Raw genomic sequence first — 55341 nt, 5'->3', positions numbered from 1 at the left:
TCCACGGGGGCTACGCCGCCCAGGCCAGGGGCCGCGAACGGCAGCAGGCACAGGCCCACTACCAGGTTCTGCCACAGCGCTGCCTGTACTGCAGGCAAACGGCCGGAGCCGGCCCGGTTGGTGAGTGACAGCAGCGAGAACAGCAGGCCCGAGAGCAGTGCCCAGAGCAGGCCGCCAGTGGCTTCGCTGGCCAGGTCGAATGCCGGCGTGACCAGTACCAGGCCGAGGCTGACCAGCACGACCAATACGGTTTCGTTGCGGCGGATACGCTCGCGGAACAGCAGGCCTTCGAGGATCACGGTGAAGGCCGGGAAACTGGCGAAACCGAGGGTGGCGATGGCCACGCCGCCGACTTTGACGGCGATGAAGAAACTGACCCAGTGGCCGGCCAGCAGCACACCGCCGAGCAGCAGGCGGCGTGCGTCCTGGCCGCTGAGGCGTTGCCAGCCCGGGCCGGCCAGGCTGGCGAACAGAGCCAGGGCGAGCACGGCGAAGGCGGCGCGGCCAAAGACGATGATTGCCGGGCTGGCGCTGGCGGCCAGCTTGCCGAAGACGCCGGTAAGGCCGAAAAACAGCGCGCCAATGTGCAGGGCGCCTAGGGCTGTGCGGTGGTTCATGGTAGTCCTTGCTCAAGATCTCTATTGGCTGTGCCGGCCTCTTCGCAGCACAGGCAAAGTGTAAAATCACAGGCCAACGATTTCTGTCGCAAGACTGCTGTCAATTGTCGCCGGGCTCTCGCCGCAACGCCAAAGGCGTACAACCGAACGCCCGCAACATCGCTGCCGAAAACGCACTCTGTGAGCTATACCCCACCTGCGCTGCAATCTCACCCATGGGTAACGAAGTCTGCACCACCAGCCGCCGTGCCTTGAGCAAGCGTCGCTGGCGAATGTAGTCCATCGGTGTCATCCCGCACTCGGCGGTAAAGCGCGCATGCAGCCGGGCACTGGACAGCCCGGCAATGCGCGCCAGGTCGGCGACCTGCAACGGGTAGGCAGCCTGTTGCTCGATATGGGTATCGAACGCGGCATAAGGTAAGCGCTGGCTGGCCCGAACGTTGGCAGCCGCCGTTGGATTCAGGCTGGCCAGTAACAGCGCTGCGCCTTGCCGGGCGATCAACGGGTCGTCCATGGGGCTGGCCGCCAGCCAGTCCACCAACTGCTGCTGACGGTCGTCCAGGCCCAGCGCGGCAGGGCGATCGAGCAGGCGGCGGCTGGCATCGGCATGCTCGCCCAGTTGCTCGTGCAGCCAGCGCTCCCCAGGCACATCCAACACCAGGCAGTGGCTGCCGCCATCGCTGGCGCAGGTGTGATGCGCGCCCGCCGGTACCACGATCAGCCCCTGCCGGTCGATCCCGGCGCCTTGCCCCTGGACCTCGAACTCCAGGCGGCCGCGCAGGCCGAACACCAGTTGCGGGTGTTCGTGGCTGTGGGCGATCAGGCTGTCGCGGTAATGGCGCAGCGAGAGGATCGGGCCGGCGGTCATGGGGGCTTCCTCGCAGGGCAGGCGCTCATTGTGCCTCAAACCCCGCACGCCATCACTCGTCACCGTTTTGCCATGGCGCTGTCATGCCTGCCTGCCAGTCTCCAGCAAACTGCGCCGGAGCCTGCCCATGACCCATGCCGAACTGTCTCGTCCCTCGCGCAAGCAACGCGTGCGTACCCTGTGGATCTCCGACGTGCACCTGGGCACCCGCGACTGCCAGGCCGAACACCTGTCGCGGTTCCTCAAGGGCTACCAGGCCGACCGCGTCTATCTGGTGGGCGATATCATCGATGGCTGGAAGCTGCGTGGTGGGATCTACTGGCCGCAGGCCCACACCAACGTGATCCGCCGGCTGCTGACCATGAGCAAGCGCGGCACCGAGGTGATCTACGTCACGGGCAACCATGACGAGTTCCTGCGCCGCTATTCAAAGCTGATTCTGGGCAACATTCAGCTGGTGGACGAGGCCGAACACTTGACCGCCGATGGCCGTCGACTGCTGGTGATCCATGGCGACCAGTTCGACGTGATTACCCGTTACCACCGCTGGTTGGCGTTTCTGGGCGACCGTGCCTACGAGTTCACCCTGGTGCTCAACCGTTGGCTCAACCACTGGCGGGCGCGGTACGGCTATGGGTACTGGTCGCTGTCGGCGTACCTCAAGCACAAGGTGAAAGGTGCGGTGAATTTCATCAGCGACTTCGAGGATGCCATTGCCCACGAGTGCACACGGCGCGGTTTTCATGGGGTGGTGTGTGGGCACATCCACCATGCCGAGATCCGCAAGGTGGGGGAGGTGGACTACCTCAATTGCGGGGATTGGGTGGAGTCATGCACGGCGCTGATCGAACATTGGGATGGCAGTATCGAACTGTACCGGCTGGCTGAGGCTCAGGCGCGCGAGGCGCAGGCGGCTGCGGTGGTGCGCGAGCCGGTGTAGGGCGTGAGGGCCATGGGGCTGCTTTGCAGCCCTTTCGCGGCACAAGGCCGCGCCTACAGCCGGATCTTGCCCAGCAGGATATCCCGGAACATCACGAAATCACCGGCCAGGCTGTACAGCGGATAGGTAAAGGTCGCTGGCCGGTTCTTTTCGAAAAAAAAGTGCCCGACCCAGGCAAAGCCATAGCCGAACACCGGCACGGCCAGCAGCAGCAACCATTTGCCACTGCCAATGGTGTAGGCCAGCAGCGCGATCACCAGGCTGGTGCCGACGAAGTGCAGGCGGCGGCAGGTGGGGTTGCTGTGCTCCCCCAGGTAGTAAGGATAGAACTCGGCAAAACTGCGAAACTGCGCTTTGCTGTTCATGGCGGTGCTCCGGGATTAATACTTCTGGACAAGATGCACGGCGTGGAGCCTGATTCGAGTCTAGAGTGACTGACGGGGCCTACCAGTGACAATAGGCGCCAAATGAGTATCCTTGGGGTTCACCGCAGGAGCGGTCGGTAAAAGAAGCCTGTCATGAGCGAAAGAACCACGTCAGCCAGTTGGGCATCAGGGATTGTGAAGGCACTTGAACTGGAGGGGCTGGATTGCCGGGCCATGTTCAAGCAGCTAGGGCTGGACTTTGCCGCACTCGACGACCCGGATGCACGTTTTCCGCAAGACTCCATGACCCGGCTATGGCAGCTGGCAGTGGAGCTGTCAGGCAACGAGGCCATCGGTCTGAACATGGCGCGGGTGGTGCGCCCGGCGTCGTTCCATGTGGTGGGCTATGCGTTGATGTCCAGCCGCACCTTGGCCGAGGGCTTCGAACGCCTGGTGCGCTACCAGCGCATCATCGCCGAAAGCTCCGACCTCAGTTTTGTCCTTGGCGCCGAGGGCTACTCGCTGATCCTGACCGTCCACGGTGACCACCTGCCGCCGACCCGGCACAGTGCCGAAGCGTCGCTGGCCTGCGCATTGGCGCTGTGCAAATGGCTCAGTGGCCGGCCGGTGCAGCCGCGGCGGGTATTGGTGCAAGGGCCGCAGCCAAAGAACGTCGAGCCGTACAAGGTGGCGTTCCATTCGCCGCTGGTTTTCGGCGCGCCACACGATGCCCTGGTGTTCGAGCGGGCCGACATGGAAGCCCCGCTGCCTACCGCGAACGAGGCCATGGCGGTGCTGCACGACCGGTTTGCCGGGGAGTACCTGGCACGTTTCTCCGAAAGCCGGGTAACCCACCGGGTGCGCCAGGTGTTGTGCCGCATTCTGCCGCAGGGTGAACCGAAGCGTGAAACCCTGGCCCAGGCCCTGCACCTGTCGCAGCGGACCTTGCAGCGGCGGCTGCAGGAGGAGGGCACCAGCTTCCAGACCCTGCTTGACGATACCCGCCGCGAGCTGGCCGAACAGTACCTGGCGCAGCCGGGCATGACTTTGCTTGAGGCCGCCTACCTGCTCGGCTTCGCCGACCCCAGCAACTTCTATCGGGCGTTCCGCCGCTGGTTCGACGCCACACCCAGCGAGTACCGCGCCCGCCTGGGCACCGAAGCCGAAGTGGTCAATGACGCCAGAACGCCGGCATGCACAACACTAGCACCGTGATGATTTCCAGGCGGCCAAGCAGCATGCCGGCCGCCAAGATCCACTTGGCCGCGTCAGGCAGCGTGGCGTAGTTACCCGAAGGGCCGATCACTTCACCCAGGCCCGGCCCCACACCCGAAACCGTGCCAGCGGCGCCGGTCAGTGCAGTCATCCAGTCCACGCCCAGCAACGACAGCAGCAAGGCCATGACGCAGATGGTGATGGCGAAGAAGAACGAGAACGTCAGGATCGAACGCACGATGTCTTCGTCGAGGCGATGGCCGTTGTATTTCTGCTTGATCACCGCACGCGGGTGAATCAGCTGGTTGAGGCTGGCCTTGAGCAGGATATAGGCCACCTGGAAGCGGAAAATCTTGATGCCGCCCGCGGTCGAGCCGGAGCAGCCGCCAACGAAGCCCAGGTAGAAGAACAGCATCAGCGAAAAATTGCCCCACAGGCTGTAGTCACCCAGGGCGAAACCGGTGGTGGTGACCACCGAGGTCACGTTCAGTGCCACGTGGCGCAGGGCGTCGAGCCAGTGCAGGTTGGTGCTGTACCAGTACCAGGTGCCCAACACCAGCCAGGTGACCACCAGCATGCCCAGCAACCCTTGCACCTGCTGGTCGCGGATCAGCGCCTTGCGGTTGCCGCGCAGGGTGGCCACGTAAAGGGTGAACGGCAGGCTGCCCATGATCATCACCACCACCGCAACCCAGTGCACGGCGGGGATATCCCATTTCGCCAAGGATTGGTCGGAGGTGGAGAAACCGCCGGTGGAGATCGCCGACATGGCATGGTTGATCGCATCGAACGGGCTCATGCCTGCCCACCAGAAGGCCAGCGAACCCAGGATGGAGAAACCGACGTAAACCCCCACGATCGATTTGGCGACCATGTGCGAGCGCGGCATGACCTTTTCCGAGCGGTCGGACGATTCGGTCTGGAACAGGCGCATGCCACCGATACGCAGCAGTGGCAGGATTGCCACCGCCATGGCGATGAAGCCGATACCGCCGAGCCAGTGCAGCATCGAGCGCCACATCAGGATACCCGGTGACATGCTATCGAGCCCGCTGAGCACGGTGGCGCCTGTGGCGGTAATGCCTGACATGCTTTCGAAGAAGGCGTCGGTGTAACTGATGTGCTGAGTCAGCAGGAACGGCAGCGCGGCGAACACGCACACCACCAGCCAACTGCTGACCGTCAGCAGGTACATGTCGCGCGGGCGCAGGTGTACATGCTCCGGGCGCCCCGGTATTACCAGGGCAAGGCCTGCGATGAAGGTGATCAGGCTCGACCAGAGGAACGACGGCATGTCACCGGTACGCTCGAAGATCACCAGGGTAGCCATGGGCACGGCCATGCCCACGGCCAGGGTAATCAGGAAGATGCCGATGATGAAACCAATGATCCTTAAGGTCGGCAACGCCATGTGATCTGCTCTGACTCGAAACGGAAGGGCGCCATTCTACCTATGGGTCTGGTGATGTAAACGCTAGAATGGCCGCACATTCAACTGCCAGGAGGGTAGCCGATGGAGGCTCTCGACGCATTGCTCAACCGTGTTTCCGTGCCACGCCTGACCGATCCGGCGCCCAATGCCGCTCAACGCGAGGCGCTGTTCCAGGCCGCCCTGCGTGCTCCGGACCATGGCCAGCTGCGGCCATGGCGTTTCCTTACCATCGAAGGCCAGGGCCGCGAGAAACTCGGCGAGCTGTTCGCCGAAGCCGTGCAGCACAAAGGTGATGCCAGCCAGGCGGCACTGGACAAGGCTCGTGCCATGCCCCTGCGGGCACCGTTGCTGATCGTGGTCATCGCCAAGTTGCAGGACCACTTCAAGGTGCCCAAGTCCGAGCAGCGCCTGGCTGCGGGCTGTGCGGCGCACGGCATTCTGATCGCCGCGCATGCGCAAGGCGTCGGGGCGGTGTGGCGCACCGGGGACATGGCTTTTGATGCCCATGTGCACAAGGGGCTGGGGTTGGCCGAGAATGAAGAGTTGATCGGTTACCTGTATGTCGGTACGCCGTTGACCGAGCCACGCACTGCGCCGGTGCTGGAAACTGCTGATTTTGTCAGTGCCTGGGGCGAATAAACCGCCTTCAGGCAGATTGATTTATTGAGGCTTCCGGCCTCTTCGCGGGTTTACCCGCGAAGAGGTCAGTGGCCTTTACATCACATCAACTGCCAGCCGCATCAGCCAGGGGCAACTCCAGCCGAGCTACAAATCCTTCCTGTGGGTGATTGTCCAGCACCAGGCTCCCGCCATGGCGCTCCGCCGCCTTGCGCGCAATCGCCAGCCCCAGCCCATGCCCCGGCGCGTCCTGCCCCGGTGCGCGGAAGAACGGTTCGCCCAGTTGTGCCAGGTGCTCCGCTGCCGCCCCGGGGCCATGGTCACGCACGCTGATCACAATACGGTCCTGTTCACGCACGGCGCTGACTTCGACCGGCTGCCCTACCGGGTTGAAGCGCAGGGCATTGCGCAGCAGGTTGTCCACGGCCCGCTCGATCAGCGTTGGCCAACCCTGCAAGGTCAACCCCGGTTGCGCCTCCAGGCGCACATCCTGGTCCGGCGCACTGAGCAGGGCGTCCTTGCGCACGCTGCCGAGCAGGGCGTTGAGGTCGACCGGTTCGGCATGAGCCTGTTCGGCATCCACTCGGGCCAGGGCGAGAATTTCGCTGATCAGGTCTTCCAGGCGGTCGCATTCGCGGGTCAGGCGCGGCCACAGGGTCTCCCGCTGCTCGGGCCCTGCGCGCTCGGCCAAGGCCAGGGCGATGCGCAGCCTGGCCAGGGGCGAGCGTAGCTCGTGAGACACGTCGCGCAGCAGCTGGCGCTGGCTGCCGATGGTGCTTTGCAGGCGCGCCCCCATCTTGTTGAAGTCCTTGGCCAGCACGCCGAACTCGTCACGCCGCGCAGCCAGACGCGCCAGGCTGTTCTGCTGGTAGGTGGTCTGGCCCAGGTCGTGTACAGCGCTGCGCAGGCGGCTTAACGGGCGGGTGATGGACAGGGTTACGAGCAGGCTGAACAGGGTCAGCACGACCAGGGCAATGCCCAGTGCACTGAGCGGCCACATCAGGCTCTCGCGGTGCCAGGCATCCAGCGCCGGGTGAGGGATGCGGTAGATCAGCAAGTAGGTATCGCCGGTCTCGGGGCTGGTGTATTCCTCGGTCAGCCGACGCCATGGCAGGCGTCGCTGGTCATTGTGCTGACGCGCCTCGAAGGCGGCCGCACGGCGCGGGAAGGTCCCGGGCACCACGGCCTCGCCACTGTCGTCGAGCACCTGCACGTCGATCTTGTAGCGATCTTTGCGCCTTTCCAGGAAGTGCTGAGCCGAATCCAGGCCTTCCTGCTCGTAATGCTTGGCCCACTTGCTGGCCAGGGTATTCAGGCCCGGATGGCGGCTAAGGATCCAGGCGTCCTGGTTGAGCATGTGGCCCAGCAGGATCGACAGCCCGGCGACCAGGGTGATGGCGAGCCAGAAGCTGGCCAGGATGCGCCAGAACAGTGAACGCAAGTGCACCTCCTAAACGGGAAAAGCCCGGCCCGCAGTGACGCGGGCCGGGCATGGGGTGGACAGCTTACTGGGCCTTGGTGCCTTTTTCAGCTTTCCAGGCCTGGAACTCCTGCCACTCGGCTTTCTTGGCGGCGCGTTCCTTTTGCAGTTCGTCGAACTTCTTCTGCTGGTCAGGCTTGAGCAGGTTGCGTACCGCGCTGTCGGTCTTGTCGCGGTTGGCCTGCAGTTCGTCCTTCATGGCTTTCTGGTCGGCGGCCGGCAGTTTGGCCAGGTAGCGCTCCGTAATGTCGCGGCGCTGTTGCATCTGCTCGCCCATCAGCTTGCCGATCTGCTGGCGCTGGTCGCGGCTCAGGTCCAGTTGGTGGAAAGGCGCATCACCGCGATGATGCGGGCCGTCGTGGCGCGGGCCGCCGTCAGGCATGGCCATGGCCACGGTCGGCAGAGCGGCGGCGAACATCAGGGCGATAAGGGTCTTGCGCATGGTGTCTCTCCTTTCATAGGCCGGTGGTTACCGGATGAGCACAGTCTAGGGAGATCACCGTCAAGCGCAGTCAGGGGATGGTAAAGGCTCGGTAAAGATGCTCAGAGGCAGTAGTAATAACCACGGCTACGCAATGCCACGATGCGTGGCCGGCCATCGGCATGCGGGCCGATCTTCTTGCGCAGGTTGCTGACATGCATGTCCAGGCTGCGGTCATACAGGGTCAATTTGCGGCCCAGGCCGATCTGCGCGAGTTCCTGTTTGTCCAGTGGCTCGCCGGGCTGGCGCAGCAGGGCTTCGAGGATGCGGCTTTCGGACAGGGTCAGGGTCATTTCGCGGCCATCGATACTGGCCACGCCACGTGCAGGGCTGTACACCAGGTCACCCAGCTCCACTTGACTGGTGGTGGCGGTGGGGTGGCTGCGGCGAAGTACCGCGCGCAGGCGAGCGGTGAGCTCACGCGGGTCGCAAGGTTTGGCCAGGTAGTCGTCGGCGCCCAGTTCCAGGCCGAGGATGCGGTCCAGCGGCTCGCCACGGGCTGACAGCATCAGTACCGGCAGCTCGGCATGCTCGCTGCGCAGCTGTTTGAGCAGCTCCAGGCCGCTGCCGTCGGGCAACATCACATCCAGCACCACGGCAGCAGGGGCATGCTCGGCCAGGGCCCGGCGTGCGCTCTGGCCATCGTGGCAGGCACGCACCGTGAACCCTTCCTGGGTCAGCCAGCTGCCGAGCAGCTCGCACAGTTCCTGGTCATCATCAATCAGTAACAGCTCGCTCATGACTCACTCAATTCAACCATTGACGGCGGCTATTCGGCCCGCCAGTGGCAAAGATACCGCAGACTGATGGCAACCGTATAACTGCCAATACCGCATCAGCTTCTTCGCGGGCTTGAGCGCAAAAAAGCTGTGCGGCTTCAGATCAAGGCAGTACTTGCTTGAACGGCTTGACCACTACCTTGTCGTAGACGCCTGCGGCAATGTACGGATCGGCATCGGCCCAGGCCTGCGCCGCCGCCAGCGATTCGAATTCGGCAACGATCAGGCTACCGCTGAACCCTGCTTCGCCCGGGTCGTTGCTGTCGATGGCCGGGTGTGGGCCGGCCAGCACCACGCGGCCTTCGGCCTTGAGCTGCTGCAGGCGTTCGATGTGCGCCGGGCGGGCAGCCAGGCGCTTTTCCAGGGAGTTTGCGACGTCGCTGGCGATAATGGCGTAGAGCATGTCAATCCTTGGGTTTGGAGGTAGAAGGGTCGTCGTGCAGGTGGCGCGACAGGTACACGCCTTGCGCCACCAGGAAGATCACGGTCATGCCCAGGCTGCCGAACACCTTGAAGTCCACCCAGAAGTCCTGGAAGGTGAAGGCGACGAACAGGTTGGCCGCGCCGCAGAACAGGAAGAAAGCGATCCACGCCAGGTTCAAGCGCGACCAGATGGCATCCGGCAGGGTCAGGGCATGGCCCATGATGCGCTTGATCAGCACCCGGTCGCCGATGAAGTGGCTGCCGGCAAAGCCCAGGGCGAACAACCAGTTCACCACGGGTGCTTTCCACTTGAGGAAGGTTTCGCTGTGGAAGGTCAGGGTCAGGCCGCCAAACACCAGGCAGGCGATCAGGGTTAGCCACTGGCCCTTTTCCAGCTTGCGCTGGCGCAGGAACAGCGCACCGTACACCACCAGCGAGCTGATGATCAGCATGGCCGTGGCGCTGTAGATACCGCCGAATTCGAAGCTGTGGCCGGCGACCTCCATGGGGCGCGGGTCGAGCTTGTAGACGATGAAGAACAGCAGCAGCGGGATGAAATCGATGAATTGTTTCACAATGGCAGCCAGAATCGGGATGTGACGGCATAATAACAAACATCGAATCCAGCGAAAGCGCTCCCCCATGAATGTTGATCTGCACTGTCACAGCACGGCCTCCGACGGCGCCCTGTCGCCTTCGGTACTGGTTGCCCGGGCCCATGAGCACGGGGTGCAAACGCTGGCACTGACTGACCATGACACCATCGAAGGCCTGCCTGAAGCGCGCCAGGCCTGCGTTGACCTGGGGATGCGCTGGGTCAGCGGGGTAGAGTTGTCCTGCACCTGGGGTGGTGCGACCATCCATGTGCTGGGCTATGACTTCCCACTCGACGCACCGCCGTTGCTGGCTGCGATCGAGGCATTGCACCGCGGCCGCTGGTTGCGCGCCGAAGAAATAGACAAACGGTTGGCGGGCAAAGGCATGCCCGGCACCCTTGAAGGTGCGCGCGCCGTGCAGCAAGAACTGGGTGACAGCGGCAACGCACCGGCGCGCCCGCATTTTGCCGAGCACCTGGTGCGTGCCGGGCACGTCAAGGACCGGGGCGAAGCGTTTCGCAAGTGGCTGGGCGCCGGTAAGCTGGGCGACGTCAAGCAGCACTGGCCGTCCCTTGACGAAACCGTTGCCACGCTAAGGCAGTCCAACGCTTGGGTAAGCCTGGCGCATCCCATGCATTACGATCTGACCCGCAGCAAGCGCAGACGGCTGATTGCCGACTATATTCAGGCAGGAGGGCAGGCGCTTGAGGTGGTCAATGGGATGATGCCTGCCGAGCAAGTGGGCACCATGTCCATCCTTACCCGTGAGTTCGGCCTGCTGGCAAGCGCTGGCAGTGACTTCCACGGCCCCGGCACCTGGGGCGAGATTGGTGCCTATCGGCCTTTGCCCGAGGACCTGCCACCTTTGTGGCGTCGATTCAGCCATGAACAGCCTTTGGCGCTATGAACAGGACGACTACGTGAGCCAATTTTTCCAGATTCATCCGGAGAACCCACAGGCGCGCTTGATAAAACAGGCCGTCGAGATCATCCGCAAGGGGGGGGTGGTGGTGTATCCGACGGATTCGGCCTATGCCCTGGGTTGCCAGATGGGCGACAAGAACGCCATCGAGCGGGTGCGGCGCCTGCGCGGGCTGGACAAGACGCACAACTTCACCCTGATGTGCTGCGACATGTCGCAACTGGGCTTGTACGCCAAGGTCGATACCGGCACTTTTCGCCTGCTCAAGGCGCATGTACCGGGGCCTTACACGTTCATTCTCAACGGCACGCGTGAAGTGCCGCGCCTGCTGTTGCACGACAAGCGCCGCACCATCGGGCTGCGTGTACCGAACCACGTCATTACCCTGGCCTTGCTGGCCGAGTTGGGCGAGCCACTGATGAGCGTGAGCCTGATCCTGCCGGGCGACAGCGAGCCGATGACCGACCCCTACGAGATCCGTGAGCGGCTGGAGCACCATGTCGACCTGGTGATCGACGGCGGCTTCGGCGATCTCAAGGCGTCGACCATCATCGACCTGTCCGGCGACGAACCGGAACTGATCCGCGAAGGTTGCGGCGACCCCACGCCGTTCCTGGTCAACGCGTGAGCCAGGTGGAAGCGCCCGAGGCACCGGCCGAACAGGCCGAGTTGCCTCGGCAACTGCAACTGGCTTTGGTCTACGGCGAAGCCCTGACCGAACTGCCGCTGGACCTGTACATCCCACCAGACGCCCTGGAAGTCATCCTCGAAGCCTTCGAAGGCCCGCTGGACCTGTTGCTGTACCTGATCCGCAAGCAGAACATCGACATCCTCGACATCCCCGTGGCCGAGATTACCCGGCAGTACATGGGCTACGTGGAATTGATGAAAAGCGTGCGCCTGGAACTGGCCGCCGAGTACCTGGTGATGGCCGCCATGCTCGCCGAGATCAAGTCGCGCATGCTGCTGCCGCGCTCTGCCGACGTCGAGGAGGAAGAGGGCGACCCGCGTGCCGAACTGATTCGCCGCCTGCAGGAGTACGAGCGTTTCAAGGCCGCGGCCGAGGGCATCGATGAACTGCCACGGGTGGGGCGCGATGTCGTGGTGCCGCGCCTGGAAGCACCGCAGGCCAAGGTGCGCAAGCTGTTGCCGCAGGTCAGCCTGGAAGAGTTGCTGATGTCCATGGCCGAGGTGATGCGACGCAACGACCTGTTTGAAAGCCATCAGATCAGCCGTGAGACGCTGTCCACCCGCGAGCGCATGAGCCAGGTACTGGAGCGCCTCAAGGGCGGTGCGTTCGTGCCATTCGTCGAGCTGTTCGCCGCCGAAGAGGGCAAGCTGGGGGTGGTGGTCACCTTCATGGCGGTGCTCGAACTGGTGAAGGAATCGCTGATCGAACTGGTGCAGAATGAACCCTTCGCCGCCATCCATGTGCGGCTTCGCCCGGCGCTTGTTGAAGAACCTGATGAATTTGAATGACCCCCGCGACCTGGCGTCGCTGATCGAAGCTTTTTTGCTGGCATCGGGCAAGCCGCAATCCCTGGAGCGCCTGTACGAGCTGCTCGATGAGGCCGAGCGTCCCGAGCCGCACGTGTTCAAGCAGGCCCTGGAGGTACTGGGCAAGTCGTGCAGCGGCCGTGCCTTCGAGCTCAAGGAAGTGGCCAGCGGTTACCGCCTGCAGATCCGCGAGGACTATGCGCCCTGGGTCGGGCGCCTGTGGGAAGAACGCCCGCAACGCTATTCGCGTGCGTTGCTCGAAACCTTGGCCTTGATCGCCTACCGCCAACCGATCACCCGTGGCGAGATTGAAGACGTGCGGGGTGTTGCAGTGAACAGCAACATCATCAAGACCATGATGGAGCGCGAGTGGATCCGCGTGGTGGGCTATCGGGAAGTACCGGGTCGGCCGGCGATGTTCGCCACCACCAAGGCGTTTCTCGACCATTTCAACCTCAAGAGCCTAGAGGAGCTGCCGGCTTTGGCCGAGTTGCGCGAAATGGAGCCCGAGCCGCTGCTCGACCCGGACGATGCGCCAGTGCCGGCGCACTTGCAGGCGTTGGCGGATGCCAGCCTGGGCGAGGAGGAAGAGGCTGGCGAGCCGAAGGAAGAGACCAGCTTCCGTAGCCTGTTGGTGGAGCTGGATGCCATGGAAGAGGGGCTGAAGACCGATTTTGATGACTTGCGCGAGGATGAGCCTGAGGCTTCCGCGGAAGAAGAGGGCAAGTTGCAGCCCTGACCTGCTGCTGCCTGTGACGGCCTCTTCGCGGGTAAACCCGCTCCCACAGGGATACCACAGGCCTTGAAAGTGATGCAGTACCTGTGGGGGCGGGTTTACCCGCGAAAGGGCCGGCACTGCCAATGCACCACCATTAGGCAGAAACCCCTGCCAAAGCCCATAAAACCCTCTACCCTCCAGTGCGTTATCCCCCTGAACCGCGTATGATGCGCGACCTTTTGGCGCGTTCGTCGCCAAGAACCTGTTTTCATTCCTACACCGGGAGGTGCCCAGATGAGTGAGCAAGACCTGCAAGATACCGAAATCACCCCTCCATCCGGCGAAAAGCTGCAGAAAGTGCTGGCGCGCATTGGCGTGGGCTCGCGCCGTGACGTCGAGGCCTGGATCAGCCAGGGCCGCATCAAGGTCAACGGCGTCGAGGCCACCCTCGGCCAGCGCGTCGACCTGCACGATGCCATTGCCGTTGACGGCAAGCTGATCAAGCGCGAGGAAGCCGCCGAGGCCACCCGCCGGGTGATCATGTACAACAAGCCCGATGGCGAAATCTGCACCCGTGACGACCCGGAAGGCCGCCCGACCGTGTTCGACCGCCTGCCACGGCCAAAAGAAGGCCGCTGGATCAACATCGGCCGCCTCGACATCAACACCACCGGGTTGCTGCTGTTCACCACCGACGGTGAGCTGGCCAACCGCCTGATGCACCCGTCCTACGAGATGGACCGTGAGTACGCGGTGCGTGTGCGTGGTGAAGTCGACGACGAGATGATCGAACGCCTGAAAGCCGGGGTGATGCTGGAAGACGGCCCGGCGAAGTTCACCGACATCCAGAAGGCACCGGGTGGCGAAGGCTTCAACCACTGGTACCACTGCGTGGTGATGGAAGGCCGTAACCGTGAAGTGCGTCGCCTGTGGGAATCCCAGGGCATGGTGGTCAGCCGCCTGAAGCGTGTGCGTTTCGGTCCGGTGTTCCTCAACTCCGACCTGCCGATGGGCCGCTGGCGTGAAATGACCCAGGGTGAAATCGACATCCTCGCCGCCGAAGTGGGCCTGCAGCCAGTCGCGCTGCCTGCCATGAAGCTCAAGGCCAAGGACAAGATGGAGCGCCTGCAGCGCAAGTCGACCCGCCCGCTGGGCCGTGGTGAGCGCGTGCGCAACCTGCGCCCGGCTCACGAAGGTGCAGCCACCGGCGAGCGCCCGGCGCGCCAACCGCGTGAAGAGGCCCCGCGTAAGAACACCCGTGGCAGCACGGTGGCCGAGCGTCCGAGCGAAATGCGCAAGCGTCCGGGCAAGCCGGAGGGTGACAAGCCGGCAGGCCGTGGCCGCGGCAAGCCGCGTGGCTGACAAGCCGGTGTGGTAAACAAGAAACCAGCCTTCGGGCTGGTTTTTTTATGTCTGTGGAAACCTGAGGCTGCGCAGCAGCCCCAAGATATTGAACAAAAAGAATTTTTCTGACGACTGGCAAGTTCTTGAACCGGCCTGTAAAGAAATTTTTACGAATGCAGCCGTTTTCAGTCTGCATTTCAGATCGCATCCGATCCTGTAAACAAACCTTGCCGGCGCCCGCAGGCCAAAGCAGCCGTAGCGGCACTGCTCGCCCTTGCCCAAACCCCCGTCCCCACGGTGTTATAGCCGCCATTGCCGTGTGCAAGAGCCCATCCACAGAGCCGGGCTGACAAAACAACAAATGGAGGCGCCATGTACGCCGATCACTCCGCCTTTCAAGGCCCACACCACAGGATCGCTGCGTTTTTTCCGGATGGAAGGACGCAACGCGTTGACGCCTGCGCGCTTGCAGGGGTATACAGTGCGCCGCGTTTTACCTGTGACCCTTTTGCGTACCGCGCACTCTTGATCACGCCTGGTTGACCCGCCCCGGCGGCACCTGAGGTCAAGAAACCCAAGGTAACCACCTTGCCCATTCCGCTGCGCCACGAGCGCGGTGGGTCCGATTCCGTCACAGATAAAAACAATGCAGGTGACTTCGTTCATGAGTGGACAAAACATGCATTCAGGCGAGCTAAAGCGGGGCCTGAAGAACCGCCATATCCAATTGATCGCCCTGGGTGGTGCGATTGGTACTGGCCTGTTCCTCGGCTCGGCAGGCGTGATGAAATCCGCCGGCCCGTCAATGATTCTTGGCTACGCCATTTGCGGCTTCATCGCCTTCATGATCATGCGCCAGCTTGGCGAAATGATCGTCGAAGAGCCGGTGGCCGGCTCGTTCAGCCATTTCGCCCATACCTACTGGGGTGGTTTCGCCGGCTTCCTGTCGGGCTGGAACTGCTGGGTGCTGTACATCCTGGTGGGCATGTCGGAGCTTTCGGCGGTCGGCAAGTATGTTCACTACTGGTGGCCGGAAATCCCTACCTGGGTCACGGCGGCGGCGTTCTTCGTGCTGATCAACGCCATCAACCTGATGAACGTGAAGTTCTTCGGTGAAGCTGAATTCTGGTTTGCCATCATCAAGGTGGTCGCCATCGTCAGCATGATCGGCCTGGGTGCCTACCTGCTCACCAGCGGCAGCGGCGGCCCGGACGCCACTGTCGCCAACCTGTGGTCCCATGGCGGCTTCTTCCCGAACGGTGTCAGCGGGCTGGTGATGGCCCTGGCGTTCATCATGTTCTCCTTTGGTGGCCTGGAAATGCTCGGCTTTACCGCCGCCGAGGCCGACAAGCCGAAGTCCGTGATCCCCAAAGCGATCAACCAGGTCATCTACCGCATCCTGATCTTCTATGTGGGTGCCTTGGTGGTGCTGCTGTCGCTGACCCCGTGGGACAACCTGGTCGCCAGCATCGATGCCTCGGGTGGCAGCTACGGCAGCAGCCCGTTCGTGCAGGTGTTCTCGCTGCTGGGCAGTGACGTGGCCGCCCACCTGTTGAACTTCGTGGTACTGACCGCTGCGCTGTCGGTGTACAACAGCGGCACCTACTGCAATGCCCGCATGCTGTTGGGCATGGCCGAGCAGGGCGATGCCCCGGCGTCGCTGGCCAAAGTCGACAAGCGTGGCGTGCCAGTGCGTTCGATCCTGGTGTCGGCTGCCTTTACCTTCGTCGCCGTGCTGCTCAACTACCTGATGCCTCAGAACGCCTTGGAGCTGCTGATGTCGCTGGTAGTGGCGACCCTGGTGATCAACTGGGCGATGATCAGCTATTCGCACCTGAAGTTCCGTCAGCACCTCGACCGTACCGGCCAGAAGCCGCTGTTCAAGGCGCTGTGGTACCCCTACGGCAACTACCTGGTACTGGCCTTCGTGGTGCTGATCCTTGGCATCATGCTGATGATCCCGGGTATTCAGGTGTCGGTGTATGCCATTCCGTTCTGGCTGTTCGGGATGTTTGTGATCTACATGGTCAAGCCGCGCCGCAAGCTCAATGCCGGTGGTGCTGCGGGTCACGTGGCCAAGTAACGTAGCTACGGCAGCATGCAGAAACCCCAAGTCTGGTGACCGGCTTGGGGTTTTTCGTTGCCTGTGCTTCAGATTTGCTCCAGCAACCAGCTCCTGAATGCCCGTAGCGAAGGCAAGGCCTCATTCCTGGGCGGGTAGATCAGGTAATAACTGCGCTGGCTGGCAAACGCCACCCCCGGGCTGTACAGCTCACCTTTGGCCAACTCTTCCTCCACCAGAATGCGCGGCACCAGCCCGATACCAATCCCGGCGCGCACCGCCTGGATCAGGTGCGAGGTCAGTTCGAAACTCGGGCCCAGGCGCATCGACCGGTGCGGCAGGCCATGGTGCGAAAACCACTCGCCCCAGGCGTGTGGGTTGTTGGCCACATTCAACAACACCTCTTCACTGATCCTTGTCGGGCTCCAGTTCTGGCTGGCCGCGCCAGCCTCGGGCGGCAGGATCACCACCAGTTCCTCGGCATGCAGGCGATGGCAGATCAGCCCCGGCAGGTCGTGGCTGGCCACGCCGATGGCAGCGTCGATTTCGCTGGTGTCGAAGTTGATGGCTTCGATGCGTGAATGAATGTGTACCAGCATGCCCGGATGGGCACTGTAGAACGCATGCAGCCTCGGCAATAGCCATTTCGAACCGAAGGTAGGCAGGGTGGCCAGGCGCAAGGTGCCCACCCCCGACTGGTAGGCCAGCGCCTGCAGGGTGGCGCTGCGGATGCGCCCCAGCGCCTCGCTGAGCTCACGCTGGTACAGGCGGCCGACATCGGTCAGCTGTACTTGGCGCCCCTCACGGCGGAACAAGGTCAGGCCCAGCTGCTGCTCCAGCGCCTGCACCTGGCGGCTGACCGCGCTCTGGGTCAGTGACAGTTCGGCAGCGGCGCGGGTGTAGCTTTCATGCCGGGCGGCGGCCTCGAAAGCCAGCAGCAACGACATGGATGGGGTCAGGTGGCGGTAATTCATTCATAAAAGTCATTGATAGCGGCAGGATTATCCATTTGCCCCTGAAGCGAAACTACAGGAACATTGGCCTATACGTCATCCCTGCATGCATCAACCCATGCCGGAGCGACAGGAATCCCGTGAATAAGCCAATATCAAGAGGCCATCCTTCGATGATCGCCCAGCTGTCGACCGTTGCACCGAGCGCCAATTACCCCGAATTCCTCGAAGCCCTGCGCAACAGCGGCTTCCGTGGCCAGATCAGTGCTGACTACGCTACCCGCACCGTGCTGGCCACCGACAACTCGATCTACCAGCGCTTGCCGCAAGCGGCGGTGTTTCCGCTGGATGCCGACGATGTGGCGCGGGTCGCCACGCTGATGGGCGAGCCGCGCTTCCAGCAGGTCAAGCTGACCCCGCGCGGCGGTGGCACTGGCACCAACGGGCAGTCGCTGACCGACGGTATCGTCGTCGACTTGTCGCGGCACATGAACAAGATCCTCGAAATCAACGTCGAGGAGCGTTGGGTACGGGTGCAGGCCGGTACGGTCAAGGACCAGCTCAATGCTGCGCTCAAGCCGCACGGGCTGTTCTTCGCCCCTGAGCTGTCCACCTCCAACCGCGCCACGGTTGGCGGCATGATCAACACCGACGCCAGTGGCCAGGGCAGTTGCACCTACGGCAAAACCCGCGATCACGTACTGGAGCTGCACAGCGTGCTGCTCGGTGGTGAGCGCCTGCACAGCCTGCCGATCGACGATGCCGCGCTGGAGCAAGCCTGTGCCGCGCCCGGCCGGGTCGGCGAGGTGTACCGCATGGCCCGGGACATTCAGCAAACCCAGGGCGAATTGATCGAAACCACCTTCCCCAAGCTCAACCGTTGCCTGACCGGCTACGACCTCGCGCACCTGCGCGACGAGCAGGGGCGCTTCAACCTCAACAGCGTGTTGTGTGGCGCCGAGGGCTCGCTGGGCTACGTGGTCGAAGCCAAGCTCAACGTATTGCCGATCCCCAAGTACGCGGTGCTGGTCAACGTACGCTACACCAGCTTCATGGACGCGCTGCGCGACGCTAATGCGCTGATGGCGCACAAGCCGCTGTCGATCGAGACGGTTGATTCCAAGGTGCTGATGCTGGCGATGAAAGACATCGTCTGGCACAGCGTTGCCGAGTACTTCCCGGCCGACCCCGAGCGCCCGACCCTGGGTATCAACCTGGTGGAGTTCTGTGGCGACGAGCCGGCTGAGGTCAACGCCAAGGTGCAGGCGTTCATCCAGCACCTGCAAAGCGATACCAGCGTCGAGCGCCTGGGCCACACCCTTGCCGAGGGGGCGGAGGCAGTCACTCGCGTGTACACCATGCGTAAACGTTCGGTAGGGCTGCTGGGCAACGTCGAAGGCGAGGTACGCCCGCAGCCGTTCGTTGAAGACACCGCCGTACCGCCGGAGCAGTTGGCCGACTACATCGCCGATTTCCGCGCGCTGCTCGATGGCTACGGCCTGGCCTACGGCATGTTCGGCCATGTCGATGCCGGCGTGCTGCACGTGCGCCCGGCACTGGACATGAAAGACCCGGCGCAGGCCGCATTGGTCAAGCCGATTTCCGACGCCGTTGCCGCTCTGACCAAAAGCTACGGCGGCCTGCTGTGGGGCGAGCACGGCAAGGGCCTGCGCTCGGAATACGTGCCGGAGTACTTCGGCGAGCTGTACCCGGCGCTGCAGCGTCTGAAGGGTGCGTTCGACCCGCACAACCAGCTCAATCCCGGCAAGATCTGCACCCCACTGGGCAGCTCAGAGGGCCTGACTCCGGTCGATGGCGTGACCCTGCGCGGCGACCTCGACCGTACCATCGACGAGCGCGTGTGGCAGGACTTCCCCAGTGCCGTGCACTGCAACGGCAACGGCGCCTGCTACAACTACGACCCCAACGACGCCATGTGCCCATCCTGGAAAGCTACCCGCGAACGCCAGCATTCGCCCAAGGGCCGCGCCTCGCTGATGCGCGAGTGGCTGCGCCTGCAGGGCGAGGCGAACATCGACGTGCTGGCGGCGGCGCGTAGCAAGGTGTCGTGGCTCAAGGGCCTGCCGGCGCGCCTGCGCAATAACCGCGCACGCAGCCAGGGCCAGGAAGACTTTTCCCATGAGGTATACGACGCCATGGCCGGCTGCCTGGCGTGCAAGTCGTGCGCCGGGCAGTGCCCGATCAAGGTCAACGTGCCGGACTTCCGCTCGCGCTTCCTCGAGCTGTATCACGGTCGCTACCAGCGCCCGCTGCGTGACTACCTGATTGGCTCGCTGGAGTTCACCATCCCGTACCTGGCCCATGCGCCGGGGCTGTACAACGCCGTGATGGGCTCGAAGTGGGTGAGCAAGCTGCTGGCCGACAAGGTGGGGATGGTCGACAGCCCGCTGATCAGCCGCTTCAACTTCCAGGCCACCCTGACCCGCTGCCGCGTTGGCGTGGCCACGGTGCCGACACTGCGCGAGCTGACCCCGGCCCAGCGCGAGCGCAGCATCGTGCTGGTGCAGGATGCCTTCACTCGCTACTTTGAAACGCCGCTGCTGTCGGCCTTCATCGACCTGGCCCATCGCCTGGGCCACCGGGTGTTCCTGGCGCCTTACAGCGCCAACGGCAAACCGCTGCACGTGCAGGGCTTCCTGGGTGCGTTTGCCAAGGCGGCGATCCGCAACGCCACCCAGCTCAAGGCCCTGGCCGAATGCGGGGTGCCGCTGGTAGGCCTGGACCCGGCGATGACCCTGGTGTATCGCCAGGAGTACCAGAAGGTGCCGGGCCTGGAAGGTTGCCCGCAGGTGCTGTTGCCGCAGGAGTGGCTGATGAATGTGCTGCCTGAGCAGGCGCCGACCGCACCGGGTAACTTCCGCTTGATGGCACACTGCACCGAGAAGACCAACGTGCCGGCCAGTACCAAGCAGTGGGAGCAGGTGTTTGCCCGTTTGGGGCTGAAGCTGGTGACCGAGGCCACGGGGTGCTGCGGCATGTCCGGCACTTATGGGCACGAAGCGCGCAATCAGGAAACCTCGCGGACCATCTTCGAGCAGAGCTGGGCGACCAAGCTGGACAAGGAAGGAGAGCCGCTGGCGACCGGTTATTCGTGCCGTAGTCAGGTCAAGCGCATGACCGAACGCAAGATGCGCCACCCGCTGGAAGTGGTGTTGCAGTACACCCAGCGTTAACCTTCAGGGCCTCGGGGGCGCAAAGCGCCCCCTGCTTTCAATGATCTCGATGCCGCCGCGCTTGTCTGTACAGATACAAGCTCAACACCAGCCCGCAAGCTGCGGCAGTCGCCGCAAACAGAAACATCGAAGCAAACCCGAACCCCGCCGCCACCGCGCCCACCAGTGGTCCGGTCACCCCCAGCGACAAATCGATGAACAGTGAATACGCCCCAACCGCGGCCCCACGGTTGGCCGCCGACACCTGGTTCACTGCCTCCACGCCCAGCGCCGGGAACACCAGCGAGAAACCAAACCCGCTCAGTGCTGCACCCGCCAAGGCCATTTCGGCACTGGGGGCCAGCCACAGCATCAGCAGCCCGAGTGTTTCCACCGACAGGCAGGCGATTGCCACCCTGAAGCCGCCGATACGGTTTATCAGGTTGCCGAACAGCAGCCGCGCGCTGATGAAGCTGGCGCCGAACAGGCTCAGGGTCAACGCCGCATCGGACCAGCCTCGGCTGGCGTAGTACAGGGTGATGAAGGTGGCGATGGTGCCGAAGCCGATCGAGCCCAGGGCCAGGCCCGAACCATGCGGGAACACCTTGCCCAGCACCCGCAGGAATGGCAGGCGTACGCCGCTGACGATGGGGGCGGCCTGCTTGGGCCAGGCCAGCAGCAGGCCGATGATGCACAGCAGGATGATGCTCACACCCATGCTCCACAACCCCAGCCCCTTGACCATCAGCACGCCCAGTGGAGCGCCGATGGCCAGTGCGCCATAGCTGGCGATGCCGTTCCAGGAAATGACCTTGGCTGTGTTGGCGGCGCCTACCCGGCCGATACCCCAGCCGATCGCACCCGACCCCACCAAGCTTTCAGCGCTGCCCAGTACCAGGCGGCCGACCAGCAGGCAAGCCAGGCTCAGCCAGGGCAGGTGGGTGAGGAAGGCGCACGCCAGCATGAACACCCCGCTGAGGCCGCAGCCGGCAAGGCCGTACATCACGGCTTTCTTGCTGCCGTGGTTGTCGATGATGCGGCTGGCGGTAGGGCGGCTGAGCAGGGTGGCCAGGTATTGCACGCTGATTACCAGGCCAGCGACCACGGCGCTGAAGCCCAGGTCGTTATGCACATAGCCAGGTAGCACGGCCAGTGGAATGCCGATGTTCACGTAGCCGATGAAGGTGAAGAGAACGATGGAAACGACTTGCAGGGTGACCGCAAGGGGGCGCGGTGAGTCGGGCATGGGGGCCTACATGTGTTCAGGACGGTGTGAAAACGTGATGACGGGGGTGGCCCGCAGGTCAGCCGTTTTCACACAGTCGGGGATGCGCGGTTAGTCCTGGTCAGCGCTGGATTGATCGTCACCATCCTGCTCGACGGCAGTTGCCGGTTCGGCGTGAACGGTCACGGTTGGCTCTTCTGGGTTCAGGCTTGGGAAGGGAAGATTCGGGATCTCATGCATCTCGTCGTTCCTCGCAAGTGTGAGTGAAAAGTCTGCGCCAGGCGCGTTTGGAGCTTCGCAAAGCTGGGGCAGGATACACAAGTCTGGATGACAGTTTGGATTTTTTCCCGTTCGTTTGTCGGTTTTGCGGGCGAACAGCGCACATTTCTCTCATGAAAAAAGGGGCCTTTCGGCCCCTTCAGTCAGTGATTACTTACGGCCTTCAGCCGTTTCCGCCACCTTGTCAGTGCGTGCACACATGATGAAGTCGTTGCGGTGCAGGCCTTTGATCGAGTGGCTCCACCAGGTCACGGTAACCTTGCCCCACTCGGTCAGCAGCCCTGGGTGGTGGCCTTCGGCTTCGGCGATTTCGCCCACGGCATTGGTGAATGCCAGGGCGTGCTTGAAGTTCTTGAACAGGAATACGCGCTCCAGCTCCATATGGCCGTCGCGTACTTCGATATTCCAGTCCGGGATTTCGCGAATCAGCTCTGCCAGCTCTTCGTCGGTGACTTTCGGCGCATCGGCGCGGCAGGCTTCGCAATGGGCTTGGTTCAAGGCATTCATGAGGTGTTTTCCGGTTCGAGTTGTTATCGGCAAGGTCGCTCAGGCAGCGACCTTGGGTGGAAATTTCGGTGCGTGCAGGCCCAGCTTCATGGCTTCGTGGACCATGCCCATGATGTCTTCATGGGCAAGGTCGAACAGGCGCTTCATGTTCGGCAGCACGAAATACAGCGGCTGCAGGATGTCGATGCGGTACGGCGTACGCATGGCCTCGATCGGGTCGAAGGCCTGGTGCTCGGGCTCGCCAGACAGACTGTAGACGGTCTCTTTAGGCGACGAGAGGATGCCGCCGCCATAGATCTTGCGGCCCTGCGGGGTTTCCATCAGGCCAAACTCGATGGTCATCCAGTACAGGCGCGCCAGGTACACGCGTTGTTCCTTGGTCGCAGCCAGGCCGAGCTTGCCGTAGGTGTGAGTGAATTCGGCGAACCAGGGGTTGGTCAGCAGCGGGCAGTGGCCGAAGATCTCGTGGAAGATATCGGGCTCTTGCAGGTAGTCCAGCTCTTCCGGGGTGCGGATGAACGTGGCGACCGGGAAGCGCTTGCTGGCCAGCAGCTCGAAGAAGGTTTGGAAGGGGATCAGCGCCGGCACCCGGGCAACCTGCCAACCGGTGGTGGCGCCCAGCACCTTGTTGACCTCGCCCAACTGCGGAATGCGGTCATGGGGCAGCTTGAGCTGGTCGATGCCGTCCAGGTATTCCTGGCATGCGCGGCCTTCGATCACTTTCAGCTGGCGGGTGATCAAGGTGTTCCACACCGCATGCTCTTGCTGCGGGTAATCGATAAAACCATGCGCATCGGGCTCGCGTGCCACGTATTGCGTCTGTTTCATGAGGCTCTCCTGGTGAGGGCTTTTCTTGTTATGTGCAGGACATACCCAAGAAATATCCCTTCACCGGCGATTTTGCACGGGGGCTGACCGCTGTCGCGAAGCGTCGCAAACGGGTTTTTCGTAACGATAATTTTACAAAGTTGCGCGGGTGTCGGAAAATCCGAGGCATCTGGCTGATGTTTGCGCAGTTTTTGTCAGCTTATCTTTACGACTTTTCCGCGCGGTGTTGAAAAACATTGGCGCTTCGAGAGCCCTCATGCGTATCAAAGTGCATTGCCAGAACCGCATTGGCATCCTGCGCGACATCCTCAACCTGCTGGTCGAGTACGGCATCAACGTACTGCGTGGCGAGGTGGGCGGTGACCATGGCAACGCCATCTACCTGCACTGCCCGAACCTGATCAATCTGCAGTTCCAAGCCTTGCGACCGAAGTTCGAGGCCATAGCCGGGGTATTTGGCGTGAAGCGCGTGGGCCTGATGCCCAGTGAGCGCCGGCACATGGAGCTGAATGCGCTGCTCGGGGCGCTGGATTTCCCGGTGCTATCGATCGACATGGGCGGCAGCATCGTTGCCGCCAACCGTTCCGCCGCACAGTTGCTAGGGGTGCGGGTAGACGAAGTGCCGGGCATGCCGCTGGCGCGCTATGTAGAAGACTTCGACCTGCCGGAGCTGGTAAGGGCCAACAAGTCACGCATCAATGGCCTGCGTATCAAGGTCAAGGGTGATGTGTTCCTGGCCGATATCGCACCGCTGCAGTCCGAGCACGACGAGAGCGAGGCGCTGGCTGGCGCGGTACTTACCCTGCATCGGGCGGATCGCATCGGCGAGCGTATCTACAATGTGCGCAAGCAGGAGCTACGCGGTTTCGACAGCATCTTCCAGAGCTCACGGGTGATGGCTGCGGTGGTGCGTGAAGCGCGGCGCATGGCGCCGCTGGATGCGCCGTTGCTGATCGAGGGCGAAACCGGTACTGGCAAGGAGCTGCTGGCGCGCGCCTGCCATCTGGCCAGCCCGCGTGGGCAGTCGCCGCTGATGGCGCTCAACTGCGCCGGGTTGCCCGAGTCGATGGCCGAGACAGAGCTGTTCGGTTACGGCCCTGGAGCATTCGAAGGAGCGCGGGCCGAAGGCAAGCTTGGGCTGCTGGAGCTGACCGCAGGTGGCACGCTGTTCCTTGATGGGGTAGGGGAGATGAGCCCGCGCTTGCAGGTGAAGCTGCTGCGCTTTCTGCAGGACGGCTGCTTTCGCCGGGTCGGTAGCGATGAAGAGGTGTACCTGGATGTGCGGGTGATTTGCGCGACCCAAGTGGATTTGTCCGAACTGTGCGCCCGTGGCGAGTTTCGCCAGGACCTTTATCACCGCCTTAACGTATTGTCGCTGCACATTCCGCCTTTGCGTGAATGCATGGATGGGCTGGAGGGGCTGGTGCAGCACTTTCTCGATCAGGCCAGCCGACAGATCGGCTGCGCCATGCCGCGCCTGGCGCCGGCGGCAATGGAAAAACTTGGGCAATACCATTGGCCGGGCAATGTAAGGCAATTGGAAAACGTATTGTTCCAAGCGGTTTCTTTATGCGAAGGCGGCGTGGTCAAAAGCGAGCATATACGCCTGCCGGATTATGGCGTGCGGCAGCCGTTGGGCGAGTTTTCATTGGAAGGGGATCTTTCGCAGATTGTCGGGCGCTTTGAGAAAGCGGTACTGGAAAGTTTGATGGTGGAATTTTCGAGTAGTCGGGCGTTAGGGAAAAGATTGGGTGTTTCGCACACGACAATTGCCAACAAGTTGAGAGATTACGCGCTTAACAAGTCGACGGATTAGTTATTGGCCAAAGAACCTGGGACTGCTTCGCAGTCCTTTCGCGACACAAGGCCGCTCCCACAGGTAATGTGCTGCTCTTCGGTAGAGCACAATACCTGTGGGAGCGGCCTTGTGCCGCGAAAGGGGCCCGCAGGGCCCCTGATTCGGAAGGTATCAGCCGTTAGAGCAGCCGTTCCCCATCACGCGGTATTCGAGAATGTGCTTCTGGCCCTTGGAGTCCTCGTAGGTCATACGGGCTGGCACGACTTCGCACACATTGGGCACTTCGCTCATGGAGATGACACGGGCAATGTCCAGGTGTTGCGAGTAACTGTACTGTTCAACCGGAATCTGCTCGGCATCTTTAGCTTCGCCGGCCATCGCCGCGCCGCAAAGACTGCCAAGTACCAATACCAGTAAAGCTTTCATTTTCTATTTACCTGTCTAAGGTCGTGAGGGGGCACGCGGCGCTTATGGCGCCGCGAGTACTGCTAGTTTTAACTATCGGGATGAGATGGAGATCAACGCTTGCCTTCGTGGGGGCTGTTACCAGTTGTTAATCGCCTTGCCGTTGCTGGCGAGGTGAATTTTATGGCTGTGGCCAAAGCTGAAACAGTGGGTCTTTTGATAAAGTGTTTTGACAGAATCTGTAACAATCCTGTGGCAAAGCCCCTCTTTTCCTCTCTGCCTGGGCTGTAATGCCCGCGCCAGAGCGCTCTGCCGGAACGGGCGTACCAAATTACTACCAACGTCGAATGGCTTTTGTCGCTCTGGTACAGTTACAAACGGTTCCATACAAAAACAACTATTACACCGAGGTAACACAGATGAGTGCGGCTCCACTGTATCCCGTTCGTCCCGAGGTTGCGGCCACTACCCTGACCGACGAGGCCACCTACAAGGCCATGTACCAGCAGTCGGTGATCAACCCGGACGGCTTCTGGCGCGAGCAGGCCCAGCGCATCGACTGGATCAAGCCGTTCACCAAGGTCAAGCAGACCTCCTTCGACGACCACCATGTCGATATCAAATGGTTCGCCGACGGCACTCTGAACGTTTCCTCCAACTGCCTGGACCGCCACCTTGAAGAGCGCGGCGACCAGTTGGCCATCATCTGGGAAGGCGACGACCCTTCCGAACACCGCAACATCACCTACCGCGAACTGCACGAGCAGGTCTGCAAGTTCGCCAACGCCCTGCGCGGCCAGGACGTGCACCGGGGTGACGTAGTCACCATCTATATGCCAATGATCCCCGAGGCTGTGGTTGCCATGCTGGCCTGTGCCCGTATCGGTGCGATTCATTCGGTGGTGTTTGGCGGTTTCTCGCCCGAGGCGCTGGCCGGCCGTATCATCGACTGCAAGTCCAAGGTGGTGATCACCGCCGATGAAGGCGTGCGTGGCGGCCGTCGTACCCCACTCAAGGCCAACGTCGACCTGGCACTGACCAACCCTGAAACCAGCAGTGTGCAGAAAATCATCGTGTGCAAGCGCACCGGTGGCGACATTGCCTGGCACCAACACCGCGACATCTGGTACGAAGACCTGATGAAAGTGGCTTCCAGCCACTGCGCGCCGAAAGAGATGGGTGCCGAAGAAGCGCTGTTCATCCTTTATACCTCCGGCTCCACCGGCAAGCCGAAGGGCGTGCTGCACACCACCGGCGGTTACCTCGTGTACGCGGCACTGACCCATGAGCGCGTTTTCGACTACCGCCCGGGCGAGGTGTACTGGTGCACCGCCGACGTCGGTTGGGTCACCGGCCACAGCTACATCGTCTACGGCCCGCTGGCCAACGGCGCCACTACCTTGCTGTTCGAGGGCGTGCCTAACTACCCGGACATCACCCGCGTGTCGAAGATCGTCGACAAACACAAGGTCAACATCCTCTACACCGCGCCAACTGCCATCCGCGCCATGATGGCCGAAGGGCAAGCGGCTGTAGAGGGAGCAGACGGCTCCAGCCTGCGCCTTCTGGGTTCGGTGGGTGAGCCGATCAACCCAGAAGCCTGGAACTGGTACTACAAGACCGTAGGCAAGGAGCGTTGCCCGATCGTCGACACCTGGTGGCAGACTGAAACCGGTGGCATCCTGATCAGCCCGCTGCCTGGCGCCACGGGCTTGAAACCCGGGTCGGCAACCCGTCCGTTCTTTGGCGTGGTGCCGGCATTGGTTGATAACCTGGGCAACCTGATCGAAGGTGCCACCGAAGGTAACCTGGTTATCCTGGACTCCTGGCCGGGCCAGTCGCGTTCGCTGTACGGCGACCACGACCGCTTCGTCGACACCTACTTCAAGACCTTCCGTGGCATGTACTTCACCGGCGACGGTGCGCGCCGTGACGAGGATGGCTACTACTGGATCACCGGCCGTGTGGACGACGTGCTCAACGTCTCCGGCCACCGCATGGGCACTGCCGAGATCGAAAGTGCCATGGTCGCGCATGCGAAGGTTGCCGAGGCCGCAGTGGTTGGCGTGCCGCACGACATCAAGGGGCAGGGCATCTATGTCTATGTCACCCTCAATGCCGGTATCGAGGCCAGCGAGCAATTGCGTCTGGAGCTGAAGAACTGGGTGCGCAAGGAAATCGGCCCGATCGCTTCGCCGGATGTGATCCAGTGGGCGCCTGGGTTGCCGAAGACTCGCTCGGGCAAGATCATGCGCCGTATCCTGCGCAAGATCGCCACCGGTGAGTACGATGCCTTGGGCGATATTTCGACCCTGGCCGACCCTGGCGTAGTGCAGCACCTGATCGATACTCACAAGGCGATGAACCTGGCTTCGGCCTGATATCAAGGCAGAGCGCGGGCCGCTCCTACAGGGGGTGTGCAGGCATCAGAGAACCCCGCCCGGGCAACCGGCGGGGTTTTTGCTTTACTGTTACCCGACATTCATCGGTAACTCTTCTGTCACCGTTTCCGCACAGGTTCGGGGCGCCAGGAAACAAATCCGGGCCATTTCGGTGCATTCCAGTAGCCATTTTGTGCAACACAGCACGCTACACTTGCCGTAGTACAAGGCTTTGCCAATAATAGGCCCAGGAATTGCTAGGTCTAAAGGTTCTATTTCTTGCGCTTTTGCATAATTTGCAATGGCTGTCAACATCGCCCGCAGCGGTTTCAGGCGCTTCTGTAAGTAGTTGTCGCTTTGAAGAAATATCGACTACCGGGCTGTCGTTAAAATGCCACTCACTCGCTCGTGGTATGCGGCCTTGGTCGAACCCTGCGCGGCTCGCGTTGTACTCATTCGCATATCGGGCAGCCGTTACCTGCCTTGTATTGCCCCGTACCGATGGAGTTACCTGATGAAGAAGCTCGCACTGCTTGGCGCCCTGGCGCTGTCTGTGTTTTCCCTGGTGTCGCAGGCCGATGAAAAACCGCTGAAAATCGGCATCGAAGCCGCCTACCCACCCTTCGCCTTCAAGCAACCTGACGGCAGCATCGCAGGTTTTGACTACGACATCGGCAACGCCCTGTGCGAAGAGATGAAAGCCAAGTGCACCTGGGTCGAGCAGGAGTTCGACGGCCTGATCCCGGCGCTGAAAGTACGCAAGATCGACGCCATCCTGTCGTCCATGTCGATCACCGATGACCGCAAGAAATCGGTTGACTTCACCAAGCGCTACTACCTGACCCCGGCGCGCCTGGTCATGAAGGACGGCACCACTGTCAGCGACAGCCTGGATGAACTCAAAGGCAAGAAGATTGGCGTGCAACGCGGCTCGATCCACGATCGCTTCGCCAAGGAAGTGCTGGGCGCCAAAGGTGCCACCGTGGTGCCTTACGGCACCCAGAACGAAATCTACCTCGATGTGGCGGCTGGTCGTCTCGACGGTACCGTGGCCGATGCCACCCTGCTGGAAGACGGTTTCCTCAAGACCGACGCCGGCAAGGGCTTCGCCTTCGTAGGCCCGGCCTTCACCGACGCCAAGTACTTTGGTGACGGCATCGGCATCGCCGTGCGCAAGGGCGACAAGGCCAACGTCGATCGTATCAACGCGGCGATCGACGCCATCCGTGCAAACGGCAAGTACAAAGAAATCGAGAAGAAGTACTTCAACTTCGACATCTACGGTCCAGACTCGAACTAAGACGTCGGGTTTCACCTGTGCAATGGTGCAAACAGCAGAGGCTCTGAGGTTTGCACCATTTTTCATTCTCTAGGTCGAGGACCTCATCATGTTGAAAGGCTACGGGGCAGTCATCCTCGACGGGGCGTGGCTGACGCTGCAGCTCGCCCTGTCGTCGATGGCCCTGGCCATCGTGCTCGGCCTGATCGGCGTAGCGCTGCGCTTGTCGCCGGTGCGCTGGCTGGCCTGGCTGGGCGATCTGTATTCCACGGTGATCCGTGGCATTCCGGACCTGGTCCTGATCCTGCTGATCTTCTACGGCGGGCAAGACATCATCAACCGGGTGGCGCCGCTGCTCGGCTACGAAGACTACATCGACCTGAACCCGCTGATTGCAGGTATCGGTACGCTGGGCTTCATCTTTGGCGCCTATCTGTCGGAAACATTCCGCGGCGCGTTCCTGGGTATTCCCAAGGGCCAGGCCGAAGCGGGCGTGGCCTATGGCATGAGCAATCGTCAGGTATTTTTCCGCATCCAGGTGCCGCAAATGATTCGCCTGGCGATCCCTGGCTTCACCAACAATTGGCTGGTACTGACCAAGGCTACCGCGCTGATCTCGGTGGTCGGTTTGCAGGACATGATGTTCAAGGCCAAGCAGGCGGCGGATGCCACCCGCGAGCCGTTCACCTTCTTCCTGGCGGTGGCGGCCCTGTACCTGGTGCTGACCAGTGTCTCGCTGCTGGCCCTGAAGTATCTGGAGCGCCGCTACTCGGTAGGCGTCAAGGTGGCTGAACTATGATCTTTGACTACAACGTGGTCTGGGAGGCATTGCCGCTGTATTTCGGCGGGCTGCTGACCACCCTCAAGCTGCTGGCGATCTCGCTGTTCTTCGGCCTGCTGGCGGCTATTCCACTGGGCCTGATGCGGGTATCCAAACAGCCTGTGGTCAACCTGGCTGCATGGCTGTACACCTACGTGATCCGCGGCACGCCGATGCTGGTGCAGTTGTTCCTGATCTATTACGGCCTGGCTCAGTTCGAGGCCGTGCGCGAAAGTATTTTCTGGCCGTTGCTGTCCAGTGCCACCTTCTGCGCCTGCCTGGCGTTCGGCATCAATACCAGTGCCTACACCGCCGAAATCATCGCCGGTAGCCTCAAGGCCACGCCGCACGGCGAGATCGAGGCGGCCAAGGCCATGGGCATGTCGCGCATGAAGATGTACCGCCGCATCCTGCTGCCGTCCGCCCTGCGCCGGGCGCTGCCGCAGTACAGCAACGAAGTGATCATGATGCTGCAGACCACCAGCCTGGCGTCGATCGTTACCCTGATCGACATCACCGGTGCCGCACGCACGGTCAATGCCCAGTACTACCTGCCTTTCGAGGCCTATATCACGGCGGGCGTGTTCTACCTGTGCCTGACCTTCATCCTGGTGCGCCTGTTCAAGATGGCCGAACGCCGCTGGCTCGGCTACCTGGCGCCGCGCAAGCACTGACCGCTTTGTGAGAATCGACAGCATGTACAAACTCGAAGTCCAAGACCTGCACAAGCGCTACGGTAGCCACGAAGTGCTCAAGGGCGTTTCTCTGGCGGCCAAGGCCGGCGACGTTATCAGCATCATCGGCTCCAGCGGATCAGGCAAGTCGACCTTCCTGCGCTGCATCAACCTGCTGGAGCAGCCGCACGCCGGCAAGATCCTGCTCAACAACGAAGAGCTCAAGCTGGTCGCCGGCAAGGACGGCGCGCTGAAGGCTGCCGACCCGCGTCAGTTGCAGCGCATGCGTTCGCGCCTTTCGATGGTGTTTCAGCACTTCAACCTGTGGTCGCACATGACCGCGCTGGAGAACATCATCGAAGCCCCAGTGCACGTGCTGGGCGTGAGCCGCAAGGAGGCGCTGGAGAAGGCCGAGCACTACCTGGCCAAGGTCGGTGTCGCTCACCGCAAGGATGCTTTCCCTGGGCATATGTCGGGTGGTGAGCAACAACGTGTGGCAATTGCCCGGGCGCTGGCGATGGAGCCGGAGGTTATGCTGTTCGACGAGCCGACCTCGGCGCTCGACCCCGAGCTGGTAGGTGATGTGCTCAAAGTGATGCAGGCGCTGGCCCAGGAAGGCCGGACCATGGTGGTGGTGACCCACGAAATGGGTTTTGCTCGAGAGGTGTCCAACCAGCTGGTGTTCCTGCACAAAGGCCTGGTGGAAGAAACCGGCTGCCCGCGTGAAGTGTTGGCCAACCCGCAGTCGGAGCGCCTGAAGCAGTTCCTCTCCGGCAGCCTGAAGTAAAAGCTGCATTTTTGCACCAGAATAGGGCATGCTGCGCGGCAAGCGCAGCCTGACCCGGCGCACAGACTCGAACGACCTCAGGTTTCGGACCGCACCCTATGACCACCCAGCGAATCGGTTTTCTCATCTGGCCCAGCACCAGGCCTTTGACCCTGGCGCTGGCCGAGGAAGTGTTGCAGGTGGCGCAGCGGGTGCATCCGGATGTGATCTACGAGTTGTCTTTCCTGCAAGCTGAACCCGCGCAGGATGGCGCCTGGCGTCTACCAGGCGAGCCGTGGACCGGCCGCCTGGAGGGCTGCCACAAGCTGTTTCTGCTGGCTGACGAGCCGCCTGCGGCGATGGGGGCTGCCTTGTCGGCGGCGCTCAAGCAGCTGGCGCGCAGTGGCTGCATGATTGGCAGCCTGTCTGCCGGGGTGTATCCCTTGGCAATGCTGGGGCTGCTCGATGGCTACCGCGCTGCGGTGCACTGGCGCTGGCAAGATGATTTTGCCGAACGCTTCCCTAAAGTGATCGCCACCAGCCACTTGTTCGATTGGGATCGTGACCGCCTGAGCGCCTGCGGCGGCATGGCCGTGACTGACCTGCTGTTGGCGGTGCTGGCGCGCGATCACGGGGCGGAACTGGCCGGGGCGGTGTCGGAAGAGCTGGTGGTCGAGCGCATTCGCGAGGGTGGCGAGCGCCAGCGAATTCCGCTGCAGAACCGCCTGGGGTCCAGCCATCCCAAGTTGACTCAGGCAGTGCTGCTGATGGAAGCCAACATCGAAGAGCCGCTGACCACCGACGAAATTGCCCAGCATGTTTGCGTGTCGCGTCGGCAGTTGGAGCGCATTTTCAAGCAGTACCTGAACCGCGTGCCCAGCCAGTACTATTTGGAGCTGCGGCTGAACAAGGCGCGGCAAATGCTGATGCAGACCAGCAAGTCGATCATTCAGATCGGGTTGTCTTGTGGCTTCTCTTCGGGGCCGCATTTTTCCAGCGCCTATCGCAACTTCTTTGGTGCAACGCCACGGGAAGACCGTAACCAGCGGCGCAGCAGCAGCCCGTTCGAGCTGAGTTCGGCGCCTGCCGAAAAAGGCTGATCTTTCGGGGGATTCCGGGCGTATGGCTTGGGGGTGAAGGCAGCGCTCGATCTCACAGGCGCCAGACGAACATCGCCGGACATCCTGCCCCTCACAAACCTATGTGAACACCCGTTCACCCAGCCCCCTCTCTCCCGTACACTGCGCGATTGCGACAGTGTTTGTCGCATTGCCGAAAACCTTGTCCAAACAGGGTTTTGCGCTGTAACAAGTTGTCGCTTGGCCGCAAGGACAGGCGCGGATCAGTCCTTACAATCCCCCCATCGCTCGCCACTTCCAGGCCAGCGTTCCTCTTCAGGAGACTCAGATGTCCGTTGAGCAAGCCCCGGTGCAACGTGCCGATTTCGACCAGGTCATGGTTCCCAATTATTCTCCGGCGGCCTTCATTCCTGTGCGAGGCGAGGGTTCCCGCGTCTGGGACCAGTCGGGTCGCGAGTTGATCGACTTTGCCGGTGGTATCGCGGTAAACGCCCTGGGTCACTGCCATCCGGCACTGGTCAAGGCCCTGACCGAACAGGCCAACACCCTCTGGCATGTATCCAACGTGTTCACCAACGAGCCGGCCCTGCGCCTGGCTCATAAGCTGGTGGACGCTACCTTTGCCGACCGCGCGTTCTTCTGCAACTCTGGCGCCGAGTCCAACGAGGCTGCTTTCAAGCTGGCCCGTCGCGTTGCCCATGATCGCTTCGGCCCTGAAAAGCACGAAATCATCGCCACCGTGAACAGCTTCCACGGTCGCACCCTGTTCACTGTCAGCGTCGGTGGCCAGCCGAAGTACTCCGACGGCTTCGGCCCGAAGATCACCGGTATCAGCCACGTGCCCTACAACGACCTGGAAGCACTGAAGGCGCAGATTTCCGATAAGACCTGCGCCGTGGTGATCGAGCCGATCCAGGGCGAAAGTGGCGTGGTGCCGGCCGACAAGGCCTACCTGGAAGGCGCGCGCAAGCTGTGTGACGAGCACAACGCCCTGCTGATCTTCGACGAAGTGCAGACTGGCGTGGGCCGCACCGGCTCGCTGTATGCCTACCAGCATTACGGCGTGACCCCGGACATCCTGACCAGCGCCAAGAGCCTGGGCGGCGGCTTCCCGATCGGTGCCATGCTGACCACCACCGAGCTGGCCAAGCACCTGGCCGTTGGCACCCACGGCACCACCTATGGCGGCAACCCACTGGGCTGCGCCGTTGCCTGTGCGGTGCTGGACGTTATCAACACCCCGCAAACCCTGGCCGGCATCAAGGCCAAGCACGAACGCTTCAAAACCCGCCTGGAGCAGATCGGCCAGAAGTACAACCTGTTCACCCAGGTGCGTGGTGTCGGCCTGCTGCTGGGTTGCGTGCTGACCGAAGCCTGGCAAGGCAAGGCCAAGGACGTGCTCAACGCGGCCGAGAAAGAAGGCGTAATGGTGCTGCAGGCCGGCCCGGACGTGGTCCGCTTCGCGCCAAGCCTGGTGGTTGAAGACGCCGACATCGATGCAGGCCTGGACCGCTTCGAGCGCGCCGTGGCCACACTGACCCAAGGCTGACCCGCCTGCGGTCCTCTCGCCGGTCCCAGCCATGGCTGAACCGGGCCGGCGATACCCGATTCCAGTGCAGGTGCCCAAGCGCCTGCCGTTTATCCGTGCCGCCGTCAGCGGCCCGTATTCCAAAGGAGTGACACCATGCTGGTGATGCGCCCCGCGCAAATGGCTGATCTGAACGAAGTGCAGCGCATGGCTGCAGACAGCCCCATTGGTGTCACCTCGCTGCCGGACGACACTGCTCGCCTGGGCGACAAGATTGCCGCCTCCGAGACATCCTTCGCCGCCGAGGTCAGCTTCAACGGTGAAGAAAGCTACTTTTTCGTGCTCGAAGACAGTAACACCGGGAAGCTGGTCGGCTGTTCGGCCATCGTCGCTTCGGCCGGCTACTCCGAGCCGTTCTACAGCTTTCGTAACGAGACCTTCGTGCACGCCTCGCGCGAGCTGAAGATCCACAACAAGATCCACGTGCTGTCGCTGTGCCACGATTTGACCGGCAACAGCTTGTTGACCAGCTTCTATGTGTTGCCGGAGTTGGTGAACAGTGGCTGGGCCGAGCTCAACTCGCGCGGTCGCCTGCTGTTCATGGCCGCGCACCCGGAACGCTTCGCCGACTCGGTGGTAACCGAAATCGTCGGTTACAGCGACGAACAGGGCGAATCGCCGTTCTGGGATGCCATCGGCCGCAATTTCTTCGACCTCAACTATGCCCACGCCGAACGCCTGTGCGGGCTCAAGAGCCGTACCTTCCTCGCCGAGCTGATGCCGCACTACCCAATCTACGTGCCGCTGCTGCCTGACCTGGCGCAGGAAGCCATGGGCCAGGTGCACCCGCGCGCGCAAATCACCTTCGACATCCTCATGCGTGAAGGCTTCGAGACCGAGCACTACATCGACATTTTCGACGGCGGCCCGACCTTGCACGCGCGCACCTCGGGTATTCGCTCGATCGCCCAGAGCCGGGTGGCACCGGTGAAAATCGAAGATGCCCCGATCAAGGGCGGGCGCCCGTACCTGGTGTGCAACGGCCAGTTGCAGGACTACCGCGCAGTGCTGCTGGACCTCGACTGGGTGCCCGGCAAGCCGGTCAGCCTGAGCGTGGCTGCAGCCGACGCGCTGGGCGTGGGCGAGGGCGCCAGCGTGCGCCTGGTCGCGGTCTGAGGTCTGGCAACAGACGTTTCGGGATTGATGCGTTAGCAGAGTTTCGCGCCGGCAGATGCCGCCGCACAAGGAGATAGCATGATCGTTCGTCCTGTACGCAGCAGCGATTTGCCTGCGTTGATCGAATTGGCACGCAGCACCGGCACCACCGGGCTGACCACGCTGCCGGCCAACGAAGAACGCCTGGGGCATCGCGTTGGCTGGGCGGAAAAAAGCTTCCGCGGCGAAGCGGAGCGTGGCGACACCGACTACCTGTTCGTGCTGGAAAACGACGAAGGCCTGGTGGTGGGCATCAGTGCCATTGCCGGTGCCGTAGGCCTGCGCGAACCCTGGTACAACTACCGGGTCGGCCTGACGGTCAGTGCCTCGCAGGAACTGAAGATCTACCGCGAAATCCCGACGCTGTTCCTGGCCAACGACCTGACCGGCAATTCCGAGCTGTGCTCGCTGTTCCTGCGCAGCGACTACCGCTCCGGCCTCAATGGCCGCCTGCTATCGCGCGCACGTATGCTGTTCATTGCCGAGTTCCCTGAGCTGTTCGGCAAGAAGATCATTGCCGAAATGCGCGGTATGTCTGACGAACAGGGCCGTTCACCCTTCTGGGAAAGCCTGGGCCGGCACTTCTTCAAGATGGAGTTCAGCCAGGCCGACTACCTGACGGGGGTGGGCAACAAGTCGTTCATTGCCGAACTGATGCCCAAGTTCCCGCTGTATACCTGCTTCCTGTCCGAGGCAGCGCGCAACGTGATCGGCCGCGTGCACAAAGACACCGAGCCGGCGTTGGCGATGCTCAAGCAGGAGGGCTTCAACTACCAGGGCTACGTCGATATCTTCGATGCAGGCCCGGCCATCGAATGCGACACCGCCAAGATCCGCGCCGTGCGCGAGAGCCAGACCCTGGTGCTGGCGGTAGGGACGCCAGGCGATGACGCCACCCCTTTCATCATCCACAACCGCAAGCGCGACGACTGCCGCATCACGGCTGCACCTGCGCGGCTGGCCGCCGGCACCCTGGTGGTCGACCCGCTGACCGCCAAGCGCCTGCGCATGGGCGCTGGCGACAATGTGCGCGCCGTGCCGCTGTCGGCTAGCCGGGAGGCCCAGTAAATGACTACGCATTACATCGCAGGCAATTGGCAGGCCGGCCAGGGCGAAACCCTGCAGTCGCTGAACCCGGTGACGCAAGCCGTGGTCTGGCAAGGGCAGGGTGCTGAGGCTAGCCAGGTGGGTGCTGCCGTGCAGGCAGCGCGGCAAGCCTTCCCGGCCTGGGCGCAATTGAGTCTGGAGGCGCGTATCGATGTGCTGGAGAAGTTTGCCGCGCAGTTGAAAGTGCATGCCGAAGCCATGGCCCAGTGCATTGGCGAGGAAACCGGGAAGCCGCTGTGGGAATCGGCGACAGAAGTCACCAGCATGATCAACAAGGTCGCGATTTCGGTACAAAGCTACCGCGAGCGCACCGGTGAAAAGAGCGGCCCGCTGGCCGATGCCACGGCCGTTCTGCGGCACAAGCCCCACGGTGTGGTGGCGGTGTTCGGCCCCTACAACTTCCCCGGGCACCTGCCCAATGGCCATATCGTGCCGGCGCTTTTGGCAGGTAACTGTGTGGTGTTCAAGCCCAGCGAGCTGACCCCCAAGGTCGCTGAGCTGACCGTCAATTGCTGGATTGCCGCCGGCCTGCCGGCGGGTGTGCTGAACCTGGTACAGGGCGCGCGCGAAACCGGTGTGGCGCTGGCCGCCAACCCGGGTATCGATGGCCTGTTCTTCACCGGCTCCAGCCGCACCGGCAACCTTCTGCATCAACAGTTCGCCGGGCGCCCAGACAAGATCCTGGCCCTGGAAATGGGTGGCAACAACCCGCTGGTGGTGGATGAGGTCAAGGACCTGGACGCGGCGGTGTACACCATTATCCAGTCGGCGTTCATTTCCGCCGGCCAGCGTTGCACCTGCGCGCGTCGCCTGCTGGTGCCGCAAGGGAGCTGGGGCGATGCGCTGATCGCGCGCCTTGTCGACGTGTGCAAAACCATCACGGTGGGGGCGTTCGATGAACAGCCGGCGCCGTTCATGGGGTCGGTGATTTCGCTGCAGGCAGCGCGGGCGCTGATTGCAGCTCAGGCCGAATTGGCCGCCAAAGGTGGCGTGAAGCTGCTGGAAATGACCCAACCACAGGCCGATGCCGCACTGCTGACCCCTGGCATCATCGATGTCACTGCCGTGGATGAGCGCCCGGACGAGGAGTTCTTCGGCCCGCTGCTGCAGGTGATCCGCTACGTCGACTTCGATGCTGCGATCGATGAAGCCAACAACACCCAGTACGGCCTGGCCGCTGGTTTGTTGTCCGATTCGCGCGCCCGCTACCAGTACTTCTGGCTGCGCAGCCGCGCCGGCATCGTCAACTGGAACAAACAGCTGACCGGTGCCGCCAGCAGTGCGCCGTTCGGTGGCGTGGGTGCCAGTGGCAACCATCGCGCCAGTGCCTATTACGCGGCTGACTACTGCGCTTACCCCGTGGCTTCGCTGGAGACTGCCAGCCTTGCCTTGCCGGCGACCCTGACGCCGGGCGTCACCCTATAACAACAGGTCACGGAGCCTAGCCGATGAAATCCTATGAAGTGAATTTTGATGGCCTGGTGGGGCCAACCCACAACTATGGCGGCCTGTCCTACGGCAACGTGGCTTCGCAGAGCAACAGCCAGCAGGGGTCCAACCCGCGTGAGGCGGCGCGCCAGGGCCTGGCGAAGATGAAAGCGCTGGCCGACATGGGCTTCAAGCAAGGTGTGCTGGCGCCGCAGGAGCGCCCGGATGTGGCCGCGCTGCGCCGCCTGGGGTTCAGCGGCAGTGATGCCGAAGTCATCCAGCGCGCCGCCGCCGATGCCATGCCGCTGCTGGTGGCCAGTTGCTCGGCTTCGAGCATGTGGGTGGCCAACGCCGCAACCGTAAGCCCCAGTGCCGACACTGCGGACGGCCGCGTGCACTTCACTGCCGCCAACCTCAACTGCAAATACCACCGCAGCATCGAGCATCCGACCACCAGCCGGGTGCTGGGCGCCATGTTCAACAACGAGAAACACTTTGCCCACCACCCGGCGCTGCCTGCCGTGGCACAGTTCGGTGACGAGGGCGCGGCCAACCACACGCGCTTCTGCAGTGCCTATGGCGAGGCGGGTGTGGAGTTCTTCGTATACGGCCGCAGTGCCTTCGACAGCCGTTACCCGGCGCCGCAGAAGTACCCGGCGCGGCAAACCCTGGAGGCCTCTCAGGCCGTGGCTCGGCTGCACGGCCTGAGCGATGACGGCGTGGTCTACGCTCAACAGAACCCGGCGGTGATTGACCAGGGTGTGTTCCACAATGATGTGATTTCGGTGGGTAACGGCGAAGTGCTGTTCTACCACGAGGACGCGTTCCTCGAGACTGACGCAGTGCTTGGCCAGCTGCGAGCTAAACTGGCCAGCAAGGGTGGCAACTTCCAGGCCATCTGCGTGCCACGGGCAGCGGTGACGGTTGAGGACGCGGTGCGTTCCTACCTGTTCAACAGCCAGCTGCTAAGCCGCGACGATGGTTCCATGCTGCTGGTGGTGCCGGAAGAGTGCCGCAACAACGAGCGGGTCTGGGCCTACCTGGGCCAGTTGACCAGCCAGGGCGGCCCGGTGAATGAGGTCAAGATATTCGACCTCAAGCAGAGCATGCAGAACGGCGGTGGCCCGGCCTGCCTGCGTTTGCGCGTGGCTTTGAAGGAAACGGAACTGGTAGCGGTCAATCAAGGCGTTATCATGACGGCCTCGCTGTATGACACGCTGCTGCAGTGGGTCGACAGGCATTACCGCGATCGCCTTGGCGAAGCAGACCTGGCCGACCCGCAATTGCTGGTGGAATGCCGTACGGCACTGGACGAATTGACCCAGATCCTGAAGTTGGGCTCGGTGTATCCGTTCCAACGCCAACCTTGAAGAGAGACTTTGTAATGACCGACGCCCTGCGCCTGATCCTTGAAGATGAAGACGGCACCCAGCTGGAAACTTCCTGCACCCGCTTTGCCGTGGTCTGGCAAGGCAAGGAAGTGTGGATTCAGCAAGACGGCCGTGGCCAGTTGCTGATCGGTGTGGATGTCGAGGAAGACGACACCGAATATGCCAACCTGCTGCTGCGCCCGATGGCCACCAACCTGGTCAGCCTGCAGCTGGAAATGGAGCCGGCGGAGCTTGGCGAAGGCGACGATCACGTCCATGGCCCTGACTGCGGCCACCACCACTAAGGAAGTACCTATGCTCGCCCTTGGCAAATTGCTTGAGCTGACCCTCACCGATCACGAACCGGCCGAGAAGACCCAAGTGACACCCAAGGGCGCGCGTTTGCGCTGGCTGGGGGAGGGTGCGCTTGAAGTGCGCCCGGCTGAAAGCGAGGATTGCGGGCTGGATTTGCTGCTGTCCGCCGGCATTCATGGCAACGAGACGGCGCCGATCGAATTGCTGGAGCGGCTGCTGCACGGCGTGGCCAACGGCAAGATCAAACCCAGGGCGCGCCTGCTGTTCCTGTTCGGCAACCCGGTGGCAATCCGCAAGGGCGAGCGCTTCATCGAGCAGGACATCAACCGCCTTTTCAATGGCCGTCACGAGCTTTCCAGCGGTTTCGAGGCGTTGCGCGCCGCTGAGCTGGAACAGTTTGCCAGGGTGTTCTTCAGCAAGCCGGGGCGCAGCCGGCTGCATTACGACCTGCATACGGCCATCCGTGGTTCGAAGATCGAACAATTCGCCTTGTATCCCTATAAAGAAGGGCGCAAGCACTCCCGTCGCGAACTGGCGCGCCTGGCGGCGGCGGGTATGGAAGCGGTGTTGCTGCAAAGCAAGTCGTCCATCACCTTCAGCGCATTCACCTATGAACAGCTGGATGCCGAAGCCTTCACGCTGGAACTGGGCAAGGCCCGCCCGTTCGGCCAGAACGAGCAGGTCAACCTCGACAAGCTGGAAGAGCGGCTGATCCGCATCATCGAGGCGACCGAACCAGAAGGCGAAAGCTCGCTGGATGGCCTGCAACTGTTCAGTGTTTCCCGTGAAATCATCAAGCACAGCGACAGCTTCCACCTGCACCTGCCGGCGGATATCGAAAACTTCTCCGAGCTGAGCAAGGGCTACCTGCTGGCCGAAGACCTGGCCGAGATGCGCTGGGTGGTCGAGGAGGAGGGCGCGCGCATCATCTTCCCCAACCCCAAGGTCAGGAACGGTTTGCGCGCCGGTATCCTGATCGTGCCGGATTCGGGGCAGCGGCTAGGCTGATGCGCTATGGCTGCTGCTGTGGGAGTCGCTTTTTGGGGAGCGGCCTTGCGTGATGATTCCCATGAAACTCTTTTAATTCACCGCCTGTTCCATTTTCCCTTCCCATAAGCGGTAATTGGCTTGCCAGTGGCGAAACACAGGATTTAGCATCCGGTCATGTCATTTTCGTTTGCATAGCCCGAAAAACCGTCCAAACGACAGTTTCTATCGTATAAACACACTGCATCGAGCTTGCAGGACCGATATAATGCGGCCCTTTGCCGTCGTTTCGTCGACGTGTTTGCCCAACAGGGCCGCCGTTTCCGTGGAAGAACCTATGAAAAGCGCAGAAATCCGTGAAGCCTTCCTTCGCTTCTTCGAAGAGCAAGGCCATACCCGAGTCGCCTCCAGTTCGCTGATCCCGAACAACGACCCGACCCTGCTGTTCACCAACGCAGGCATGAACCAGTTCAAGGACTGCTTCCTCGGTGCAGAGAAGCGCGCCTACACCCGCGCCGTCAGCAGCCAGAAGTGCGTGCGCGCCGGTGGCAAGCACAACGACCTGGAAAACGTCGGTTACACCGCGCGTCACCACACCTTCTTCGAAATGCTGGGCAACTTCAGCTTCGGTGACTATTTCAAGCGCGATGCCATCACCTTCGCCTGGACCTTCCTGACCTCGGAGCAGTGGCTGAACCTGCCCAAGGAAAAGCTCTGGGTCACTGTCTACGCCACTGACGACGAAGCCTACGACATCTGGACCAAGGAAGTCGGCGTGCCGGCCGAGCGCATGGTGCGCATCGGCGACAACAAAGGCGCCCCGTACGCCTCCGACAACTTCTGGACCATGGGCGACACTGGCCCGTGCGGCCCATGCACCGAGATCTTCTACGACCACGGCCCGGACATCTGGGGCGGCCCACCCGGCTCGCCAGAAGAAGACGGCGACCGCTACATCGAGATCTGGAACAACGTCTTCATGCAGTTCAACCGCACCGCCGATGGCGTGCTGCACCCGCTGCCAGCGCCGTCGGTGGACACCGGCATGGGCCTGGAGCGCGTCAGCGCCGTGCTGCAGCACGTGCACTCGAACTACGAGATCGACCTGTTCCAGAACCTGCTGGCGGCCGCGGCCAAGGCCATCGGTTGCAGCAATGACGGCCAGGCCTCGCTGAAAGTCGTCGCCGACCACATTCGTTCCTGCGGCTTCCTGATTGCCGACGGTGTGCTGCCGTCCAACGAAGGCCGTGGCTACGTGCTGCGCCGCATCATTCGCCGCGCTTGCCGTCACGGTAACAAGCTGGGCGCCAAGGGCAGCTTCTTCTACCAGATCGTTGCGGCACTGGCTGCTGAAATGGGCGAAGCCTTCCCGGAACTGAAGAGCCAGCAAGCGCACATCGAGCGCGTGCTCAAGGCCGAAGAAGAGCAGTTCGCCAAGACCCTGGAGCAGGGCCTGCGTATCCTCGAGCAAGACCTGGCCCAGCTCAAAGGCGACGTGGTGCCGGGCGACGTGGTGTTCAAGCTGTACGACACCTACGGCTTCCCGATGGACCTGACTGCCGACATTGCCCGTGAGCGTGAGCTGACCATCGACGAAGCCGGCTTCGAGCGCGAGATGGATGCCCAGCGTGAGCGTGCCCGTTCCGCCAGCGCCTTCGGCATGGATTACAACAGCCTGGTTAAAGTCGACAGCGCCACCGAATTCCTCGGTTACGACGCCACCGAAGCCCAAGGCAAGATCATTGCCCTGTACAAGGACGGCCAGGCCGTCGACCAGTTGGGTGAAGGCGAGCAGGGCGTGGTCGTGCTCGACCGCACGCCGTTCTACGCCGAGTCCGGCGGCCAGGTGGGTGATACCGGCTTCCTGCAGGCTGGCGCTGCACGCTTCGACGTGCGCGACACCACCAAAACTGGCGGTGCCTTCCTGCACCACGGTGTGGTCGCCAGCGGTGCGCTGGTGATCGGTTCGCCAGTCGAGGCCAAGGTCGATGCCGACGTGCAGCATGCCACCTCGCTGAACCACTCCGCCACTCACCTGTTGCACGAAGCGCTGCGTCAGGTATTGGGCGAGCACGTGCAGCAGAAGGGCTCGCTGGTCGACAGCCAGCGCCTGCGTTTCGACTTCAGCCATTTCGAAGCGCTGAAGCCAGAGCAGATCAAGCAACTGGAAGACATCGTCAACCGCGAAGTGCGCAAGAACACTGCCGTTGAAACCGAACTGACCGACATCGAAACCGCCAAGGCCAAAGGCGCCATGGCGCTGTTCGGCGAGAAGTACGGCGACACTGTGCGCGTGTTGAGCATGGGCGGCGATTTCTCGGTGGAGCTGTGCGGCGGTATCCACGCCAAGCGCACCGGTGACATCAGCCTGTTCAAGATCATCAGCGAAGGCGGCGTGGCCTCTGGCGTGCGCCGTATCGAAGCGGTGACCGGCGCCGCTGCGCTGGCCTACCTGAACGCTGCCGAAGAGCAGGTCAAGGAAGCCGCGCAACTGGTCAAAGGCAACCGCGACAACCTGATCGACAAGCTGTCGGCTGTGCTTGAGCGCAACCGCCAGCTGGAGAAGCAGCTTGAACAGCTGCAGGCCAAGGCCGCCAGCGCCGCCGGGGACGATCTCTCCAACGCGGCCGTTGAGGTCAAAGGTGCCAAGGTGCTCGCCGCCCGCCTGGATGGGCAGGACGGCAAGGCCCTGCTGGCCCTGGTCGATCAGCTGAAGAACAAGCTCGGCCACGCAGTGATCCTGCTGGGCAGCGAGCATGAGGGCAAGGTCGTGCTGGTGGCCGGCGTGACCAAGGACCTCTCCAGCCAACTCAAGGCTGGCGATCTGATGAAACAAGCCGCTGCGGCGGTGGGTGGCAAGGGCGGTGGCCGTCCGGACATGGCCCAGGGTGGTGGCGTCGACGTCGCCGCGCTGGACCACGCCCTGGCGCTGGCCGTGCCATTCGCAGAGCAGGGACTTTGAGATGAAGGGGCCGGTGGTCTAGTCACCGGCCTCTTCATGTTGGATTGTTTTTTGGGGCCCTGTATGGGCTGAGGCACCATTGAAATGGCGTTGATCGTACAGAAATTTGGCGGCACCTCTGTCGGTTCCATCGAGCGGATCGAGCAGGTAGCCGATAAGGTCAAGAAACACCGTGAGGCGGGCGACGACCTGGTGGTTGTGTTGTCGGCCATGAGCGGTGAAACCAATCGCCTGATCGACCTGGCCAAGCAGATCACCGATCAGCCGGTTCCGCGTGAACTGGATGTGATCGTGTCGACCGGTGAGCAGGTCACCATTGCCTTGCTGACCATGGCCTTGATCAAGCGTGGTGTGCCAGCGGTGTCCTACACCGGCAACCAGGTGCGCATTCTCACCGACAGCGCGCACAACAAGGCGCGCATCCTGCAGATCGACGACCAGAAGATTCGTGCCGACCTCAAGGAAGGCCGCGTGGTCGTGGTAGCGGGCTTCCAGGGCGTCGACGAGCACGGCAGCATCACCACCCTGGGCCGTGGTGGCTCCGACACCACGGGCGTGGCCCTGGCGGCTGCGCTGAAGGCTGACGAGTGCCAGATCTACACCGACGTCGATGGCGTCTACACCACCGACCCGCGCGTTGTGCCACAGGCCCAGCGCCTGGAGAAGATCACCTTCGAAGAGATGCTGGAAATGGCCAGCCTCGGTTCCAAGGTGCTGCAGATCCGTTCGGTGGAGTTCGCCGGCAAGTACAACGTTCCGCTGCGCGTGCTGCACAGCTTCAAGGAGGGTCCGGGTACCCTCATTACCATTGATGAAGAGGAATCCATGGAACAGCCGATCATTTCCGGTATCGCCTTCAACCGTGATGAAGCCAAGCTGACCATTCGCGGCGTGCCGGACACCCCGGGCGTGGCCTTCAAGATCCTCGGCCCGATCAGCGCCTCGAACATCGAGGTCGACATGATCGTGCAGAACGTTGCCCACGATAACACCACCGACTTCACCTTCACCGTACACCGCAACGAGTACGAGAAGGCGCAGAGCGTGCTGGAAAACACTGCCCGCGAAATCGGTGCCCGTGAAGTGATCGGCGATACCAAGATCGCCAAGGTCTCGATCGTCGGCGTCGGCATGCGTTCGCACGCCGGTGTTGCCAGCCGCATGTTCGAAGCCCTGGCCAAGGAGAGCATCAACATCCAGATGATCTCCACCTCCGAGATCAAGGTTTCGGTCGTGATCGAAGAGAAGTACCTGGAGCTGGCCGTACGCGCGCTGCACACCGCGTTCGAGCTCGACGCTCCGGCACGACAGAGCGAGTAATACGCTGCCTGGAAGGGCGCGGCTTGCCGCGCCCTTCGCGTTTCTGCTCGCCACACAGGCCTGTCCTGCCCTGTGTGGCGAGTAACCGGGCCCTGGTCGTCGTCCACGACCAGGCCGCGACACCCAAGACTGTTACCCCTGAATGTTTTGCGTAAGGAGAAAGCTATGTTGATTCTGACTCGTCGGTGCGCCGAGAGCCTGATCATTGGAGACGGCGAGATCACCGTGACGGTGCTTGGCGTCAAAGGCAACCAGGTGCGTATTGGCGTCAGCGCCCCGAAAGAAGTGGCTGTGCACCGCGAGGAAATCTACCTGCGGATCAAGAAAGAGAAGGACGAGGAGCCAAGCCTTTAATTTTTTTGAAGTTTTTTTCAAAAAAAGGGTTGCAAACGAGGAAGAGCCTGTTTAATATTCGCCTCGTGTTGCGGTGAGGTGGCCGAGTGGCCGAAGGCGCTCCCCTGCTAAGGGAGTATACCTCATAAGGGTATCGGGGGTTCGAATCCCCCCTTCACCGCCATTATTCGCTTAGGGCGCTGTAAACAGTAAGAACGCTAAGTAGTTGATTTTAAACGAAAAAGTTCTTGCAAAAATGTTTCAGCGACCTATAATGCGCGGCAAGACACGGACTCATAGCTCAGCTGGATAGAGTACTCGGCTACGAACCGAGCGGTCGGAGGTTCGAATCCTCCTGAGTCCGCCACTTTTGAAGTGGCTTTGTTTGCAAGGCTGCTTCAAACAACCAGTGGTAATCTGGTCTAAAACTACCATCGCGGACTCATAGCTCAGCTGGATAGAGTACTCGGCTACGAACCGAGCGGTCGCAGGTTCGAATCCTGCTGAGTCCGCCACTTTTTGAAGTGGCTCTGCTTGCAAAGGCACTTCAACCAACCAGTGGTAACCTGGTCTAAAAAATACCACCACGGACTCATAGCTCAGCTGGATAGAGTACTCGGCTACGAACCGAGCGGTCGGAGGTTCGAATCCTCCTGAGTCCGCCACACCAAATCAAGAAGCCCGCTCAAATGAGCGGGCTTTTTGTTTTTCTGCGCCAATGAATTGTTGGTGATGTCGATCTAAGCTCTTCTGTAGATTGAGCCTGTGCCTTTGGGGCCGCTGCGCGACCCTTTCGCGACACAAGGCCGCTCCTACAGAAGTACGCGATCCCTTGTAGGAGCGGCCTTGTGTCGCGATGGGCTGCAAAGCAGCCCCAGTATCGATCAGGCACCGCATACACATCCAGGCACACAACAAATGTAACTTGACCGCCAGACCCACCGTCGCACTGATAGCTTCGAGCGTTGTCCCAGCTTTATCACGCAAACGATTGTTCTGGCCAAAATTTTAAGCGATCTGACAGCTTTAGCAGTGTATGATTGCGCCCGTCAGCCCCGCCGGGGCTTGTGGAAAACCACCATGGACTTACCCAGTAGTTACTCGCTAACAAGATTCATACAGAAAGATCTGACCGATTGATTCTCCCGGCGTGCTCCGCTGCTGGGAGTGGAGTTCGCCTATGACTGAAGTAGAAGTAAAAAAAGCGCAGGAAAGCCTGCAGGACCGCCTGGCCCAGGTGGTCGAACTGCTGCAACGCCAGCGCGTGGTCGAAGACCTGACCCACCGTCAGGAAGGCGCCCACAACGACCTGGTGGAAAACCTGGTCCACCGCCAGAACCTCGTCGAGCTGCAGCGCAAGCTCGATGACCTGCACCCCGCCGACATCGCCTACATTCAGAACATATCGATGAGCCCCGCCGAGACCGCCTTGACGACCGCCTGCACCTTGTTGGTCGCGCCAAGCTTCACGAGGACGTTGTTGACGTGAAAAGTCACCGTCCGCTCCGCGATGCCGAGGATCTGACCGATCTCGCATGCCGTCTTGCCTTCGGCGGTCCAGCACAGCACTTCGCGTTCCCGCGCCGTCAGCACGACGCTTGCCGCTGGCGCGAGCTTCGGCACCATGAAGCCGCTCATCAGCGAATGTGACAGGTTCGCGAGCCAGTGGGTCTGCAGCGTGAGCATGTCGATTTCGGCAGGCGTGAGGCGATCCGCATGGCGCGCGATGCTCAGCAGGCCGAACGCGCCGCGCGCGGCCCAGCTCGACTGCGCGATGCCGACCGACAACCCGGCCTCGCGCGCATCTTCCCACAACGGGCATGGCGCGACCTCGTCGACGTCCGGCCAGACGATCATGTTGGTGGTGAGCGCACCGTCGCGGACCGTCGAATCGATCTTGATGTAGTCCTGCGCCTGATAGTGCGCCATCCAGCCGTCCGGATAGGTGTCGAAGATCGCGACGGCCGATTTCGACACGGGCAGCGGCACCCGGATTCCGTAACAGCAGTATTCGAAGCCCAGGCGCTTCGAATACGCGGCGATCCGCTGGAAGAGCTGCTGCTCGTTCTCCGCGGCGCTGAATTGATGGTAGGCGTCCTGCCAGCGCAGCTCCATCCTCGAAGCCTTGCCTCTGGAAGACCGCCTGACGGTCTGGCAGCTGGTGCGCTCGGATCGCGATGGCGACATCCTGCTGGAAGTGTCCGACGCCGTGCGGCAATCGCTGATCGCCGACATGGACGATCACGAACTGCTCGCCGCCGCCAAGGAAATGGACGCCGACGAGCTGGCCGACCTGGCTCCTGAGCTGCCGCGTGACGTTGTTCACGAGCTGATGGAAACCCTCGATGCCCAGCAACGCGAGCGCGTGCGTTCGGCGCTGAGCTACGACGAGGAGCAGGTTGGTGCGCTGATGGACTTCGAGATGGTAACCATCCGCGAAGACGTCAGCCTGGAAGTGGTGTTGCGCTACCTGCGCCGCCTGAAAGAGCTGCCGAACCACACCGACAAACTGTTCGTGGTCGACTATGACGGCATTCTCAAGGGCGTATTGCCGATCAAGCGCCTGCTGGTCAATGACCCGGAAAAGAAGGTGGCGGAAGTGATGGCGACCGACCCGGTCTCCTTCCACCCCGAGGAAGATGCCTATGATGCGGCGCAGGCCTTCGAGCGTTATGACCTGGTATCTGCGCCGGTCGTGGACAAGAACGAACGCCTGATCGGCCGCTTGACCATCGACGAAATGGTCGACCTGATTCGTGAAGAAAGCGAAAGCGAAGTGCTGAACATGGCCGGTTTGCGCGAGGAAGAAGACATCTTCGCCTCGGTCTGGCGTTCGCTGCGCAACCGCTGGGCCTGGTTGGCCATCAACCTGATTACTGCTTTCGTTGCGTCGCGAGTGATCGGCCTGTTCGAAGGTTCGATCGAGAAGCTGGTGGCCCTGGCTGCGCTGATGCCGATCGTGGCGGGTATTGGTGGCAACTCCGGTAACCAGACCATCACCATGATCGTGCGCGCCATGGCGCTGGACCAAGTGTCGCCGGGCAACACCAGCCGCCTGATGCGCAAGGAGCTGGCGGTATCGCTGCTCAACGGCCTGATCTGGGGCGGGGTGATCGGCGCGGTGGCGTTCTGGCTGTATGGCAGCTGGTCGTTGGGCCTGGTGATGACTGCGGCGATGACCTTGAACCTGCTGTTGGCGGCCTTGATGGGAGTGTTGATCCCGATGACCCTGACGCGCCTGGGACGCGACCCGGCGATGGGCTCCAGCGTGATGATTACCGCGGTGACCGACAGCGGCGGGTTCTTCATCTTCCTCGGGCTGGCCACGCTGTTCCTGCTGTAGCCCGCGGTCCCCAAACAAACGGATCGCGTCTCTTGCAGGATCACCATCCACAAAAAAGCCAGCTTACGCTGGCTTTTTCATGTTCGGCTGCAAACCTCAGGAGGCGTCGGTAGCCATTTCCACATCGTGAGCGATGAGGGCGACCAGCGCGTTCTGCTGGCGGTGCGACAGTTGGCGGAAGCGTTGCAGCAACTCGCGTTCATGCAGGGACAGTTCAGGGCTGTCCAGGCGCATGCTCAACTCGTCACCCAGCGCACCTTCCTGGATAAGGCTCTGTTCCAGGCGCGCGATGATTTCGGAGTTCATGCTGCGGTGATGGTTGCGCGCTACCTCGGCAATGCGCTCACGCATCCCGTCTGGCAGGCGGACGACGAACTTGTCAGCGGTGCGGCTCGAATAAATAGCCTGTTTCATTGGGCGCATATAAATTGACCGGATTTTGGTTCAGGGGAAGCGGTTCTCAAATTGGCCGCACGGGGTGGTAGTACGACCGTGGCGACGACGAAATGTTCAACCGTCTGTGAAAAATGGATGCTCATCTTGCCTCATGGTCGCCGTTTCCTTGGCGTCAATTCTGTGACAAATAGTGAGCCGGATAAAGGCTTTGTGCCAGTACCAATTATCAGAAATGAGTACTGGTTTGAAAAGTTTTACATGTTCCGACTTGTCCAATCGTCAGACTTTTGCCGTCAAAAACTGGTAAAAAGCAGCAAAAGGCTGGGAAAGCCCCTAGAATGTGCCGGTTTCCCTCCATAGAGCATAGTGGCTATGCAACATGACGCAAGCGACCGCCAATCAGGGACAGGTCGGTTGATATATCTGGTAGGACCGTCGGGTTCCGGGAAAGATTCCCTGATCGATGCTTCTCGTGAGCGATTGGCAGCCGCCGGGGTGGAAATCGCCCGTCGCGTCATTACCCGGTCGGCCGAAGCCAAGGGCGAAGCCGCCCATGGAGTCACGGCCGAACAGTTCGAAGCACTGCGCGCGCAAGGCGCGTTCGCCATGCATTGGCGAGCCAATGGCCTGGATTACGGCATTCCACTGCAGGTGGACCAGTGGCTGGCGGAGGGCAGGGCGGTGCTGGTGAATGGTTCGCGGGCTTATCTGGCCGAGGCGCGTCGGCGCTACCCGAACCTGTTGGCAGTGCTGGTCGAGGTCCGGCACGAGGTGCTGCGCGAGCGCTTGGTGGCCCGCGGCCGGGAAAGCGCAGAGGAAGTCGAGCAGCGCCTGGCACGTAATGCTCGCTTGCAGGCGCTGGCCGATCCGTCGCTGCATGTGCTGGACAACTCCACCACCCTGGAAACCGCGGTCGCGGCATTGTTTGCGCTGCTGCGTGATGAAGGCGTGCTGCCGCAGGTGTAGCATTGGCAGAAAAGGATTACGCGAAAAAGCCCGCATGAGGCATGACAAACGCCAGCATGCTGGTTAACATGCTGGCCGTCCTGCTGTGCAGCGTCCGCTGCCGGTACTTGCGTCTCAGTAGCTCAATTGGATAGAGCATCCCCCTCCTAAGGGGAAGGTTGCAGGTTCAATTCCTGCCTGGGACGCCATTTCCTATTCCCTGTCGCGTATCGGTGCCGCCATCGGCACCTACCTGGTGCCCACGTCGCTGTAGTCGCTCGGCATTGCCAACACCATGATCGTGGCGTTTGGCATTTCAATGGTCGGGCTGCTCTGCACCTGGCTGATGGCGCCCGAGACACGCTCGCTGGACCTGGCCAAGGCCAGCGCGGTCTGATACTTCAAGAAGCCGCCGAGCTGACGCTGGCCGTGTAGGAGCGGCCTTGTGTCGCGAAAGGGCTACATCCCCAAATGCTTCAAGGCCCACAGCACTCCCATGCCCACAATCAGCGTCAGCATCGTGCTGCGCGTACGCCACGCCACCAGCGCGGCCAGTATCGCCGCTGGTATCTGCGGGTTCATCCAGTCGAACCCTGCCTGCCGGTCGGGGAATACCACGGCCGGCAGTACCAATGCCGCCAACACGCTGGCCGGCACATACGCCAGGGCGCGGCGAAACAGTGGGGGGATGCGCAGCACCGTGTGCAACTCGATGAACGACAGGCGGATGGCGAAGGTGCCCAGGCCTATCAGAATGAAGGTTATCCACTGGGTCGTTTCGCTCATGATGCTTCCTGCTCGGTATTGGCGTCTGCCACGGTTTGCTGTTTTTGCCAGCTCTCGATGGCCAGCCCGGCGATGATGCCGCCCAGCGCGCCAGCCAGCAGGCCGAGGTTGTAGGGCAGGTTGGCGGCCAGCACGGCGAGCACGCCGCCGGTCAGCGCTGCGCCAAGCGTGGCCGCATTGCGAATGCCGGGTATCAAAAGGGCCAGGAATGACAATGGAATGGCAAAGCCCAGCGACCAGTCTTCAGGAATGCTCGCGCCCAGGTACATGCCCGCCAGCACCGAGAGGTTCCAGCCGAAGAACATGGTGATTGCCGTACCGGCATAGTAGGGGTAGGCATACTGCCCGAGCCCGCCCGAGCCCATCTTCAGCGTGCACAAGGCGAAGGACTGATCTGACAGCATGTACGCCATCGGCCACTTTTGGCGGCGCGGCAGCTGGCCCAGGTGCGGGGCCAGGCTGGCGCTGTACATCAGGAAGCGCAGGTTGATCACCAGCGCGGTGACCACCATGGTCACCGGCAGGGCGGCGCTTTGCATCAACTGCATCACCACCATTTGCGCCGAGCCGGAGTAGAACAGCAAGGTCATGCCGATGGCATCGGTTGGCGACAGGCCCATGCCGATCGCCGTGACCCCGGTGATCAGGCCGAAGGGCACGATGCCGGAGGTCAATGGCAGGGCGCTGTGGGCACCTTGCCTGAACGCTTGGGTCCCGTTTGGATACGGCATTTGAAATCCTTGAAAGAGTGCAGACGGTGCAAGGGCGGTACGTCCACGTTAATGCGCGCGACAGTTGGCCTCAACGTCAGATTTCTGGAATAGTAGGCCTAAAAAAAATAGGCCTTAAACCGTGTACCTCGATACTCCTACCCGGCACTCGCTGCAGCTCAATGCCCTGCGTGCCTTCGAAGCGTCAGCCCGCCTGGGCGGTTTTGCCCGTGCCGCACTCGAGCTGAAGGTGACCCCGGGGGCCATCGCCGCCCTGGTCAAGACCCTGGAAAGCGAATATGGCGCAGCCTTGTTCGAGCGCCATGCCAAAGGCGTGCGCCTGACGCCCTTGGGTGAAAGCGTGAAAGGCCAGTTCACCGAGGCGTTCGACGCGGTCGAAGCCGCTGCACGCACACTGCGCCGCCTGGCCGCACCGCAGCGGGTGCATATCGTCACATCGCCTGCCCTGGCGCAGTTGTGGATAGGGCCACGCCTGCCGGAACTGACCCGGTTGCTGGCACCCATCGAGATCTCGGTGACGGCGGTGGATGAGCCGCCCAACCTGAAACGCAGCCCGTTCGACCTGTGCCTGTTCTACACCGAAAAGCCCGAGCGCTGGCAACGCAGGATAGCCACGGAAGAAGTCCTGCCCGTGTGCGTGCCGGCCCTGGCCGCCAGCATCGCCAAGCCCGAGGACCTTGCCGACGCCCGTTGCATCGCCGATGTGGGCTGGAACGACTGGGCGGTGTGGACGGGGGCGGTGATGCCCGGGCAAGAGTTCGTTGCCCGTGGGCCGGGTTTTTCCCTGTACTCGATCGCCCTGCAGCAAGCCTTGCTGGCCGCCGGGGTGCTGATAGGGCGCAGAAGCCTGGTACAACGCTACCTCGACAGCGGCGAACTGGTCGCCCCCATCGACCGCGCGGTGCCACTGGGCATGACCATCGCCGCATGGCGGCTGCCGGGTGCCAAGGGCAACCAGGTGGTTGCCGCAGTGGAGGAGGCGCTGTTGCAGTTGGCTTGAGCGTCCTCGATCCATGCCTGTCCTCAGCGCCGCAAAAACAGGGCGTCGGGGCTATTCTGTTCGGGTGCGCCAGGAGCCAGGGAGAGCGTCCATGAGTCAGGAAACCCGGCCGGTACCCGCCGGCTTCAGTGAACAGCAGTTGCATACGTTGTTCGATCTGATCAGCGATGGTATCTGGGACTGGAATGCCAATACCGGCTACGTCTATCGCAACCCGGGCTGGTACGCCATGCTCGGCTACCCCAGTCACTCCATGGCCAACTCGGTGCTCACCTGGGAAAGCGTGATCCACCCGGAGGACTACTCGCGGGTGATGGCGCATTTCGAGGCGTACATCAACCAGCGCAACGAGCACTACCTGGTCGAATACCGCTGCCGTTGCCACGATGGCAGCTACCTGTGGATCGAAGACAGCGGCCACATCATCGCCCGTAACGAGGACGGCTCGGTGGCGCGCATGCTCGGTGCCCACCGCAACATCGACGCCAACAAGCGCCTGGTGGCGCAACTGGAGCAGAGGAACCAGTCGCTGGAAAGCCAGGTGGCCGAACGCACCCGCGAGCTGTCCTGGGTGAACCAGCAGTTGCAGCGGCAGCTGGATGAAAACCGCGAGCTGGCCGAGCGCGACGCGTTGACCCGCATTGCCAACCGCTATCGGCTGGAGAAGGCGCTGCAACTGGAGTGCGAGCGTGCCAAGCGCTTTCGCCAGCCGTTGTCGCTGATAGCCATGGACCTGGACGACTTCAAGCCGATCAATGACCGCTATGGCCATGCCCGTGGCGATGCGGCGCTGGTGCGGGTGGTCGACGTTCTGCATACCTGCCTGCGGCAGCAGGACCTGCTGGCGCGCTGGGGTGGGGACGAGTTCGTCATCGTATTGCCGCAGGCCTCGCTGGGCGAGGCGCTGGAGGTGGCAGCACGCTTGCGCCAGGCGATGGTGCAGGTGGAGCCGGTGGGCGATTGCCGGCTGACCATGAGTTACGGCGTGGTGCAATGGCAGGAAGGAGAGGACCAGCATGCACTGCTGGCGCGTGCCGACACGGCGCTGTACCGGGCCAAAGATGCTGGCAAGAACGCGATAGCCGAATAGGCCGCCTGGCGCAGATCCCCTGTAGGAGCGGCCTTGTGTCGCGAAAGGGCTGCGAAGCAGCCCCAGGGTTTCAGCGAGGATGCACAAATTGCCGGGGCTGCTACGCAGCCCTTTCGCGACACAAGGCCGCTCCTACAGCGGTCGCGCGAGCTTCAGCGTCTTGGACCGCCGTAAGGCCCGAATGAAAAAAGACCCGCAACGCCTTGGGCGCTGCGGGCCAAATCGGCCTGGGCCGCTTCAGTGTCAGATATGCAGGGCGTGGCCCAGGGCGCGCAGTGCCGCTTCCTGTACCGCTTCACCCAGTGTCGGGTGGGCATGGATGGTGCCGGCCACATCCTCCAGGCACGCGCCCATCTCCAGCGACTGGGCAAACGCCGTCGACAACTCGGAAACCGCCACGCCAACCGCCTGCCAACCCAGGATCAGGTGGTTGTCACGGCGCGCCACCACCCGCACGAAACCGCTTTTCGATTCCAGGCTCATGGCCCGGCCATTGGCAGCAAACGGGAACTGCGCGACGATGCAATCCAGCCCTTGCTGGCTGGCTTGTTCCGGGGTCTTGCCGACCACCACCACTTCCGGGTCGGTGAAACACACCGCGGCGATCGCGCTGGGTTCGAAACGGCGTGCCTTGCCCGCGATGATCTCGGCGACCATCTCGCCCTGGGCCATGGCCCGGTGCGCCAGCATCGGTTCGCCGGCCACGTCGCCGATGGCCCAGACATTGCGCATGCTGGTCTGGCAGCGCTCGTCGATGGCGACGGCGGCGCCGTTCATCTTCAGGTCCAGGCACTCCAGGTTGAAACCTTGCGTGCGCGGCCGACGGCCCACGGCCACCAGCACCTGGTCGGCTTCCAGGCGCAGTTGCCCAACCTGGCCATCACGGGCCAGCAGGCAGCCGCCTTCGTAACCCTCGACGCTGTGGCCCAGGTGCAGGGTGATGCCCAGTTTCTTCAGCGAATCGGCCACCGGTGCGGTCAGCTCGCTGTCGTAGGTCGGCAGGATGCGCTCGCGCGCTTCCACTACGCTGACCCGTGCGCCCAGCTTGCGGTAGGCGATGCCCAGCTCCAGGCCGATGTAGCCGCCGCCCACCACCACCAGGTGCTGCGGCAGGGTTTTCGGCGCCAGGGCTTCGGTCGAGGAAATGATCGGCCCGCCCAGCGGCAGCATCGGCAGTTCGACACTGCTGGAGCCAGTGGCCAGCAACAGGTGCTCGCACTGGATACGCTGGCCATCGACCTCGACCTGCTTGCCGTCGAGCACCTTCGCCCAGCCATGGATCACCTTGACCCCGTGCTTTTTCAGCAGGGCGGCGACGCCGGTGGTCAGGCGGTCGACGATGCCTTCCTTCCAGGCCACGCTCTGGCCGATGTCGAGGCGCGGCGAGGAGACGCTAATGCCCAGCTCCGACGGGCCGGCAAAGCGCGAGGTCTGGTGGAACTGCTCGGCCACGTGGATCAGCGCCTTGGACGGGATGCAGCCGATGTTCAGGCAGGTACCGCCCAGTGCCTGGCCTTCCACCAGCACGGTGGGTATGCCCAGTTGCCCGGCGCGGATGGCAGCCACGTAGCCGCCAGGGCCGCCGCCGATGATCAACAGGGTAGTCTGGATAGTCTGTTGCATGCTCACTCCACGAACAGGCAGGCGGGTTGTTCGAGCAGGCCACGCACGGCCTGGATGAACAGCGCGGCGTCCATGCCATCGACCACGCGGTGGTCGAACGAGCTGGACAGGTTCATCATCTTGCGCACGACGATCTGGCCGTCGATCACCACAGGCCGCTCGACCATGCGGTTGACGCCGACGATCGCCACTTCCGGGGTGTTGACCACCGGTGTGCTGACGATGCCGCCCAGGGCGCCCAGGCTGGTCAGGGTGATGGTCGAACCGGACAGCTCGTCGCGGCTGGCCTTGTTGTTGCGGGCAGCGTTGGCCAGGCGCGAGATCTCGCCGGCATTGCT

The 55341-nt window shown here is 62.2% G+C and carries 52 protein-coding genes, 5 tRNA genes and 2 pseudogenes (2 of these 59 cut by a window edge); 37 read left to right on the top strand and 22 right to left on the bottom strand.

Annotated elements, in window-relative coordinates:
- A protein-coding gene (locus ACNQP3_RS20990; protein WP_012273595.1) for a DMT family transporter crosses the window boundary here: on the bottom strand, positions 1-617 show its 5' portion. The gene continues 274 nt to the left of window position 1, outside the view; only the first 617 of its 891 coding nucleotides appear in the window; it begins with the start codon at positions 615-617; its stop codon lies off the left edge, out of view.
- Positions 618-717: 100 nt separating this feature from the next.
- Positions 718-1485 carry a helix-turn-helix transcriptional regulator gene (locus ACNQP3_RS20985; RefSeq protein ID WP_012273594.1) on the bottom strand — a complete coding sequence of 256 codons (768 nt, stop codon included), beginning with the start codon at positions 1483-1485 and terminating at the stop codon, positions 718-720.
- A gap of 127 nt (positions 1486-1612) precedes the next feature.
- Here ACNQP3_RS20985 and ACNQP3_RS20980 point away from each other — a divergent pair, with 127 nt between their 5' ends.
- The gene (locus ACNQP3_RS20980) at positions 1613-2425 is read left to right on the top strand and encodes a UDP-2,3-diacylglucosamine diphosphatase (RefSeq protein ID WP_060515582.1); all 813 of its coding nucleotides are present in this window, start codon (positions 1613-1615) and stop codon (positions 2423-2425) included.
- 53 nt (positions 2426-2478) lie between these two features.
- Here the strand turns inward: ACNQP3_RS20980 and ACNQP3_RS20975 are convergent, their stop codons facing one another.
- Entirely contained in the window at positions 2479-2790 is a 312-nt protein-coding gene (locus ACNQP3_RS20975; RefSeq protein WP_012273592.1) for a DUF962 domain-containing protein, read from the bottom strand.
- 153 nt (positions 2791-2943) lie between these two features.
- Between ACNQP3_RS20975 and ACNQP3_RS20970 the strand changes: the two genes are divergently transcribed.
- Positions 2944-4005: an AraC family transcriptional regulator gene (locus ACNQP3_RS20970; RefSeq protein ID WP_060492938.1), complete on the top strand. Its 1062-nt coding sequence runs from the start codon at positions 2944-2946 to the stop codon at positions 4003-4005.
- On the opposite strand, the gene ACNQP3_RS20965 is transcribed toward ACNQP3_RS20970, so the two are convergent.
- Positions 3962-5416, bottom strand: coding sequence for a TrkH family potassium uptake protein (locus ACNQP3_RS20965; protein ID WP_012273590.1), 1455 nt, complete (start codon positions 5414-5416; stop codon positions 3962-3964). The two genes, ACNQP3_RS20970 and ACNQP3_RS20965, sit on opposite strands and share 44 nt — an antisense overlap.
- 102 nt (positions 5417-5518) lie before the next feature.
- On the opposite strand from ACNQP3_RS20965, the gene ACNQP3_RS20960 reads away from it, so the two are divergent.
- Positions 5519-6076 (top strand): NAD(P)H nitroreductase, encoded by a 558-nt coding sequence (locus ACNQP3_RS20960; protein WP_012273589.1) that lies wholly within the window; start codon positions 5519-5521, stop codon positions 6074-6076.
- 85 nt (positions 6077-6161) lie between these two features.
- On the opposite strand, the gene ACNQP3_RS20955 is transcribed toward ACNQP3_RS20960, so the two are convergent.
- The 5 genes from ACNQP3_RS20955 to ACNQP3_RS20935 form a co-directional block, all read right to left on the bottom strand.
- The gene (locus ACNQP3_RS20955; protein ID WP_012273588.1) at positions 6162-7502 is read right to left on the bottom strand and encodes a sensor histidine kinase; all 1341 of its coding nucleotides are present in this window, start codon (positions 7500-7502) and stop codon (positions 6162-6164) included.
- 58 nt (positions 7503-7560) lie between these two features.
- Entirely contained in the window at positions 7561-7977 is a 417-nt protein-coding gene (locus ACNQP3_RS20950) for a Spy/CpxP family protein refolding chaperone (protein ID WP_060515583.1), read from the bottom strand.
- Between the two features lie 101 nt (positions 7978-8078).
- Entirely contained in the window at positions 8079-8756 is a 678-nt protein-coding gene (locus ACNQP3_RS20945; RefSeq protein ID WP_012273586.1) for a response regulator transcription factor, read from the bottom strand.
- Positions 8757-8898: 142 nt separating this feature from the next.
- Entirely contained in the window at positions 8899-9198 is a 300-nt protein-coding gene (locus ACNQP3_RS20940) for a YciI family protein (RefSeq protein WP_012273585.1), read from the bottom strand.
- 1 nt (position 9199) lies between these two features.
- Complete coding sequence (locus tag ACNQP3_RS20935; RefSeq protein WP_060492935.1) at positions 9200-9793, bottom strand: septation protein A; 594 nt, start codon at positions 9791-9793, stop codon at positions 9200-9202.
- A gap of 67 nt (positions 9794-9860) precedes the next feature.
- Between ACNQP3_RS20935 and ACNQP3_RS20930 the strand changes: the two genes are divergently transcribed.
- The 6 genes from ACNQP3_RS20930 (at position 9861) to ACNQP3_RS20905 (ending at position 16378) form a co-directional block, all read left to right on the top strand.
- On the top strand, positions 9861-10721 hold the full coding sequence (locus ACNQP3_RS20930) for a PHP domain-containing protein (RefSeq protein WP_060515584.1): 861 nt from the start codon (positions 9861-9863) through the stop codon (positions 10719-10721).
- Between the two features lie 13 nt (positions 10722-10734).
- A complete protein-coding gene (locus ACNQP3_RS20925; protein ID WP_041166767.1) occupies positions 10735-11364 on the top strand; it encodes an L-threonylcarbamoyladenylate synthase in 630 nt (209 codons plus the stop codon).
- 125 nt (positions 11365-11489) lie between these two features.
- Positions 11490-12215 (top strand): segregation and condensation protein A, encoded by a 726-nt coding sequence (locus ACNQP3_RS20920; RefSeq protein WP_171577266.1) that lies wholly within the window; start codon positions 11490-11492, stop codon positions 12213-12215.
- The gene (scpB, locus tag ACNQP3_RS20915; protein WP_012273580.1) at positions 12202-12972 is read left to right on the top strand and encodes an SMC-Scp complex subunit ScpB; all 771 of its coding nucleotides are present in this window, start codon (positions 12202-12204) and stop codon (positions 12970-12972) included. The genes ACNQP3_RS20920 and scpB overlap by 14 nt, the downstream gene beginning before the upstream one ends.
- A gap of 273 nt (positions 12973-13245) precedes the next feature.
- Positions 13246-14313 carry a 23S rRNA pseudouridine(2605) synthase RluB gene (gene rluB, locus ACNQP3_RS20910; RefSeq protein WP_060492934.1) on the top strand — a complete coding sequence of 356 codons (1068 nt, stop codon included), beginning with the start codon at positions 13246-13248 and terminating at the stop codon, positions 14311-14313.
- Positions 14314-14959: 646 nt separating this feature from the next.
- Positions 14960-16378, top strand: coding sequence for an amino acid permease (locus tag ACNQP3_RS20905; protein WP_176729487.1), 1419 nt, complete (start codon positions 14960-14962; stop codon positions 16376-16378).
- A gap of 68 nt (positions 16379-16446) precedes the next feature.
- Here the strand turns inward: ACNQP3_RS20905 and ACNQP3_RS20900 are convergent, their stop codons facing one another.
- Positions 16447-17331: a LysR substrate-binding domain-containing protein gene (locus ACNQP3_RS20900; protein ID WP_012273577.1), complete on the bottom strand. Its 885-nt coding sequence runs from the start codon at positions 17329-17331 to the stop codon at positions 16447-16449.
- 152 nt (positions 17332-17483) lie between these two features.
- On the opposite strand from ACNQP3_RS20900, the gene ACNQP3_RS20895 reads away from it, so the two are divergent.
- Positions 17484-20504, top strand: coding sequence for an FAD-binding and (Fe-S)-binding domain-containing protein (locus ACNQP3_RS20895; protein WP_264316446.1), 3021 nt, complete (start codon positions 17484-17486; stop codon positions 20502-20504).
- Between the two features lie 37 nt (positions 20505-20541).
- Here the strand turns inward: ACNQP3_RS20895 and ACNQP3_RS20890 are convergent, their stop codons facing one another.
- The 4 genes from ACNQP3_RS20890 to phhA form a co-directional block, all read right to left on the bottom strand.
- A complete protein-coding gene (locus tag ACNQP3_RS20890; protein ID WP_264316445.1) occupies positions 20542-21729 on the bottom strand; it encodes an MFS transporter in 1188 nt (395 codons plus the stop codon).
- A 90-nt stretch (positions 21730-21819) separates the two neighbouring features.
- A complete protein-coding gene (locus tag ACNQP3_RS20885; RefSeq protein WP_264316444.1) occupies positions 21820-21948 on the bottom strand; it encodes a hypothetical protein in 129 nt (42 codons plus the stop codon).
- Positions 21949-22137: 189 nt separating this feature from the next.
- Positions 22138-22494, bottom strand: a complete 357-nt coding sequence (locus ACNQP3_RS20880) for a 4a-hydroxytetrahydrobiopterin dehydratase (RefSeq protein ID WP_003254532.1) — start codon at positions 22492-22494, stop codon at positions 22138-22140.
- 39 nt (positions 22495-22533) lie between these two features.
- Positions 22534-23322 carry a phenylalanine 4-monooxygenase gene (gene phhA, locus ACNQP3_RS20875; protein ID WP_012273572.1) on the bottom strand — a complete coding sequence of 263 codons (789 nt, stop codon included), beginning with the start codon at positions 23320-23322 and terminating at the stop codon, positions 22534-22536.
- A 256-nt stretch (positions 23323-23578) separates the two neighbouring features.
- On the opposite strand from phhA, the gene ACNQP3_RS20870 reads away from it, so the two are divergent.
- A complete protein-coding gene (locus ACNQP3_RS20870; RefSeq protein WP_060492931.1) occupies positions 23579-25138 on the top strand; it encodes a sigma-54-dependent transcriptional regulator in 1560 nt (519 codons plus the stop codon).
- 153 nt (positions 25139-25291) lie between these two features.
- Here the strand turns inward: ACNQP3_RS20870 and ACNQP3_RS20865 are convergent, their stop codons facing one another.
- A complete protein-coding gene (locus tag ACNQP3_RS20865; RefSeq protein ID WP_003260110.1) occupies positions 25292-25546 on the bottom strand; it encodes a DUF2790 domain-containing protein in 255 nt (84 codons plus the stop codon).
- 398 nt (positions 25547-25944) lie between these two features.
- Between ACNQP3_RS20865 and acs the strand changes: the two genes are divergently transcribed.
- The 21 genes and pseudogenes from acs to ACNQP3_RS20760 all read left to right on the top strand — a co-directional run.
- On the top strand, positions 25945-27906 hold the full coding sequence (acs, locus tag ACNQP3_RS20860; RefSeq protein WP_060492930.1) for an acetate--CoA ligase: 1962 nt from the start codon (positions 25945-25947) through the stop codon (positions 27904-27906).
- Between the two features lie 514 nt (positions 27907-28420).
- A complete protein-coding gene (locus tag ACNQP3_RS20855; RefSeq protein WP_012273569.1) occupies positions 28421-29206 on the top strand; it encodes an ABC transporter substrate-binding protein in 786 nt (261 codons plus the stop codon).
- A gap of 88 nt (positions 29207-29294) precedes the next feature.
- Positions 29295-29984 carry an ABC transporter permease gene (locus ACNQP3_RS20850; RefSeq protein ID WP_012273568.1) on the top strand — a complete coding sequence of 230 codons (690 nt, stop codon included), beginning with the start codon at positions 29295-29297 and terminating at the stop codon, positions 29982-29984.
- Positions 29981-30679 (top strand): ABC transporter permease, encoded by a 699-nt coding sequence (locus tag ACNQP3_RS20845; RefSeq protein ID WP_012273567.1) that lies wholly within the window; start codon positions 29981-29983, stop codon positions 30677-30679. The genes ACNQP3_RS20850 and ACNQP3_RS20845 overlap by 4 nt, the downstream gene beginning before the upstream one ends.
- A gap of 22 nt (positions 30680-30701) precedes the next feature.
- Positions 30702-31466 carry an ABC transporter ATP-binding protein gene (locus ACNQP3_RS20840; protein ID WP_012273566.1) on the top strand — a complete coding sequence of 255 codons (765 nt, stop codon included), beginning with the start codon at positions 30702-30704 and terminating at the stop codon, positions 31464-31466.
- Positions 31467-31564: 98 nt separating this feature from the next.
- Positions 31565-32545, top strand: a complete 981-nt coding sequence (argR, locus tag ACNQP3_RS20835; protein WP_069943280.1) for a transcriptional regulator ArgR — start codon at positions 31565-31567, stop codon at positions 32543-32545.
- A 307-nt stretch (positions 32546-32852) separates the two neighbouring features.
- Positions 32853-34073: an aspartate aminotransferase family protein gene (locus ACNQP3_RS20830; protein WP_012273564.1), complete on the top strand. Its 1221-nt coding sequence runs from the start codon at positions 32853-32855 to the stop codon at positions 34071-34073.
- A gap of 135 nt (positions 34074-34208) precedes the next feature.
- A complete protein-coding gene (gene aruF, locus ACNQP3_RS20825; protein WP_264316443.1) occupies positions 34209-35228 on the top strand; it encodes an arginine/ornithine succinyltransferase subunit alpha in 1020 nt (339 codons plus the stop codon).
- A 78-nt stretch (positions 35229-35306) separates the two neighbouring features.
- On the top strand, positions 35307-36335 hold the full coding sequence (gene astA / locus ACNQP3_RS20820) for an arginine N-succinyltransferase (protein WP_012273562.1): 1029 nt from the start codon (positions 35307-35309) through the stop codon (positions 36333-36335).
- Positions 36336-37799 carry a succinylglutamate-semialdehyde dehydrogenase gene (gene astD, locus ACNQP3_RS20815; RefSeq protein WP_264316442.1) on the top strand — a complete coding sequence of 488 codons (1464 nt, stop codon included), beginning with the start codon at positions 36336-36338 and terminating at the stop codon, positions 37797-37799.
- 23 nt (positions 37800-37822) lie between these two features.
- Positions 37823-39172, top strand: a complete 1350-nt coding sequence (gene astB / locus ACNQP3_RS20810; RefSeq protein ID WP_264316441.1) for an N-succinylarginine dihydrolase — start codon at positions 37823-37825, stop codon at positions 39170-39172.
- Positions 39173-39186: 14 nt separating this feature from the next.
- A complete protein-coding gene (locus ACNQP3_RS20805) occupies positions 39187-39477 on the top strand; it encodes a hypothetical protein (RefSeq protein WP_012273559.1) in 291 nt (96 codons plus the stop codon).
- A 10-nt stretch (positions 39478-39487) separates the two neighbouring features.
- A complete protein-coding gene (astE, locus tag ACNQP3_RS20800) occupies positions 39488-40495 on the top strand; it encodes a succinylglutamate desuccinylase (RefSeq protein WP_012273558.1) in 1008 nt (335 codons plus the stop codon).
- Between the two features lie 316 nt (positions 40496-40811).
- The gene (alaS, locus tag ACNQP3_RS20795; RefSeq protein ID WP_069943282.1) at positions 40812-43436 is read left to right on the top strand and encodes an alanine--tRNA ligase; all 2625 of its coding nucleotides are present in this window, start codon (positions 40812-40814) and stop codon (positions 43434-43436) included.
- Positions 43437-43520: 84 nt separating this feature from the next.
- Entirely contained in the window at positions 43521-44756 is a 1236-nt protein-coding gene (locus ACNQP3_RS20790) for an aspartate kinase (RefSeq protein ID WP_013973645.1), read from the top strand.
- Between the two features lie 165 nt (positions 44757-44921).
- On the top strand, positions 44922-45110 hold the full coding sequence (gene csrA / locus ACNQP3_RS20785; RefSeq protein ID WP_003254503.1) for a carbon storage regulator CsrA: 189 nt from the start codon (positions 44922-44924) through the stop codon (positions 45108-45110).
- Between the two features lie 72 nt (positions 45111-45182).
- A tRNA-Ser gene (locus ACNQP3_RS20780) sits at positions 45183-45273 on the top strand.
- A gap of 106 nt (positions 45274-45379) precedes the next feature.
- Positions 45380-45456 (top strand) — tRNA-Arg (locus ACNQP3_RS20775).
- A 71-nt stretch (positions 45457-45527) separates the two neighbouring features.
- Positions 45528-45604 (top strand) — tRNA-Arg (locus ACNQP3_RS20770).
- A 73-nt stretch (positions 45605-45677) separates the two neighbouring features.
- Positions 45678-45754: transfer RNA gene (locus tag ACNQP3_RS20765), tRNA-Arg, on the top strand.
- A 515-nt stretch (positions 45755-46269) separates the two neighbouring features.
- A pseudogene (locus tag ACNQP3_RS20760) lies at positions 46270-46524 on the top strand (magnesium transporter); the annotation flags it as partial.
- On the opposite strand, the gene ACNQP3_RS20755 reads toward ACNQP3_RS20760, so the two are convergent.
- The gene (locus ACNQP3_RS20755; RefSeq protein ID WP_243567400.1) at positions 46485-47204 is read right to left on the bottom strand and encodes an autoinducer binding domain-containing protein; all 720 of its coding nucleotides are present in this window, start codon (positions 47202-47204) and stop codon (positions 46485-46487) included. The pseudogene ACNQP3_RS20760 and the gene ACNQP3_RS20755 sit on opposite strands and share 40 nt — an antisense overlap.
- On the opposite strand from ACNQP3_RS20755, the pseudogene mgtE reads away from it, so the two are divergent.
- Positions 47203-48432 (top strand): annotated as a pseudogene (mgtE, locus tag ACNQP3_RS20750) (magnesium transporter); the annotation flags it as partial. The gene ACNQP3_RS20755 and the pseudogene mgtE sit on opposite strands and share 2 nt — an antisense overlap.
- Positions 48433-48528: 96 nt before the next feature.
- On the opposite strand, the gene ACNQP3_RS20745 reads toward mgtE, so the two are convergent.
- On the bottom strand, positions 48529-48855 hold the full coding sequence (locus ACNQP3_RS20745) for an Arc family DNA-binding protein (RefSeq protein WP_012273554.1): 327 nt from the start codon (positions 48853-48855) through the stop codon (positions 48529-48531).
- A gap of 345 nt (positions 48856-49200) precedes the next feature.
- Here ACNQP3_RS20745 and phnN point away from each other — a divergent pair, with 345 nt between their 5' ends.
- Together phnN and ACNQP3_RS20735 are read left to right on the top strand one after the other, a co-directional pair.
- A complete protein-coding gene (phnN, locus tag ACNQP3_RS20740; protein WP_264316440.1) occupies positions 49201-49794 on the top strand; it encodes a phosphonate metabolism protein/1,5-bisphosphokinase (PRPP-forming) PhnN in 594 nt (197 codons plus the stop codon).
- 111 nt (positions 49795-49905) lie between these two features.
- Positions 49906-49982, top strand: a tRNA-Arg gene (locus ACNQP3_RS20735).
- A gap of 40 nt (positions 49983-50022) precedes the next feature.
- On the opposite strand, the gene ACNQP3_RS20730 is transcribed toward ACNQP3_RS20735, so the two are convergent.
- From ACNQP3_RS20730 to ACNQP3_RS20720, 3 genes are read right to left on the bottom strand one after another with little or no spacing between them, the layout of a single operon-like run.
- The gene (locus tag ACNQP3_RS20730; protein ID WP_413470052.1) at positions 50023-50178 is read right to left on the bottom strand and encodes a hypothetical protein; all 156 of its coding nucleotides are present in this window, start codon (positions 50176-50178) and stop codon (positions 50023-50025) included.
- A 54-nt stretch (positions 50179-50232) separates the two neighbouring features.
- The gene (locus tag ACNQP3_RS20725) at positions 50233-50559 is read right to left on the bottom strand and encodes an AzlD domain-containing protein (RefSeq protein ID WP_025340115.1); all 327 of its coding nucleotides are present in this window, start codon (positions 50557-50559) and stop codon (positions 50233-50235) included.
- Positions 50556-51290 (bottom strand): AzlC family ABC transporter permease, encoded by a 735-nt coding sequence (locus ACNQP3_RS20720; protein WP_264316439.1) that lies wholly within the window; start codon positions 51288-51290, stop codon positions 50556-50558. Before ACNQP3_RS20720 ends, ACNQP3_RS20725 begins: the two co-directional genes overlap by 4 nt.
- Before the next feature lie 121 nt (positions 51291-51411).
- On the opposite strand from ACNQP3_RS20720, the gene ACNQP3_RS20715 reads away from it, so the two are divergent.
- Both ACNQP3_RS20715 and ACNQP3_RS20710 read left to right on the top strand, forming a co-directional pair.
- Complete coding sequence (locus tag ACNQP3_RS20715) at positions 51412-52290, top strand: LysR family transcriptional regulator (RefSeq protein ID WP_264316438.1); 879 nt, start codon at positions 51412-51414, stop codon at positions 52288-52290.
- A gap of 91 nt (positions 52291-52381) precedes the next feature.
- Entirely contained in the window at positions 52382-53380 is a 999-nt protein-coding gene (locus ACNQP3_RS20710) for a diguanylate cyclase (protein WP_264316437.1), read from the top strand.
- A gap of 243 nt (positions 53381-53623) precedes the next feature.
- On the opposite strand, the gene lpdA is transcribed toward ACNQP3_RS20710, so the two are convergent.
- On the bottom strand, positions 53624-55003 hold the full coding sequence (lpdA, locus tag ACNQP3_RS20705; protein WP_264316436.1) for a dihydrolipoyl dehydrogenase: 1380 nt from the start codon (positions 55001-55003) through the stop codon (positions 53624-53626).
- A gap of 2 nt (positions 55004-55005) precedes the next feature.
- Positions 55006-55341: the end of a dihydrolipoamide acetyltransferase family protein gene (locus tag ACNQP3_RS20700; protein ID WP_264316435.1), read on the bottom strand. The gene runs 951 nt beyond the window's last position; the window shows 336 of its 1287 coding nt (coding positions 952-1287); its start codon lies beyond the right edge, outside the window — the gene reads right to left on this strand; it ends in the stop codon at positions 55006-55008.

Source organism: Pseudomonas sp. LFS074 (genome assembly GCF_047978165.1).
GTDB lineage: Bacteria > Pseudomonadota > Gammaproteobacteria > Pseudomonadales > Pseudomonadaceae > Aquipseudomonas > Aquipseudomonas putida_P.
The sequence above is the reverse complement of the archived record's forward strand: the minus strand, read 5'-3'. Positions and strand labels throughout refer to the sequence as shown.

Bases quoted from the DNA above. Each gene is read 5' to 3' on its own strand.
- ACNQP3_RS20900 (WP_012273577.1), bottom strand. From the start codon at position 17,331: ATGAATTACCGCCACCTGACCCCATCCATGTCGTTGCTGCTGGCTTTC.
- alaS (WP_069943282.1), top strand. From the start codon at position 40,812: ATGAAAAGCGCAGAAATCCGTGAAGCCTTCCTTCGCTTCTTCGAAGAG.
- ACNQP3_RS20930 (WP_060515584.1), top strand. From the start codon at position 9,861: ATGAATGTTGATCTGCACTGTCACAGCACGGCCTCCGACGGCGCCCTG.
- ACNQP3_RS20845 (WP_012273567.1), top strand. From the start codon at position 29,981: ATGATCTTTGACTACAACGTGGTCTGGGAGGCATTGCCGCTGTATTTC.
- ACNQP3_RS20710 (WP_264316437.1), top strand. From the start codon at position 52,382: ATGAGTCAGGAAACCCGGCCGGTACCCGCCGGCTTCAGTGAACAGCAG.
- ACNQP3_RS20805 (WP_012273559.1), top strand. From the start codon at position 39,187: ATGACCGACGCCCTGCGCCTGATCCTTGAAGATGAAGACGGCACCCAG.
- ACNQP3_RS20885 (WP_264316444.1), bottom strand. From the start codon at position 21,948: ATGCATGAGATCCCGAATCTTCCCTTCCCAAGCCTGAACCCAGAAGAG.
- rluB (WP_060492934.1), top strand. From the start codon at position 13,246: ATGAGTGAGCAAGACCTGCAAGATACCGAAATCACCCCTCCATCCGGC.
- astA (WP_012273562.1), top strand. From the start codon at position 35,307: ATGATCGTTCGTCCTGTACGCAGCAGCGATTTGCCTGCGTTGATCGAA.
- ACNQP3_RS20745 (WP_012273554.1), bottom strand. From the start codon at position 48,855: ATGCGCCCAATGAAACAGGCTATTTATTCGAGCCGCACCGCTGACAAG.
- astB (WP_264316441.1), top strand. From the start codon at position 37,823: ATGAAATCCTATGAAGTGAATTTTGATGGCCTGGTGGGGCCAACCCAC.
- aruF (WP_264316443.1), top strand. From the start codon at position 34,209: ATGCTGGTGATGCGCCCCGCGCAAATGGCTGATCTGAACGAAGTGCAG.
- ACNQP3_RS20850 (WP_012273568.1), top strand. From the start codon at position 29,295: ATGTTGAAAGGCTACGGGGCAGTCATCCTCGACGGGGCGTGGCTGACG.
- ACNQP3_RS20830 (WP_012273564.1), top strand. From the start codon at position 32,853: ATGTCCGTTGAGCAAGCCCCGGTGCAACGTGCCGATTTCGACCAGGTC.
- ACNQP3_RS20965 (WP_012273590.1), bottom strand. From the start codon at position 5,416: ATGGCGTTGCCGACCTTAAGGATCATTGGTTTCATCATCGGCATCTTC.
- ACNQP3_RS20970 (WP_060492938.1), top strand. From the start codon at position 2,944: ATGAGCGAAAGAACCACGTCAGCCAGTTGGGCATCAGGGATTGTGAAG.
- ACNQP3_RS20960 (WP_012273589.1), top strand. From the start codon at position 5,519: ATGGAGGCTCTCGACGCATTGCTCAACCGTGTTTCCGTGCCACGCCTG.
- ACNQP3_RS20880 (WP_003254532.1), bottom strand. From the start codon at position 22,494: ATGAATGCCTTGAACCAAGCCCATTGCGAAGCCTGCCGCGCCGATGCG.
- ACNQP3_RS20855 (WP_012273569.1), top strand. From the start codon at position 28,421: ATGAAGAAGCTCGCACTGCTTGGCGCCCTGGCGCTGTCTGTGTTTTCC.
- scpB (WP_012273580.1), top strand. From the start codon at position 12,202: ATGAATTTGAATGACCCCCGCGACCTGGCGTCGCTGATCGAAGCTTTT.
- ACNQP3_RS20840 (WP_012273566.1), top strand. From the start codon at position 30,702: ATGTACAAACTCGAAGTCCAAGACCTGCACAAGCGCTACGGTAGCCAC.
- acs (WP_060492930.1), top strand. From the start codon at position 25,945: ATGAGTGCGGCTCCACTGTATCCCGTTCGTCCCGAGGTTGCGGCCACT.
- ACNQP3_RS20905 (WP_176729487.1), top strand. From the start codon at position 14,960: ATGAGTGGACAAAACATGCATTCAGGCGAGCTAAAGCGGGGCCTGAAG.
- ACNQP3_RS20945 (WP_012273586.1), bottom strand. From the start codon at position 8,756: ATGAGCGAGCTGTTACTGATTGATGATGACCAGGAACTGTGCGAGCTG.
- ACNQP3_RS20865 (WP_003260110.1), bottom strand. From the start codon at position 25,546: ATGAAAGCTTTACTGGTATTGGTACTTGGCAGTCTTTGCGGCGCGGCG.
- ACNQP3_RS20985 (WP_012273594.1), bottom strand. From the start codon at position 1,485: ATGACCGCCGGCCCGATCCTCTCGCTGCGCCATTACCGCGACAGCCTG.
- ACNQP3_RS20895 (WP_264316446.1), top strand. From the start codon at position 17,484: ATGATCGCCCAGCTGTCGACCGTTGCACCGAGCGCCAATTACCCCGAA.
- ACNQP3_RS20980 (WP_060515582.1), top strand. From the start codon at position 1,613: ATGACCCATGCCGAACTGTCTCGTCCCTCGCGCAAGCAACGCGTGCGT.
- ACNQP3_RS20755 (WP_243567400.1), bottom strand. From the start codon at position 47,204: ATGGAGCTGCGCTGGCAGGACGCCTACCATCAATTCAGCGCCGCGGAG.
- ACNQP3_RS20950 (WP_060515583.1), bottom strand. From the start codon at position 7,977: ATGCGCAAGACCCTTATCGCCCTGATGTTCGCCGCCGCTCTGCCGACC.
- phhA (WP_012273572.1), bottom strand. From the start codon at position 23,322: ATGAAACAGACGCAATACGTGGCACGCGAGCCCGATGCGCATGGTTTT.
- csrA (WP_003254503.1), top strand. From the start codon at position 44,922: ATGTTGATTCTGACTCGTCGGTGCGCCGAGAGCCTGATCATTGGAGAC.
- ACNQP3_RS20890 (WP_264316445.1), bottom strand. From the start codon at position 21,729: ATGCCCGACTCACCGCGCCCCCTTGCGGTCACCCTGCAAGTCGTTTCC.
- ACNQP3_RS20870 (WP_060492931.1), top strand. From the start codon at position 23,579: ATGCGTATCAAAGTGCATTGCCAGAACCGCATTGGCATCCTGCGCGAC.
- ACNQP3_RS20790 (WP_013973645.1), top strand. From the start codon at position 43,521: ATGGCGTTGATCGTACAGAAATTTGGCGGCACCTCTGTCGGTTCCATC.
- ACNQP3_RS20720 (WP_264316439.1), bottom strand. From the start codon at position 51,290: ATGCCGTATCCAAACGGGACCCAAGCGTTCAGGCAAGGTGCCCACAGC.
- phnN (WP_264316440.1), top strand. From the start codon at position 49,201: ATGCAACATGACGCAAGCGACCGCCAATCAGGGACAGGTCGGTTGATA.
- astD (WP_264316442.1), top strand. From the start codon at position 36,336: ATGACTACGCATTACATCGCAGGCAATTGGCAGGCCGGCCAGGGCGAA.
- ACNQP3_RS20725 (WP_025340115.1), bottom strand. From the start codon at position 50,559: ATGAGCGAAACGACCCAGTGGATAACCTTCATTCTGATAGGCCTGGGC.
- argR (WP_069943280.1), top strand. From the start codon at position 31,565: ATGACCACCCAGCGAATCGGTTTTCTCATCTGGCCCAGCACCAGGCCT.
- astE (WP_012273558.1), top strand. From the start codon at position 39,488: ATGCTCGCCCTTGGCAAATTGCTTGAGCTGACCCTCACCGATCACGAA.
- lpdA (WP_264316436.1), bottom strand. From the start codon at position 55,003: ATGCAACAGACTATCCAGACTACCCTGTTGATCATCGGCGGCGGCCCT.
- ACNQP3_RS20940 (WP_012273585.1), bottom strand. From the start codon at position 9,198: ATGCTCTACGCCATTATCGCCAGCGACGTCGCAAACTCCCTGGAAAAG.
- ACNQP3_RS20975 (WP_012273592.1), bottom strand. From the start codon at position 2,790: ATGAACAGCAAAGCGCAGTTTCGCAGTTTTGCCGAGTTCTATCCTTAC.